The organism is Dyadobacter sp. 22481 (assembly GCF_052044875.1).
GTDB classification, from domain to species: Bacteria; Bacteroidota; Bacteroidia; order Cytophagales; family Spirosomataceae; genus Dyadobacter; species Dyadobacter endophyticus.
In genome coordinates this window covers 1,843,034-1,900,704 of sequence record NZ_JBQENV010000002.1, presented here as the reverse complement: position 1 = coordinate 1,900,704, position 57,671 = coordinate 1,843,034, and the positions used below count along the sequence as shown (strand labels likewise).

Sequence of the window (57,671 nt, the reverse complement as noted above, 5' to 3'; positions counted from 1 at the left end):
TTGCGTGAAGGCATTACGGCGCATTTACCGGAAGGAATATTGAATAAGGAGATGGAAGTGAAGGTTTTGTGACCGCAAACGTTACTATTTTGCAAGTGCGCTACTGAAATAGTTATACTATTTTACTAGCGCACCCTCAAAATAGTATAGCCACTTTAAAAGTACATTTTAAGAACAGTTAACTTTTTTTACTTGCCCGCCCTCTCAAATACTCCTCCATCTGCCCCAAATTCAGCGCATTAAAGGTCATATCCTTCGTCAAACCGCCCTTCCTTGCATTCGCGACACCATAATGCATATCCAGGTAGCCTTCCATTGCGTGCGCGTCAGGGTTAATGCTGAGCAAAACGCCCTTTTCCATGCAGTAGGCAATCCAGCGCCAGTCGAGGTCGAGGCGCCAGGGAGAGGCGTTGATTTCGATAACGACACCGTTGGCGGCGCAGGCGTCGATGATCACCTGGTGGTCGATAGGGTAACCTTCGCGGGAAAGAAGCAAACGACCGGTCGGGTGGCCTAAAATGGTTGTGTAGGGGTTCTCGATCGCTTTCAACAGGCGTGTGGTTGCCTTTTCGAGCGTCATCGTGAGGTTACTGTGCACGGAAGCCACAATATAGTCGAACGAAGCCAGTACATCCGTTGGATAATCGAGCGAACCGTCGCCGAGGATGTCCGATTCTATTCCTTTGAGTATTTTGAATGGCTTTTCCGGGTTTTCTGTAGCGAAGCGTGCATTGAGTCTTGCAATTTCTTCGTGCTGGCGGATCACATCCTCCACTTTCAGTCCCTGCGCGTAAGTGGCGGTTTGGGAATGGTCGGCGATGCCGAGGTACTCGAAACCGAGGTCACGGCAGTGGAGCGCCATTTGTTCAAGGGTATGCTGCCCGTCGGAATAGGTGCTGTGGTTATGCAAAATCCCCCTGAGATCATCCCAGGTAACGAGCTGGTCGGGCGTGCGGGTTTCGGCCCAGACAAGCTCTCCTGCACCCTCGCGCATTTCAGGAACTATATAAGGCAAGCCCGCTTTTTCGTAGATGGCGTGCTCGGTAACCGCATTCTCATAATAGGCATGTCGCCAGATGGTACTGCCCGATGTCCCCGCCAGGCCCAGGTGGTCTTCACCCGCGGTTTCGAGGAAAAGCTCATTTACCAACCGCTCGGGCTTTACGGCCACAATTTCAATGGCAACAGCGACATCCTGCACATGACCGCGCCATACGAACGGCGACGATATTTTCTCATCCTGCACCAGCAGCTCTATTTCCCCAATCGTATTTTGTAAAAGCGCCGGGGAATCCGTGCCGACCACGATACGGATCGTTTCCACAACCTCCGATTTCCTTCGTATCTCACCGGCCGCTTCCACCTGATCGAATGTCTTCTTCAATTCATTTACAATCAATCCCGCTACCGCCTCGGCTTTGTCCATACGCAGTTTTCCGGCCTGGTCTTTCAGGAACGCCAGCGAGTCGAGGATCTTTTGCTGCGTGTTTCCACCAAAGCCTTTGACTTTGGCCACAGTACCGTTCAAACATGCCAGTTCCAGTTCATGCAGGTTATCAATACCCAGTTCCTGCCATAAAACAGCGATCTTTTTAGGCCCGATACCTTTGATATTGAACATTTCCATCACCCCTAGCGGCGTGTTGGCGATCAGTTCTTCCAGCTCCGGGAATGTTCCGGTTTTCGCAATCTGCGCGATTTTTGCGGCGGTACTTTTCCCAACCCCCTGCAATTTGGTCAGCTCCTGCTCGGTCATGAACTGCAGTTCGCCTTCCTTGTATTTATCCAGGTAAAAAGCAGCCACGGAGTATCCCTTGATTTTAAAAGGGTCGGCATTGTGCAGTTCCAGCAGCTTGGCAGTTAGTTCGAGGACTTCTACGATTTCAGAATTACTCATGGGGATCGGGATTGATGAATTCATTGCGAATTACGAAGTATGGATCAGCATTTGCAAATCACACGCCCCTGCTGGGGGTGCCCAGAGAGTAAATATTCCAGAAAAAAATATTTATAGTGATAATGGCCTTGCCGATAGTCGGGACGGCGACCGGCGAAGTAATATCCAACAACCATTTCAAAAACTCTGACCATATTATAATCCAATGAATGTAGATCAATTGAAAAGCTACCGCGAAGAGATCCGCCAGCATTTGACCAACGAATTACTCCCATTCTGGGAAAATCGCGCTGTGGATAAGGAAAACGGCGGTTTTATAACTCATTTCGACAATGCAGGCAACGATTCGGGCGAGGACGAAAAGTCGCTGATTGCGCAGACGCGCACGGTTTATACTTTCTCCTCCGCGCACCGCGCGGGCTATGGCGAAGGCCGCTATGCCGAAATTGCCCGGCACGGAGTAGATTTTCTGATCAACAGGATGTGGGACAATGAGTATGGTGGGTTTTACTGGCTGATGGATCGCAAAGGCGACGTCAAAATCGATGAAAAGATCGTCTACGGACACAGTTTCGCGATTTACAGTCTGGCAGAATACACGTTGGCCACCGGCGATCCCCGCGGTTTGGAATACGCGGAAAAGGTTTTTGATTTGTTGCAAAAACACGGTGCGGACACCTATTATGGTGGTTATTTCGAAATGTTCCACCGCAACTGGGACCTCAAAGGCCCAGGCGCTGCCGGAGGCGACCGCAAGACGCTCGACGCCCATATGCACCTCATGGAAGCGTTCACGACATTATATGAAGCATCGGGCAAGCAGGTTCACCGTCGCAAACTCGTTGAAATAATCAATTTGCTGATTAACAAAATCATGCACCCGCAATACAGAACAGGTATCCCGCAGTTCTGGGAAGACTGGACCGTGGCTCCGCAGATCAAATTCGATATTATCTGGGGTTGGGACCGCTTCACCGAAGATGGACTGAAAAGTGCTGCCGAAGACAATACCAGCTACGGCCACAACGTCGAGTTCGCGTGGTTGCTCATGCATGCGCTCGATATCGCGGGCATCCCCTACGACGAATACCATGACCAATTGAAAGCATCTTATGACCACGCCGTGGCGTACGGCATCGACTGGGAGTTTGGGGGCGTGTACGTGGAAGGCTCACATGCAGGCGAAGTGTACGACCGTGAGAAGGAATTCTGGCAACAGGCCGAGGTCATCATCGGGATGCTCGACGCTTACCGAGTTTATGGCGATGAAAAGTACTTGAAAGCCTACGACGCCACCCATCGTTTCGTATTTGACAAAATGATCCACCATTCGGTGGGTGAATGGCTGCCGCTGCTCACGCGCCAGGGCGAACCGATCTGGAAGCACATGAGCCATTCGTGGAAGGTAAATTACCACTCGGTGCGTTCGATGGTGCAGGGTGTGGTGCGGCTGAACAAACTGATTGCGTGATGTCAGTCTGAGCGCACGTTTTTGGACGTTTCGTGTAAATTTTTGCTCATGGGTTAATACCAAATGCGGCCAGAGAGCCGGTTTTCGCGTTGGAATGGTTGTTTAAATTGATCATGTACCAAGCGCTTGAAAAAAGCGCCATTATCAAACTAAAAACCACACAATCATGAGCTCATTCACACAGCAAGTAAAAGGTAACTGGAACGAACTCAAAGGAAAGTTCAAGCAACAATACGCTGACTTGACCGACGACGACCTGCTTTATGAAGAAGGAAAAGAAGACGAACTTCTTGGAAAAATTCAGAAGAAGATCGGCAAAACCAGAGAAGAGGTGGAAAGTGAAGTTGAAAGCTGGTCCCGCTAGATCTTAAAACAGGTCGATATAAGCCCCGTAACCATTGGTTTCGGGGCTTTTTTTGTAGTAACCGGCCTTCGCGATGCGCTTTTAACATTATATTACCCGCATCAAATCCTAAATCCGTTTTCTGAAATGAATCCAAATGAAATCCCTGTCGGCATTGTTGGCCTTGGCTTAATGGGTTGCAGCATCGTAACCTGCCTGCTCATCGCCGGACATCCGGTGGCGGCCGTAGCGCCCATCCCCGCCGACCTCGACCACGCCGAGCGCCGCATTCGCGAACATTTGCAAAATGCCTGGGAAAACGGCATGATCGATAACGAACCGGAGTTTTACCTTCGGAAACTGATCATTACAGAAGATTATTCAGTGCTCTATCCATGCAAGCTCGTGAACGAATGCACGATCGAAAACATCGATATTAAGAATGCAGTATACCAAAAGATCGAAAAGGAGATTGCTCCTGACGCGCTGCTGACCAGCAATACTTCCGCTATTCCCATCAGCCAGCTTCAAAAACTCACGCAGTACCCATCGCGCTTCCTCGGCCTGCACTGGACCGAGCCCGCGCATACGACCCGCTTTCTTGAAATCATTTGCGGAGACGACACAGATATTCAAAACGGCGAATACCTGTACGAACTTTCGCATTTGTGGGGCAAAGAGCCTATTCTGGTACGAAAAGACATCGCCGGGTTTATCACCAACCGCCTGATGTACGCCATGTACCGCGAGGCGATCAGCCTCGTCGAGAATGGTTATGCGACTATCGAGGATGTCGACCGATCGTGCCGCAACAATGCGGGCTACTTCATGACGCTCGTCGGCATATTCCGCTGGATGGACCTCACCGGCGTCCCGGCCTATCATACCGTGATGAAAAACCTCCTTCCTACCCTCAACAACAGCACCGAAGTACCTGAGCTGATCGACAAAGTGGTGCGGGAAGGCGGCAAAGGCGTGCTCAACTCACATGGTTTTTATGAATATGAGCCCGGCGAAGCAGAGGTTTGGGAGGAGACTTTCAAGGAATTCACCTACGATATTCGTGAACTGGCACTGAAATATCCGGGGAATATCGTGAAACGGCGGCTAGCTGAGAAGCGGGAGGCGGGTTCTTCGGAAAACAGCTGACGAGCTTTGAGGCATTAAGTGTAACCGTTCAAAAAAAATTAGCAAAAAACCGCGAAAGCGTGATCATTTTGCGGGAAATGATGGTTGTTCTGGAAAGCGTTCGTTAGTTTTGAAATATCCTTTGGCAGGCTGTTCCTAACCCGGAAAACGGTATTTTTTCAGTAAATCTATTCCCATGAACGACTTCATAGCCGCCAGATCCCAAATGGCCCTCTCGCTGGGCTTTCACATTATATTTTCCTGTATCGGAATGGTCATGCCGTTCTTTATGGCCGTTGCCCATTACTACTATCTCAAAACCGGCCAAACGGTTTATAAAAACGTTACCCAGGCATGGAGCAAAGGTGTTGCCATTTTTTTCGCGACGGGCGCGGTATCGGGCACGGTGCTTTCGTTTGAGCTCGGGCTTTTATGGCCGGAGTTTATGAAACATGCCGGACCGATTTTCGGAATGCCGTTTTCCCTCGAAGGAACGGCATTTTTTATTGAAGCGATCGCACTTGGCTTCTTCCTCTACGGTTGGGACCGGTTCAATCCGTGGTTTCACTGGTTCACGGGTGTGGTCGTGGGTGTGAGCGGGCTCGCGTCGGGCATACTTGTGGTCGCTGCCAATGCATGGATGAACAGCCCGGCAGGTTTTGAATATATAAATGGTCAATACGTTAATATCGACCCTATTGCGGCGATGTTCAACGAGGCTTGGTTCTCCCAGGCATTGCACATGACGATCGCCGCATTCGCCGCCACCGGCTTTGCGGTTGCTGGCGTACACGCGCTCATGATCCTGCGCGGGAGCAATGTGGCTTTCCATACCAAATCCTTCACCATCGCGGCGGTCTTCGGCTGCGTGGCGGCGCTGGTGCAACCATTGAGCGGGGACATTTCTGCAAAGGACGTCGCCATTCGCCAGCCGGCCAAATTAGCAGCGATGGAAGCCCATTTTCACACCGAAAAATCGGCGTCGCTGATTGTAGGCGGTATCCCGAATGTGAAAGAGAAAAAGGTCGATTTCGCGCTCAAACTACCCGGATTCCTCAGTTTTCTGGCGCATGGCGATTTTAAATCTGAAGTTACCGGCCTCGACCGCATTCCGGAAGAAAATCATCCGCCCGTGGCAATAACCCATTACGCATTTCAGATCATGGTGGGGATGGGCATGGCGATGATGGCGGTTTCAGTACTCTACTTCGCAGCATTGTGGAAAAAACGAAAGTGGCTGCAAGAACCCTGGCTCCTCAAAATCTTTGCATTAGCGACGCCGCTCGGCTTTATCGCCGTAGAAGCCGGCTGGACCGTCACCGAAGTTGGCCGCCAGCCTTGGATCATATACGGCGTCATGCGGACCGCCGACGCCGTCACCCCTATGCCGGGCATTGCCTATTCATTTTACCTTTTTACCGCCATTTACGCCTCCCTGGCCGCATTTGTAGCTTTCATGCTTTACCGGCAGATTAAGATGGTTGGGAAGTTGTACGATGTTCAATCATTCAATCATTAAAAATGCTCTACATCGTCATCACATACCTCTGGGCGTCGATTCTACTTTACCTGCTGCTGGGCGGAGCGGATTTTGGTGCGGGGATTATCGAACTTTTTACCTCGCAAAAGAATAAGCAAGTCACCCGAAAGACGCTTTACTCGGCCATCGGGCCTATTTGGGAGGCTAATCACATGTGGCTCATTATTGCCATTGTGATCCTGTTTGTCGGTTTCCCCGTCATTTATTCGACCATGTCGGTGAATATGCACATCCCGCTCACCGTCATGCTGATCGGCATTATTGCACGCGGTACGGCATTCACGTTCCGGCATTACGATGCGGTTGTGGACGATATGCAGCATCTTTACAATTCCATATTCGCGATTTCCAGCTTCACGACGCCCCTTTTTCTGGGTATTATCGCAGGAAGCGCGGTTTCCGGGCGTATCGATCCGCAGGCCGATACCTTCGCCGACGCCTATATTTTCAGCTGGCTGCATTGGTTCGCCATCACGGTCGGGCTGTTTACGGTTTCAATATGCGGCTTTCTGGCGTCGGTTTACCTCATTGGCGAAACCCAGGTCGAGCACGAGCGGCTTCGCTTTGCGCACAAAGCGCAGTTTTTTAACATCGCCGCCGTGGTATGCGGCTCGCTGGTGTTTGCGGCGGCCTGGTTCGAACATATCCCGCTGTTCGACTGGGTATTCGGTAACTGGGTCGGGCGCATTGCCATTCTTTCGGCTACGCTCTCGCTTATCTGGATGTGGACGTTGCTTTACAAGGGAAAAATCGGCCTGCTAAGACCGCTGGCTGGTTTCCAGGTGACGATGATCCTCCTTACCACAACTTTCAAACACTTTCCCAACATCGTGATCCTGAAAGGCGGCGGCTATTTGTCCCTCACCGAACACGCCGGCCACGAAAAAACCATCGGAGCGCTGGGCTGGGCGCTGCTTTTGGGCAGTATTCTCATATTACCGGCCCTTTTCTACCTCATTTACAGCTTCCAGAAAAAGCCATTGTCTTACGGAGGCGAAACGCATTAGACCAACCTCCCTTACCAGTACGAAACAGGGTTCATTCGGCGCTCCCACTCCTTTCAATAACCGTTTGGTACCACACGGACATTGGAATGAGTTGGGTTGTGCCCATTATCATACTTTGTGAAAAAATCGCAGCCGAGTTAGCTGCCATTCACAAGGGATTTTAACACTATACCCACTATGATAAAAGCGCTGATCATCGACGACGAGCCACGAGCCCGTAATGTTTTGCACCAGTTTATCATCAGTTTCGCGCCCGAAATCTCGGAGGTACGAACTGCCGCATCGGTAGAAGAAGCCAAAGAAGTGCTGGAATTCTTTCAGCCAGACCTTGTTTTCCTCGACGTGGAAATGCCCCATCAGAACGGATTTGACTTCCTGCTGCTCCCCAACAATCCCGATTTCGATGTCATTTTCACCACGGCCCATAACCAGTACGCCATCCAGGCAATACGGTTCAGTGCGTTGGACTACCTGCTGAAACCCATTAATCCGGATGAACTCCGCGACGCGGTGAAACGGCATTTCACGAAAAGTGAGAGTTTCAAGCAACGCAAAATGCTCTTTGACAATCTCGCCGTGAACATCGACAAACGAGACATTAAAGATTTCCGCCTGGCGGTGCCTTCGAGTGAGGGGGTTTTCTTTTTTATGATACACGAAATCCTCCGCCTCGAAGCAGACCGCAACTACACGATCATCCACCTGATCAATAAACGGCCGTTTATCGCAAGCAAGACATTGAAACATTTCGAAGACATGCTGGATAAGTTCCGCTTTGTTCGAACACACAAATCCCACCTGGTCAATCTCGACCATATTATACGAATCAGCAACAACAACGAGTTCATTATCCTCTCGGATGGGTCGCGTATAGAGGTGTCGCGTAGGAAAAAAGATGAAGTCCAGCGTCAATTGAATATCTGAAAGCCGGGCTTCGCAAAACAATGTATTGGAATATTTTAGGAGGCAAGAAGCATTTCCCCCTAAAAAAATATTATTCCTTTGCATTGTTTTGTTTTACTTTACAGCCGTTCCTGAATCTACTAATATTTAACCTTTATGACCGATCGTAAGACGCGGCTGGCTGTCATCCTCATCACGTCACTGTTTTTTCTCTGGGGTTTTGCCCTCAATCTCAACCCAATCCTGATCCCGCATTTAAAAAAAGCCTGTCAGCTCAGCGACTTTCAATCCGCGCTGATCGATTCCGCCTCCTACATCGCCTACTTCCTGATCGCATTACCGGCCGGGCTTTTCATGAAAAAGTATGGATACAAGGCCGGTATCGCCTTTGGCCTATTACTTTTTGCCACCGGCTCATTTCTATTTTACCCAGCGGCCGAAATGCGGCATTTCGGATTCTTTTTATTCGCATTGTTTGTCATCGCAAGCGGGCTGACTATGCTTGAAACAGCTGCCAACCCGTACATTACTGTACTTGGCGACGCCGATTCCGCTACACAGCGGCTCAATTTTGCGCAGTCTTTCAATGGACTAGCGGCATTTCTGGCACCGTTAATGGGAGGAAAATTCATTCTTTCAGGCAAAACGCTTAGCGAAGCCGAGCACCAGGCCATGTCTCCCGACCAGCTGAATGCCTATCTGAATGAAGAAGCATCTTCGGTACAAATTCCGTTTATTCTCATCGGTTTGGTGGTGTTGCTCGTTGCCGTGATGATCTGGCGAACTTCTTTGCCGGAAATCAAGGAGGAAGAAGAAGTTGAACAAAAACCGAGCGGCTCCATCTGGGGCGAAAAAAACCTTATTCTGGGCACTACCGCCCAGTTCTTCTATGTGGGCGCGCAGGTATGCATCAGTAGCTTCTTCATCCGTTTCGCCGACCATGTGGCGGGTATTGATGAAAAAACGGCTGCCTACTTACTGTCGGGGGCATTGCTTGCATTCATGGTCGGCCGGTTCATTGGTACCTATCTGATGCGTTTCGTAGCGCCGCCGCGTTTGCTGGCCATTTATAGCATTGCCAACATTGTATTGCTCATCATTGCCGTGATTACAGATGGAATGTTCTCGGTTTACGCGCTGGTAGGCGTCGAATTTTTCATGTCGATCATGTTCCCGACCATATTCGCATTGAGTATCCGCGGATTGGGTGAAAAAACCAAAATTGGATCATCGCTGGTCATTATGTCGATCGTGGGCGGCGCTTTTTTCCCCGTGATTATGGGTCAGGTGTCGGATATTTCGTCCATTCAAACGGCTTACATAGTCCCTGCGGTGTGTTTCCTTGTAGTATTATACTTCGCGATCCGTAACAGCTCGGTGAAGAGCGTGACATTGGGCACTTCGCATTAATAGGAAAGCAATTCATTTATAAGCATTTATTAAATTAATAATGGATTTAAAACTTCAAAATAAGGTAATCGTCGTGACTGGCGGGGCGAAAGGTATTGGCGAGGGAATCGTGCAAGTGCTGGCATCAGAAGGCGCAATACCGGTGATCGTCGGCAGAAATGCAGCAGACAACCAAAAAGTAGTTGACGCGCTGGCGGCGCAAGGAAAAGAATCATTTCAGGTAGCGGCTGAGCTTACCCGCCCCGAAGAGTCGGAAAAAGCGGTGAATGCGGTGCTCGAAAAATATGGCCGGATCGACGGTCTGATCAATAATGCAGGGGTAAATGATGGTGTAGGGCTTGAAAACGGCACGTATGACGGCTTTATCGCTTCACTGCACAAGAATGTGGTACATTACTACCTGATGGCGCATTATGCATTGCCGGCATTGAAGATTTCCAAAGGTTCCATCGTTAATATCAGTTCAAAAACGGCCGATACCGGCCAGGGCGGAACCTCCGCTTATGCTGCTTCCAATGGCGGACGCAATGCATTGACACGCGAATGGGCCGTGGAATTACTGAAATATGGCATCCGCGTGAATTCGGTGATTGTAGCCGAATGCTGGACGCCGCTTTATGAAAAATGGATTGAAACCCTACCCAATCCGCAGGAAAAACTGGCATCGATCACGGCGAATATTCCATTGGAAAACCGCATGACAACAGCCGAGGAAATCGCTAACATGACTGTTTTCCTACTTTCTGAAAAATCCAGTCACACTACCGGGCAGCTTATTTACGTCGACGGCGGGTATGTCCACCTCGACCGTGCGCTGGCCAATTCCTGATAACGATCAATGGAAATACTCGTTTGTACCACACCCGGCTCATTCTCCTACGAACAGGCCGATGCGCCCGTAGCGACACCAGGCCATAGTATACTGAAAATCAAAAGAATAGGTATTTGCGGAACCGACTTGCACGCCTTCGAGGGAACCCAACCTTTCTTTAATTATCCAAGAATCCTCGGTCACGAGCTGGCCGGGGAGATCGTCGAAACCGACGCGCCGGGTTTTGTGAAGGGCGAGGCGGTAACGTTTGTTCCCTACTTCAATTGCGGCAAATGTGTGGCCTGCCGCAATGGCAAGCCCAACTGCTGTACCACCCTGAAAGTATCGGGCGTGCATATCGACGGCGGGATGGTGGAGTACCTGTCTGTCCCCTCCTACTCGCTCGTGCACGGCGATGGCCTGAGCTTCGACGAGCTTGCGCTGGTGGAACCGCTTGCGATAGGCGCCCATGGCGTGCGCCGTGCGGATGTACGCAAGGACGAGTTCGTGCTCGTGGTAGGTGCCGGCCCCATCGGACTTGGTGCGATGGAATTTGCCCGCATTGCCGGCGGCAAGGTTATCGCGCTGGATATCAACGACCAGCGTCTTGCATTTTGCCGCGATCGCATTGGTGTGGAGCATACCATTAACGGACTGACGGAAAAAGTTACCGAACGCCTGGCCGAAATCACCAACGGCGATATGCCGACAACCGTCATCGACGCAACAGGCAACCTGCGGGCCATTAATACGGCATTCGCTTACCTCGCGCACGGTGGCAAATATGTGCTGGTAGGCCTGCAAAAAGGTGAAATCGCATTCAGCCATCCCGAATTCCACAAACGGGAAGCGACATTGATGAGCAGCCGCAACGCAACCCGCGCCGATTTCGAACATGTGATCCACAGCATGAAAAACGGGTTGGTTGACCCAAAAACATACATCACCCACCGCGTCGCATTCGGGCAGGTGAAGGATGAATTCGAAAGTTGGCTCGACCCGGCGAATGGGGTTATCAAGGCGATGGTGGAGCTGGATTGACCAACGATCCCCTAATTCGTTTTTTTGTAGTTCAAAATGGCCCAGCCGTTCAGTACGACGGCCATTAATGATACTATTCCTACATGGGGCAGGACATCGATGAAACTGCTGCCTTTGAGAATGACCATCCGCATCACCTCGATCATATAACGCACCGGATTGACGCGCGTGATCAGCTTGGCCCACTCGGGCATGCTGTCGATCGAAGTGAACAGACCGCCCAGCAGTATGAAAAGCATCATAAAAAAGAACATGATGAACATGGCCTGCTGCTGGGTGTCGCAAAACGTCGATACGAGTAAACCGAAACCTAAAACGGCCAGTAAATACACCGAAATAAAGGCGTAGAGCGTCAGCAAACTCCCTACCGGCACGATCCCGTACATAAACCGCGCCACGAGCAGCCCTATTGTGAAAACGATATTGGCCAGCACCCAGAAGGGAATCAGTTTACCCAAAATAAATATGTGCTTCTTAATTGGCGTCACGTTGATTTGCTCAATCGTTCCTATCTCCTTTTCCCTGACAATATTTAATGCCGACAAAAAGCCTCCCACCATCGTTACGAGGATGGCAAGAATGCCGGGCACGATAAATACCTTATAATTCAAAACCGGGTTGAACCAGTTTGAAGCTACCACCTCGATCACGGGAAACTGACTCTGCCGCGGCGGGGTGACGAGCTGCATGCGAACGTCCGCATTAAAATCGCCGATAATGCTGCCCAGATACGAACCGCCGAGACTGGCCTTCGTACCATTGATGGCATTCACAGCCACAAAAAGCTGCTCGTGGTCTTCACGGATCAGGTTTCTTTCAAAATGATGCGGGATTTCGAGGATCAAATCCGCTTTGTCGGCTTCAATAAGTCCGAACGCCTCTTTGAACGACGCATTGTAGCCCGTAAGCCGGAAATAGCCCGATGCCACGATCTTCGAGATCAGTTTCTGCGAATAGGGCGATTTATCGTGGTCGACAACCGATAAATTGATGTTCCTCACCTCATAATCGGCGGCGAGCGGCATGAGTATCAGCTGCACCATCGGCATGAAAAAGATCATCGCTACGATGGCTTTGTCCCTAAAAATCTGCCGGAATTCTTTGCGTAACAAAAATCGTAATATCCTCATTGCAAACGGATTTTAAAGCTTTTCAAACTCACAAGCAATAGAAACAGGGTCATTCCCAGCAAAATCAGCGTTTCTTTCCAAAGCGCAGTGATTCCTAACCCTTTGATCATTATCGACTTTACGATAATGTAAAACCATTTGGAGGGAACGATGTTCGAGATGATCTGCAACGGTATGGGCATATTTTCGATCGGGAACAGAAAGCCGCTGAACATCATCGTCGGAAGCAGCATACCCATCAATGAAATGAGCATCGCTATTTGTTGGGAATCTGTTTTAATGGATATAAAAATACCCAGTGCCAAACAAGTGATGATGAACAATGTGCTTTCGGCAAACAGCAGCACAACGCTCCCTTTCACAGGCAAATCGAGCACAAAAACGCTTAGCAGCAATATCGCCGTCACATTCACCAGCGACAATGCGAGGTAGGGGAATGCTTTCGCAAAAATCACCAGCACCGGTTTGAACGGTGATACGAGTAGGATTTCCATGGTGCCGGACTCTTTTTCACGCACGATGGAAATAGCAGTCATCATCACCGAAACAAGCAATAGCACCAGTGCCATCACGCCCGGCACGAAGCCGTGCGCACCTTTGAGCTGAGGATTATAGAGCATGCGGACTTCCGGCGTAATGCGGTAAGGGATTTCCAGATTTTGGTTGATCTGATTCTGATAATCCACGATGATCGACGACAGGTAATTCGTGATCATATTCGCAGTATTCACATCGGTGGCATCGGTAATGATCTGAACCTGGGCCTTGTTCTGATGAAGCAGGTCCTCATTAAAATCTGCCGGAAATACCACCACCGCCTTGATTTTCCCCGTCTGAAAAGCGCCCAATATTTCACTGTGGCTCAGTGCTGCCTGCCGGATGTTGAAATACCGGCTGGAACCGATCTTCGTCAGCAACTCCTGCGAAGCATTATCTCTGGCATAATCAACGACCAAGATTTCGGAGTCTTTCACCTCGTTGGTCAATGCGAAACCGAAGATCAATATCTGCGCGATGGGCATTCCAAAGAGAATCAGCAGCGTGCGCCGGTCGCGCAGCACGTGGTAAAATTCCTTTCTGACAAATGCGAGAAATTGTTTCATGGCTAATCCCCTCTTTTTGCGCCGCGCGCAAGTTGGTAAAATACTTCGTCCATCGACCGCGCGCGAAAGCTGCTTTTCAGGTTGGTAGGCGTGTCGAGGACCTCCATTCTGCCATCCACCATAATGGATATACGGTTGCAATACTCGGCCTCATCCATATAATGCGTGGTCACGAAAACGGTAATGCCGCTGTCGGCCGCCTGGTAAATCATATCCCAAAACTGCCGCCGCGTCACCGGGTCTACCCCGCCGGTAGGCTCGTCGAGAAATACGATTTTCGGCTCGTGCAGTACGGCTACGGAAAAAGACAGCTTCTGTTTCCAGCCCAAAGGCAAGGACCCTACGAGCTTGTTGGCTTCGGTTTTCAAGCCCAGCCTTTGGAGCAGCTCCTCGGTTTTGGATTGAATACGCTCATCGGAAAGGCCGTAAATGCCTCCGAAAAACTCGATATTTTCCCGTACCGTCAGGTTTTCATAAAGCGAAAATTTCTGGCTCATGTAACCGATATTCTTCTTGATCTGCTCGGTTTGCGTGTACACATCGTAACCTGCGATAGTCGCTTTGCCCGAACTGGGCGACGAAAGGCCGCAGAGCATCCGCATGGCGGTGGTTTTCCCGGCGCCATTCGCGCCGAGGAAGCCGAAAATCTCCCCTCTGTGAACGTCGAATGTAATTTCATTGGTGGCTATAAAATCTCCGAACCGCTTGGTGAGCTTTTCGCAGACAATCACTTTGTCGTCCTGCATCATGGCTATGACGGTTTTAATGTAATAATTTAATAAATGAATCCTCGATCGTCACCTCGGCGTCCTTCACTTCCACGCCCGTGAGGCCGTGTTCGCGCAGGTAGGCCTGCAGTGCGTGCGTATCCGTGTGTGCGTCGCGAAACGTGGCGTGTGCGTACTCGCCAAATGCGTAGCTGTTCAGAATGCCCGGGTGGCCTTCCAGGACTTTCAGCAGCTTATACATTTCATTGGCTTTAATGGCCAGCAGCCGGTCGGGATAGGTATTTACAATGTTTTGCGGCGTGTCGATCGACAGTATTTTGCCGCTCTGGATCAATGCAATGCGGTCGCAGAGCGAAGCTTCGTCCATGTATGGCGTCGAAACGAGAATCGTAATATGCTGCTCCTTCAGTCTTCTGAGCATTTCCCAAAACTCCTTCCGCGAAACCGGGTCGACGCCCGTTGTAGGCTCGTCGAGAAACAGCGTGGTCGGTTTATGGATCAATGCGCAGCACAATGCGAGTTTCTGCTTCATACCGCCCGACAGCTTTCCCGCCCGCCGGTTTTTGAACGGCTCGATCTGCACGTAAATGTCTTTGATCAAATGGTAGTTCTCGTCTATCGTCGTACCGAAAACGGTGGCGAAGAAATGCAGGTTTTCTTCAATGGTAAGATCCTGATACAGTGAGAACTTACCGGGCATATACCCTACCGAACTACGTATGGCCCTGAAATCCTGCACAATGTCATGCCCGTCTACGTGCGCGGAACCGCCATCCGGCAGGAGCAGCGTGGTGAGCATCCTAAAAATGCTCGTCTTGCCCGCCCCGTCCGGCCCTATCAACCCAAAAAGCTCGCCCTGGTTTACGGAAAACGATACATTGTCTACCGCCACGGTCTTCTCTTTGCCGTAGGTTTTGGTCAGATTTTTGACAACAACCGCTTCCATTATCTCAGCGCTACTTCACCGTACATGCCTATTTTCAGATATCCGTCATTCTTCACCCTGATCTTCACGGCGTACACCAGGTTGGCGCGCTCGTCTTTTGTCTGGATGGTTTTGGGAGTAAATTCCGCCTTATTGCTGATCCACTCGATAATGCCCGGCAGCTGGCGGTATTGACTGTCGGTACTGTCTACCAGCACTTTAACTTGCTGATTCAGCTTGATGCCCGTCAGTTGATCACCAGTAACATAAGCACGGAGGATGATTGTCGACAAGTCGGCGATTTTATACAATGGCTTGCCCGCGGCTGTCACTTCGTTGGCCTCGGCATATTTGGTAAGCACAGTGCCATTCACTTCGTTAACAATCCTCGACTTCGAGATCTGGTCATTAATCTGCTCGATCTGAACAACTAATGGCTGTACATCTGCCCGTAAGCCGGAAGTTTGCGTCTTCAAAACCGAGGTTTGCGCGGCGTCTTGTTTACGTATTACATCCAGTTGCTTTTGCAGCTCCTCGACCTGCGCATTAATATCGTCGAGTTGTTTCGGCGTCGCGGCATCGGCTTTCAGCAGATTTTGGACCCGTTTCTGCTCGTGGAGCAGGTTGTCGAGGCGTACTTGCGAAACCGCGATCTGCTGTTTGTAAACATTTGTCTGCGCTACAATGTCAGGTACGCGGCTTCCCGTGGCCCTAATCTGTGCTTCAAGTTGCTTTCGGCGCAGCGAAAGTTGTAAACTATCGATGTAACCTACCATCTGCCCGGCTTTTAACTGCTGGCCTTCTTGCAGGTCCAGCGCCATAATGCGACCCGTCGCCTCGGCGGACACGATCGTTTCTACGGCCTCGAAAGTGCCGGAAGCGTCATAAAGGTTCTTTTTTCCATCGCATGCCGCTACCGCCACGGCCAATAGGATCAGATAAGAATATGTTTTCATGTGTTTGTATTTAAATGCTTATTCGATGTCGCTTCCCAGGGTGTTGTCGAGGTTATATTCCGACATCAGCAGCTGTATGCCATGCAGGATCTTGTTCTGCCGCGCCTGATCTTCTGCATTCACCTCGCGCAGGAAATCGTTGGTATTGATCACGCCGTTTTCGAGCTGTGCCGCCGAGCTGGTCTTAATGCTTTCCCGGAGCATAATTATCTCGTCATCGGTCCTCAGCAATTGCCGGAAACGATCGAGTTCTGCATTTTGCTGCCTGGCTACGAGGTTGGTGTTGAAAAGAAATGTCTCTTTTTGGAGCTGAATGGCTTCCCGGTTGTTCCGTATCAGTTCACGGTCTTTCTTCAAAGTATACAACCCTGAAAGTGACCAGTTAAGCCGCACACCGGTAATGTAATACGGGTCAAAGCCGTTGCTGAGAATGTTCAGTGCCGGCCTGCCGTAACCTCCCTGGAAGAAAAAGTGGAGTTTCGGGCGATTGCGAACGTCGATCAGCTGCGATTGAATATCCAGACTGCGGTTCTGGGCATCGTAAAGTTTCAGCTCCGGGCGGTTAATGTCCCTCCCAGTTACCAATTCCACCGGCTTTTCCAGCATAGCCGAATCCCCCATCGGCTGCCCCGTCAGCAAACCCAGCATTTCCAGGTAAGCTTTCCGGCTGGCATTCAGGTCGATGGTACGCTGGTCGGCTTTCAACAGTTCCGCTTTCAGGGTATTAGCATTGCTTTTGAATGCAGTGCCATTGGCTACGAGCGCCTGTACCTTTTGGATCCCCAGGTTAATATCTTTTTTCAGCAACTCGCTCTGTATCAACTGCTCTTCCAGCATTAAAACTCCAAAAAACAGTTGGTTGACCCGCTCATTCAGCTTATAAAGTTCCACTTCCAGCTTCTGTAACTCCACCTGCGCATTCGCTTCGTGCGAGCGTACCTGTGTGCGGATGCTGCCACCGTCGTAGATAGTCTGGTTCACCTCACCATAAACCTTGTACTGATCCTTATTAATGGTCGGAAATTCCACGCCAGGGATCGACACAGGCAGTTTAAACTCCGTCACCGCCGACTGGTACGTAGCCTGTCCCTGCACTGTGAGTTGCGGCAGATATCCCTTTGCCGCATTGGCCACCGAATAATCGCGTGTCTTTTCGATCAGTCCTTGCTGGCGGATCATCGGATAGTTCTTCCGCGCGAGCCGATAAGCCTCCCCGATCGTCAGCGGTTTGGTCTGCGCCAGCAGTTGCGCCGTCGGGAACGCCAAACAGCTGATTATCATTATTATTTTCAATCCATTAATCATTTTATTTATTCGTTTTATTTAATCATTTGATTAATTTATGGGTAAAAAAATAGGGCTGTTAACCATGATCCAGCATGAGCTTCATCCAGACCGGGATGAGTTTCTTGCGCTGCTCCATCAGTTGCCGGTATTGTTCCTCATTCCCCAGAATCGGTTGCAGAACCGGTTTAGCGACAAATGGAAACAGGTTCATTCCCAGCAAATTCATCAAAAAATGAAACGGATTAATATCGCTCCTGCGCTCCGCGATTTGTTTCACAAAAACGGATTCTTTCAAAAGCTTCGGCGCTTGCAGGCGGTTGGAAAGCTGATCAGGGTTGTTGCGGATCTCGCTGAGCACGAAAATCGGCAAGTCCGGATGTTCGAGAAGCATATCGATGTAGTTCTCCGTGATCTTTTCCAGCTTTCCCTCCAATGTAGTCGACGCATCATTCAGGATCGGCGCCAGCACGCCGAACAGCTTGTCGATCCGATCCGCCATGACGATCTGGAAAAGCTTTTCCTTGCTGCGGAAATAATAGTTCAGCAACGCCAGGTTAATGCCCGCTTCCTCCGCAATGTCCCTCGTACGTGCATTGCCGTACCCCTTCTTAGTAAATACAATGCTCGCCGCCTCTTTGATCTTTTCCTCCGTGCTCAGATCCAACTCCGCTTTTTTCACTTTCGCCATTAGCCAATTTACTTTTGATGCGTCAAAGATAAAGGCGATTTTCGGTTTAACCAAAATATTTAATCAAATGATTAAATATTTTGGTTAACACATTCAAAAAACTTACTCTATTTACAATTTCCAATCAACCGTTTTTTTTGCCGGTCCATTTTTTTCTTAACTTTTACAAAAAAACGATTACCCCGTGACAGCGATGTGATTTTGTAAATTTACCAGGCACCAGTGACCTCCCTATTCCTCCGAAAATGGCTTCCAGGGCTGCTTTTTTTGTCGGCTCAGGTTATTAACACGCTGTACGAACTTACGCAAGACACCCGGACACTCTCCTGGGCGCCGCATACCACGCAGGTATTTTACCGGATCGAAGCCTTTGACAATGGGCTGACTTGGGAAAGAAAGGCCGTCGAAGCACGTTACGGGATAGCCCAAGCCCACTGGGAGGCCCATGCGCCGGGCAATTTACTGCGACTGGTTGCATCGGTCGAAGCAAAAACGCCTGGCGGTCCCGATAGCGTCAGAATCTCCTATCGGCGCAATGCGGCGCCGGAACGAACTTATTTGTGGAAAGCCAGCCGTTAACGCCTATGCGTCACCTCAATCCTTTCTATGTTACCGGAAAGGCCATCGTTCCCGAACTCGTGCTGGCGGTGAGACTATTGGCCGTGTACCTGCTATTAACCCGGGAATCCCCTTTCTACGGCATCCAGGGTGGCGGCAGGTTCTATCCTGTCTTTGACCTGGTCGACCAGCTGGGCACCGACGAGCAGTTCAATATGACCGTCAGGTTGTTGTTCCTGACCGGCATCGGCCTGCTCCTATTTTCCCGCTTTGTACGGCTTGGTGCACTGTTTGCAGGCCTGGCGTTTGTTGCCGGGCCGATTTCCTGTCAAATATGCATTTCCGTAGCCCACCTTTTTACCGGTTGTATTTTCCTTTGCACTGCACTCAGCAACCACGTCACCGGGACCGACATTATTCGGTTCCAACTAGTCGTGCTCTACATCGGCGCCGATCTGAACAAGATATCCGACGCCGATTGGTGGACTGGCGCCAGCATCGAAACGCTTCTTGTGACCAAGCACCATATAGCGCACTACATGCGTGCTGCCAGCCTTTTTAGCCCCGGTTTTTTATCCCAAATGACCGGTATAGGGGTAATTGTACTGCAAATGGGCATCCCGGTCCTTCTGCTCAAACGCAGGACAATCGTTTATGCAATGCTGCTGGCTGTGGCCTTGCATTTGCCTATGGTGGTGTTAATGCGCATGACATTCGGGCCCTTTCTTTTCGCGCTTGTTGCAGCCTATGGTTCACTGCTTGGGTGGCCGAAGCATTTGGTTTGCGACAGTCGGTTGCACAGCAGCCTGCTCGTCAAATGGTTGCGACGGCTGGATTTTAATGGACAGGTGAGTCTCTGTGCAGGTAGCGAAAGGGGCTCACCCATGCGCTGGCTAAGAACCGTACTCCACTTTTTGCCTCATCCCGCCATCCTGCTATTACTGACCATCCTAACCGCCGCCATGGTCAATTACGGCAAATTACGGCCTCTGACAATGCTGACGATCGCGACATTCACGCTCCACGTCTGGCCACAGCGAAAGGACACCGGAAGGGTACCCCGCCTGGGAGCTGATGGGCAGGCTTCTCATTTTTAGTTTGAACTTCTGTTTGAAAACATCTTGAAATATTAATTACCCTCGTAATTTTGTGGTTGCTTTGACCTGAACTATATATTCAAAGCATTTGAATAGGAACTACCTTCATGAAGAAAATCCGTAATTTTTGCATTATTGCCCATATTGACCACGGGAAAAGTACCCTGGCGGACCGTCTGCTGGAATTTACAAAAACTGTATCGCAGCGCGAAATGCAAGCGCAATTGCTCGATAATATGGATCTGGAACGTGAACGCGGCATTACCATCAAGAGCCACGCGATCCAGATGAACTACATTTATAAAGGAGAAGAATATATACTGAACCTGATCGACACCCCGGGGCACGTGGACTTTTCCTACGAGGTATCCCGCTCGATCGCCGCCTGCGAGGGCGCGTTGCTGCTCGTGGACGCCTCACAAGGTACCGAAGCACAAACGATCTCCAACCTTTACCTGGCGATCAATCACGATCTGGTAATTATCCCCGTTTTAAACAAAATCGACCTTCCCGGGGCTATGCCCGAGGAGATTAAGGATGAAATGGTGGATCTGCTGGGCTGCGAGCGGGCAGATATTATCCCTGCCAGCGGTAAGGAAGGGATCGGTATCGAAGATATCCTGAATGCAATCGTGGAGCGTATTCCTGCCCCTGTCGGCAACCCGGAAGGACCGCTGCAAGCGCTGATCTTCGACTCGGTTTTCAACTCCTACCGGGGTATCGAAGTTATCTTCCGAGTGAAAAACGGCAGTATCAGGAAGGGCGACAGGGTTAAGTTCATGGCGACCGGCAAGGAATACATCGCCGACGAAATCGGTACGCTCGGTTTGCAGCAAATACCCAAACAAGTGGTGGAATGCGGCGACGTAGGTTACCTGATTTCCGGTATCAAGGTTGCCAAAGAAGTGAAGGTGGGTGATACTTTTACGCATATCGACCGTCCTGCGAGCGAAGCGATCGTGGGTTTCTCCGAGGTTAAACCCATGGTTTTTGCAGGCATTTACCCTGTGGACACGAGCGAGTTCGAAGAGCTTCGCGAGGCTATGGAAAAGCTGCAACTGAACGATGCGGCATTGGTTTGGGAACCCGAAACGTCGGCGGCACTTGGTTTCGGTTTCCGTTGCGGATTCCTTGGAATGCTGCATATGGAGATTGTCCAGGAACGCCTGGAGCGCGAATTCGATATGACCGTGATTACGACGGTGCCATCGGTACAGTTCCGCGTTTTGACTACCAAAGACAAGCTGCTCAATATCAGCGCTCCTTCGGAAATGCCGGAGCCTAACCATATTAAATACATCGAGGAACCTTATATCAACGCGCAGATCATCACCAAATCGGACTACATCGGCCCGATCCTGAACCTGTGTATGGACAAGCGGGGTATTCTTAAAAACCAAATATACCTTACTTCCGAGCGCGTGGAGCTGCAATTCGTGATCCCGCTCGCCGAAGTAGTATTTGACTTTTTTGACAAACTCAAAACTATATCAAGAGGTTACGCTTCGCTCGACTACGAACTGGCAGGTTACCAGGAGTCGGATATGGTGAAACTTGACGTGATGCTGAATGGCGAAGCGGTGGATGCATTGTCGGCCATCGTGCACCGTTCGAAGTCCTATGAATGGGGCAAAAAGCTTTGCGAAAAACTCCGCGAACTGATCCCGCGGCAAATGTTCGAGATCGCTATCCAGGCGGCCATCGGTCAGAAAATCATTGCCCGCGAGACCGTAAAAGCCATGCGAAAAGACGTTTTGGCCAAATGTTACGGGGGTGATATTTCCCGTAAGCGCAAGCTCCTCGAAAAACAGAAGAAAGGTAAGAAACGGATGCGCCAGGTGGGTAATGTAGAAATCCCCCAGGAAGCATTTATGGCTGTTTTGAAGATCAACTAATCATAATTTCATGGGCGCGAAATACCGGCAATATTGCCTTCCAGGGATGTTGTCGGTATTTTTTCTTTATCATGCGCCTGTCATTTTTCTGGGCCAGCGCGCATTTTTCAACGCGTTCGATTCGCTGGACTCCTTTGTCGTTTGGTACCGGGTCGTTACACGTCAGGGTTATGCCTGGGCTCCCCCTTACGCCATAGTAGAACCCTTCCTGGGCGGAGTTCCAAAGTTTACGCTGGTAACTTCCTATAACATTTATTATTGGTTAAACCTCGTTCTGCCGACCTTCGAGGCTTACCAGTTCTACATCATATTTATCAGTGCTTTTGCGCTGATCGGTATGTGGCTGCTTTGCAGGCACCACCTTGCGCTAAATGAGTGGGCATCAGCCTTTCTGGCACTTTCATTTGCATTCACGCCTTTTTTACCCACCTGGGGCCTTAGCATTGCCGGGCAACCGTTATTGCTCTTTGCCCTTCTCAATATCCGTAACGGCAAACCTGCCAAATGGAACTGGCTGATCGTTGGCGCATTTCCGTTTACGTCCAATTTCCAGTCGGCAGGTGTTTTCATTCTTTTCGCGTTGGGCGCTCTGATAGCGCATGACATGGTATTGAAGTTACCATATCGCCGCCTGTTACTTGCTTTCTGCGTTTTGTTAGCGGTTTATATCGTAACGAAAATAGATCTGGTCCATAATCTCCTGGGAGGCGAGGGCTTTGAATCGCACCGAATGGAAATGCGTCGGTTCCCGGCTTCCCGTTTGAAAGTATTTGCAAGATATTTTTTGCTGGGCAACGTCGATGTTGCATTGTCGCTGCACACATTTGTGCTGCTGCCGCTCGTCTGCACAGCCTTCACAATCTTTGTTATACGCGAAAAGCGTCTCCCCAAAGGCCTGACCGGCACCTTGGCCGCCATCACACTAATTTGCCTGTACATAGCCGCATTACAATGCGAATTTATTGTAAACCTGCGCAATCAATCAGACCTGCTGCGGATGTTTAGTATGGACAGGTTTCATATTTTCCTGCAATTGCTGTGGCACATCGCTGCCGCACAAGCAATCCTTCTCATTTCAACCCGCTATCGTAATCGCGTTATTGCCGTCGTCGCCTTTGCGCAGCTTATCGTCTGCTTTGCCTACCAGCCTACTTATTACGAGCGGCTCATAAAGCCATTCGTGAAGATTGTGCCCTACCATTATATCTTTACATACGAAGATTACTATGCAGAACGCATGTTCGGCGAAATTAAATCGTACATTAAAAAACCGGTGCAATCTTACCGCGTGGCGAGTATTGGCATGCCTCCCGCAATTGCTCAATACAACGGGATGTGGACCATCGATGGCTATTCCAGTAATTACCCTCTTTCCTATAAGAGGAAATTCAGGAAGATCATCGCAGCAGAACTTGAAAAAAGCGATGGTAATCGGGGGTTCTTTGACTTTTGGGGTAGTTTGTGCGCGATCTTGTACGACCAGGGACTTTCCTACTATGAACCGTATATTACCCGCGGCACGGCGCCACTTACCCGCAATATCGTCCTTTCGCACCAGGCTTTGAAAGGCATGCATTGCGACTACATTTTATCAACCGAAAACATTCTCAACCCCGAAAAATCGGGTTTGAAAAAGCTGGCGATATTCAGCTCCACGATTTGGCGCGTCAATTTGTACGAAGTTACTAGCAGTCAATGACGTGCGCCTAACCGTTATTTTTGACAGCCGATAGAAAAGTCGATGCCTGCCGGTTGCTCACTAGGGACATTTTTGCGTATATTCACCACCAAAAGGAACCCCATTGTTTATGAGCATCGTCGTCTCCAATATCAAATTCCACAACAACCAGCAACTCGACTACTTCGGGCAGAAAATCAAAAAAACGATGATCCCGGTTTCTTCGCCTTATGTGCGCAGGCATGTAAAAGAGGTGATCGACTTTGCGGGGATCAAAAAATCCGACCGGATCATCGATGTGGCCTGTGGTATGGGGAAATACACCCTGAATTTCCTCGCGCAGGGTTACCGGGTGGAAGGGCTCGATCTCTCACCCTTTCTGTTGCAGCAGTTGTTGGTGTACAACGACAACAAGTTTCCCGTAAAGCTCCATGCCGCCGACATTCTGGATGCACCTGAGGAGCTCAACGACCAGTTCGATGTGGTGATGGGCTTCATGGCTTTGCATCATTTCCACAGCTTACACGCTTGCTTCCAGGCCATGTACCGGATAGCGAAACCAGGCGGAAAACTGGTGTTTCTCGAACCAAACGCATACAACCCGCTCTATTACCTTCAAATTGCGCTGACGCCAGGGATGTCGTGGGAGGGAGATAAAGGAGTGGCGGACATGACCAAAAAGAAGCTGTTCGACGCGATGGATTACGCCGGTTGGAAGAATTTAAAAATTAAAAGATTTGGCTTTTACCCGCCTTTCCTGTCCAATACGGCATTAGGCCAGAAAAGTGAACCTGTCCTCGAAAAAATTCCGGGATTGAACACGTTTCTGCCTTTCCAGATCATCACAGCGGAAAAAAGATGATAGGAGAAAAAAGAGAGAAGTGGCTTGTTTCCTATCCCGACGACGGGAATTCGGTGTGCTTTGAGATGGAAGACATGTCGTTCTGGTATCAGCACCGGAATGAATGCCTTGTAGCCACCATGAAGGCCAACGCTTTTCCCAAAGAATTTCTCGATATCGGCGGTGGAAACGGCATTACCGCGTTGGCCATGCAAAACGCAGGCTACGAAGTAACGTTGGTGGAACCCTACCCCAGCGGAATCGAAAACGCAAAGAAAAGAGGGATACGGTCGACGATTCAAAGCACGCTGGAAGAATATGTGGTGCAAGGAATTGGAACGGCCCCCGCGGCTGGATTCTTCGACGTAATGGAACATATTGAAGACGACAAGTCTTTCCTCAACAATATCAACCGGCTACTTACCCCTGACGGACAAATCATGCTGACCGTACCCGCTTTCCAGAGCTTATGGTCCGAAAACGACGTTCAGCTCGGGCATTTCAGGCGCTATACACTCGCACAGCTTTCCGGCCGGCTTGCAGAAGCGGGTTTCAAGGTTACCTATGCCACCTATTTCTTTTCGCTCGTGTGGGCACCCATGTGGTTTGCGCGGGTATTACCGGAAAAATTCGGGATTAAAAAAGATAACACCCCGAACAAAAAACGGAACGAGCATATGGCCGGTCGCCCAACCACTGCGCGTTTACTGAGACGTTTGCTCGGCTGGGAGATAAATGCCATTCGAAGCAAAACAAAAATCCCTTTTGGTACCAGCTGCCTGATCGTTGCACAGAAAACAAGAGCCTTGTGAATCAAAATTTACCCGTTACCAACCATTTTCAGCTCTTTTTATTCTCGAATGACCCGACGGTCGTCCGAACGGCCATCGCGGCAGGCGTGGACGGGATCATTGTCGACTGGGAAAATCAGGGGAAGAAGCTCAGGCAGGAAAACTTTGATACGCAGGTCAATTACGACACCTACGAAGACCTCTGCCGGATACGCGAAGTGACGCCGGAAGGCAAACTCATATGCAGGATCAACGGTTTCTCAGTTGAATATACACAGGAAGAAGTAGAGCTCGCGCTGCGTGCCGGTGCCGATGAAATTTTTCTCCCGATGGTCCGGACCGTTGCCGAGGCGCGCGACACGCTGCAAATGATCAACGGGCGGGCCGGGTTCAATATACTGATTGAAACGACCTCGGCCCTCGACTGCTTGGCAGAACTCGGCAAACTGCCGCTCCGCCGGGCTTATATCGGGCTGAACGACCTCCATATTCAACAAAACAGCAGGAACATTTTCGTTCCGCTTATGAACGAAACAGTAACCGACATCCGCAGACATTTCGAAATACCGCTCGGCGCCGGCGGTGTGACCTACCCGCCCAACGGCTTCCCTATCGCCAGCAAATACCTGATTAACGAATACGCCCGCCTGGGTATCGATTTCAGCTTTCTCCGGCGAACTTTCATCAAAGACCACGTCAACCACAGTATGGAGCACATGGTGTACCACATCAGGAACGCCTACGACGAAGCCCGCAGGCGATCGCACGAACAAGTGTCCGCAGATTTCCGGGCATTCCGCGAGCAAGTCGAAAGCTGGACCACCAATCCGCATCACGCATGATCCTTTTGATGTATGAACCGGTACCAGCACATTTGCAGCGCCTGCAAAAAGCCGCACCGGATCGCGAAATAGCAATTGCACACTCACTGGAAGAAGCCTACCGACTGATCGAAAAGGCCGAAATAGTTTTGGGTAACCGCTATTTCATTCAGAGTCTGCCGTTTGCAGAAAGGCTTCGCTGGATGCAGTCCAATTCTGTGGGTGTGGATATCATACTGGAAGAAAAGCAGCGGCTTCTCGACAAAGGCATTATCCTTACCTGCGCCCGTGGCGTATATGACGCAGAGCTGGCCGAGCACACCGTCACATTGCTCCTCACGCTGTTCCGCGGTATTCATCTGCTTCGGGACGAACAGCGGGAACGCTCCTGGCAGCGGCACAGGTTGCGCACGTTAAACGGCAGTCGCTGCCTGATCCTGGGATGGGGCAGCCTCGCCCAGGCGATCGCACGGTTGATCACCGCTCTGGGAGGCCGCGTTTCGGCGGTAAGGAATAGTCCCGACGATTCGGTTGACCATGGTATCGCCCTGTTCGGGCAGCAAAACTGGCAGTCGCAATTACCCGAAACAGATGTATTGATCAATTGCCTCCCTAAAACCGTGGAAACGCGGCACTTTGTAAACAGCCATGTCCTGGATCAACTTCCCCACGACGCATTTGTGGTCAACATCGGCAGGGGCGGAACGCTCGATGACCAGGCATTGCTGGAAAGGGTACAAGCGGGTCGTTTGGCAGGGGCCGCCCTGGATGTGTTCGAAGAAGAGCCATTGCCCCTTTCCCACCCGATGTGGTCCGAGCCGAGGATCATGATCACCCCACACGTAGGCCGCAGCCTCGAAGGGCCTGAATACAAGTGGCAATCTCTATTTGAAGAGAACCTCGCACGCTATGTGCGCGGGGAAACGCTGTTGAATATCGTCAATTATGAAAAGGGTTATTGATGCTCAGTATCGTTATTCCCGTATATAAAAGTGCTTCGACACTCGTGGCTTTGCACGAGCGGATCACCCACGTGGCAGCATCGCTCTCTATTCCGTGCGAGGTCGTGTATGTCAACGATGCTTCTCCCGACCATTCACTGGCCATTCTGCGCGAACTTCCGGCCAGCATTTCTTTTCATATTGTTAATTTGAAAAAGAATACCGGCCAAAGCAATGCGCTGATAGCCGGCATGACATTCGCCAGAGGAGAACTCATCGCCACGATGGACGCCGATTTACAGGACGAGCCGGAAAACCTGGCAGCGATGATCGGGGCGATGAAGCCGGGCATTGACGTTGTTTTTGCAAAACGGCAAGGGCAATATGAATCGCCCGGGCGACTGCTTACTTCCTTTCTTTTCAAAGGTATGGTGCATTGGTTTTCGGCCAGGAAAATACCGATGAATGCCGGCTTGTTTATGGTGCTGCGAAGCGACGCTACTGCCGGTTTTATCCCCTATTTACCACATTACCCCTATCTGATCGGCCTGATCGCCAAAACCGGCTTGCGATGTGCGACAGTAACGGTGGAGCGGCAAGGCAATGCCTTTGGTGAGACCTCATATACATTCCGGAAGCGGTTGCGCGTCGCAAGGAGTTTTTTTCGGACGCTTCGCCTCCCATCTCCAAAATCACATCAGGAAGCTGCCGGATGGCTTAATTCACATCTTTTGGCCGATCATTCATATATCGCCGGAAAACATTGAAAGCGTCCTTTTGGTATGGCGTTTCGCCCGCCGAATCCTGATAAACCTACTACAAATACCTATACAACACTGATTATCAAGCATTACAAGAAAGGTTCCTACCCAAAAACGGGAACGCACCGATAGCAGGGGGCAATTTTATAATGTCAAACACCTCTCCTATTCACCTTTTATTGTAATTTTGACCAAAGTCTGAATTTCGACCAAGAACAAAAATACCTTAACAAGCGATATGGCAGAAGTAATTCGTATGCCCAAGATGAGCGACACCATGGAAGAAGGTGTTATCGCGGAATGGCACAAAAAAGTAGGTGATAAAATTAAATCCGGTGAAGTGATTGCTGAGGTGGAAACCGACAAGGCAACCATGGACCTTGAATCTTACTGGGACGGTACCCTTCTTTATATAGGCGTTAAAAAAGGCGACGCAGTACCTATCGATGGCGTTATGGCGATCGTTGGCGCCGAGGGTGAGGATTACCAGTCGCTGCTTGATGGTGCCAGCAACGGAAATGGCGCTCCGTCTGCCGGAGCTCCGAAGGAAGCCCCCGCTGTGGCAGCCAACGCCGCGGCAGCCCCCGCTGTTGAAACAGTCACTCCCGCAACAGCTGCGAAACCTGCTTCGGCAGCCGCTGCTACCGAGAAAATCAATGCTGCGGTAGTCCGCATGCCGAAAATGAGCGATACCATGGAAGAAGGGACGCTGGTTTCATGGCAGAAAAAAGTAGGCGATAAAGTAAAATCAGGCGATATCCTGGCCGAAGTCGAAACCGACAAGGCTACAATGGAACTGGAAGCATACGAAGACGGTACGCTGCTTTATGTAGGCATTAAAGAAGGCGACGCGGTTCCTGTTGACGCGATCATCGCAGTAATAGGTGAAGAAGGCGCTAATGTGGAAGGCTTACTTGCACGTGAAAACGGCGAGGCTCCTGCAGAGGCGGCCGCTCCATCGGCACAAGCGGCACCAACGCCGGCTGTGAATGGTTCCGAGAAAGCCGTTTCAGTGGCAGATTCCGGCGACCGCGTAAAAGCATCCCCATTGGCAAAACGCCTGGCCGACGAAAAAGGCATTAACCTGAGCGAAGTTGCCGGAAGCGGCGACAACGGACGCATCGTAAAACGCGATGTGGACGAGTTCAAACCAGCAGCCCAGGCATCGGCTACCTCTGCTGCTCAGCCTGCACCCGCTGCCAAAGCAGAACCGGCTCCCGCAGTGGGAGCTCCTGCACAAGCGGCACCAGCCTCCGGCGATTTCGTCGACACGCCAATTTCGCAAATGCGTAAAACCATCGCGCGCCGCCTGAGCGAAAGCTTGTTCACTGCGCCTCACTTCTACGTGACGATGGAAATCACTATGGACAAAGCGATGGCATTGCGCCCGCAGCTGAATGAAGTGGCTACTGCCAAGATTTCGTTCAACGACATGGTGATCAAAGCCTGCGCCATAGCATTGAAGCAACATCCTGCCGTGAACTCCGCATGGCTGGGCGACAAAATCAGAAAATACAATTATGTCAATATTGGCGTCGCGGTAGCGGTAGACGAAGGTCTGCTCGTGCCTGTGATCCGTGAGGCTGATAAGAAAACGCTTTCTGCCATTTCGGGTGAGGTAAAAGACCTGGCTGGCAAAGCGAAAGATAAAAAACTGCAACCGAAAGACTGGGAAGGCAACACATTCTCGGTATCCAACCTGGGTATGTTCGGTGTAGACGAGTTTACAGCGATCATCAACCCGCCGGATTCTTGTATCCTCGCGATCGGTACGATCAAAAAAGTAGCTGCTTTCAAGGAAGATGGAACGGTTTACCCGACCAACATCATGAAAGTAACGCTTTCGGCTGACCACCGCGTGGTAGACGGCGCAACCGCAGCACAATTCCTGCTGACAGTGAAAAAGCTGTTGGAAGAGCCAATGAGCATGCTGGTTTAAGCAAAACACAAATACATGAAAAAGTGTCAGGCCCGCAAGGTCTGGCACTTTTGTTTTCAAAGGGTTTTTGTTTCAAACGCGACTAACATTTGCATTAAAATATCAATATGGAGAAAATACACGCTACTACCGTCCTCGGGGTACTACACAACGGAACTGTCGCCCTGGGCGCGGACGGTCAGGCTACAATGGGCAACACGGTTGCCAAGAGCAATGTCAAAAAGATCCGGACGCTGCAAGGCGGCAAAATCCTGGTCGGCTTTGCCGGTTCGACGGCCGATGCATTTACATTGCTGGATCGTTTTGAGGAGAAACTGAATGGCTACGGCGGCAATATGAAACGTGCCGCCATTGAACTGGCCAAGGACTGGCGTACGGACCGCTATCTGCGCAAGCTGGAAGCCATGATGATTACAGCCAATAAGGATGAAATCCTGGTTATCTCAGGAACCGGCGATGTTTTGGAGCCGGAGAACGGCATTGCATCAATTGGTTCGGGCGGGAACTTTGCATTATCGGCAGCACAGGCGTTGAAGAAACATGCTGCGCATTTGAGTGCCGAGGAAATGGTGCGGGAAGGGCTGACAATCGCGGCCGACCTTTGCATTTATACCAACCATAATCTGGTGATCGAGAAAGTGGTTCAGTAGTGAAACGAATGGCGCGAAGCTCTGGCTTCGCGCTATCCTACTCACAACTCCGCCATCAGCGTCATCAGCTTCACTAGCGAATCAGAAATCACCCGGTTACTCCCCGGCACGTATTTATTCGCAATGATCGTAAAGCTCAGCAACGCGCCCGATTTTGCGTTCACATAACCTGCAAACGCCCGTGTGCCTTCAATAGACCCGCTCTTCGCGTGCACATTGCCCGCCGCGCGCGAGCCTTTCCCCAGATTACGGACAGTCCCGTTTTGCCCCAGCGTGGCAATGCTTTGGTAAAAATCCTTAAAACTGACATCCCTATTCGTCAGATTCAAAATATCAGTCAGGCTACCCGCGGTAATGGAGCCGGAGGGCGACAAGCCGCTCCCGTCTTTGATATAAAAACCCCGCAAATCGGCTCCCCTCCCCGACCAGTAGCCTGTAATGGCCGTAGCGGCGGTGTCAAACCCGGAACTGCCTGAAAGCCGCTTGCCAGACTGCTTGAAAAAGGCATCTGCAAAGAGGTTAATGCTCCAAAAATTGGCTTGCTGGCACAGTTCGCGCAATGGCGGCGATTTGTATTCGTCGATGATCTTCTTCGGATTCGTTGTCATAACGATAGAACTTCCGTCAAGCTGATCGGCTTCCGCCACCACCACGCCATTCCCCGATAATGAATTTTTCAATGCGTAGGCCGTGTACCATGCGGGGTCCGGGATGGAGCCTTTGACCGTAAAAACTGCATTACCAGCCGGTACAGTGCCGGTAAGCAGCACATTATTCCCGAGTGGGCTACTGTAAATGATCGTTTTGTCGCCCGAGCCGCGTTCGCCGGTGGTGACCTGGTTGGTAAAGGACAAATACGGAATCGCAGGCTCAGTACCGAGCACCGTTGTAGGATCTCCGGGATCGGCGCCAGGCTTGAATTTAATGCGATAGAGGTTTTCATTGAAGTTGAGTCCCTGCACACCGGCGCCGTAGTAATTGCCCATATCGCCCCAAATCCAAGTGCTGGCGATGGCTTCTTTATCGAAAAACGAAGCGTCGGCGATGACCTTCCCTTTGATGTATTTGATACCCGTCCGCTTCACGGCGGCCACCCACCGGCTGATCATTTCCGGGGCCGTTGGATAACCTTTGAACCGGTCGCTTCCGAGTGACGGATCCCCCGTACCGTGAATATAAAGGTTACCCGCGAGCGTATCCCCGCGAAGGGTGCCGTCGTATTCGAGGAAAGTCTGGAATTTAAAATCACCGCCAAAAAGCGCAAGGACCGTTGCGGTGGAGACGAGTTTTAATGTAGACGCTGAAGGCAACGAACGCTCCGCATTCAATGCAAATACTTTTGTGCCGTCCTTTACGGCCTTGACACTCACTGCCAGCGAGCCGCTGCGCATGAATTCGCTGTTTTGCAGTTCGAGCACGACATCGCTGAAACGCACCAGCCCCGTACTATCGATGGTTTGCGCCGACACCATGCAGCCCGTCAGGAGTATACAAAAGAAAAGAAGGGTGGTTCTCATCATATTAAATATTCGCCGGGCACAAAATTCATGCCGCTTTGCCTAAACTAGTAACTAATGTCCGCATCTCAGGCTGTTTTTTGGTACTTTTGTAAGATATTAGACAATTGATTAGTAGTTTACAAAGAAAAGATACAATAGTGATATTGATTTTTCCGCCAGACGAAAAATACAATATAGCTTTCACCCCATACTATTTATATGAAATTGACATTTTGGGGGGCTTCACAGCAGGTCACAGGTAGTATGTTCCTTTTAGAATCGGACGACTATCGCATCCTGATCGACTGTGGCTCCGATTTTGATCTGGATGAGATCGGCAAGAAAACAAGATACGAACAGCAGAAAAGCGTTTTCCCGTTTGAACCCAGCCTGATCAACACCGTACTGCTCACACACGCGCACATCGACCACTCTGGTAACATTCCCAACCTGTACAAGGAGGGTTTCGAAGGACGGGTGGTTTGTACCGAGCCTACCATGGCGCTGACCTCGCTTTTGCTGAAAGACGCGGCCAATCTGCACCAGAAGCGACTTAATTCGCGGGTAAACTCCAAGAAACGAAGCGGTAAGAAAAAGCGCGAAGTGCCCATGGATTATTATGTTGAAAAACATGTGATCGAGGCATTGGACAACTTTGTGCCCGTGGCATTCGGACAGCGTTACCGTATTGCCGACAATGTGACGGTCATTTATTATGCCGCCGGCCACTTGCTTGGTGCTGCACATATTGTACTGGAAGTGTACGAAGATGGCGAGAAAAAGCGGCTCTGCTTCTCGGGTGACATTGGCCGGAAGAACTATCCGCTGCTGACCGACCCCCAGGAAATCCCTCAGGTGGATTACCTGATTTGTGAATCTACTTATGGAAACCGCCTGCACGAAGACCAGCGCGGGACTGTGGAAACGCTGGCCGACGTCATCAAACGTACCTGCATCGATATTCCGGGCAGGCTCATTATCCCATCGTTCAGCGTTGGACGCACACAGGCATTGCTTTATACGCTCAATAAGCTTTACCTCGATCGCTCATTCCCTTATATTAAAGTATTCTCCGACAGCCCTTTGGCACATAGCAGCACCAAGGTTTACCAGAAACATTCCCGGATGCTCAACAAGGAGGCGCGCGACTTTAAGGAAGAAAATGACATGCTTTTCGACTTCGAAAACCTGATCTACCTCGAAAGCTCCGAAGCCAGCCGCGCCGTTTCGAACTATAACGAGCCTTGCATTATCATTTCCTCGTCGGGCATGGTACAAGGCGGACGCGTGGAGGCGCACGTGGAGGCTAACATCGGCAATCCTTATGCGACGATCCTGATGATCGGCTATGCCTCGGAAGGGACCCTCGGCTGGCGGCTTTTGAACGGCCAGGACACGATCTCTATTCGCGGAAAGCAGTATCCGGTCTTGGCTAATATTGAAAAAATTGACGTATTTAGCGGCCACGGAGACCAAAACGACTTAATTAATTTTGTAAAAATGCAGGATCCGGAAAAACTGAAACGCATTTTCCTCGTCCACGGAGAGCAGCAAAGTATGGCTGAATTCCAAAGTAAAATTCAAGAAATCGGCTATCATTCGGTGGAAACGCCGTTAAGGGGCACTACTTACGAACTCTGACTGCCCCCGATTCCCGCCCACTAATCACCAGAACCTGAATTATGAGAACATACCTGGATTTTGAAAAGCCTATGGCCGAGCTCGAACGCAAGCTCGAAGAAATGAAAGCGCTGGCGCAAGAAAACAATGTAGATTTTTCGGATGCCATTGCGTTGCTGGAAGGCAACATCACCAACCTTCGAAAAGAAATATTTGAAAACCTCACGCGCTGGCAGCGTGTGCAGCTTTCACGTCACCCCGACCGTCCCTACACGCTTGACTACATCGAACTGATCTGCGACGAATTTATCGAACTGCACGGCGACCGCCAGGTGCGCGACGATCCGGCTATTATCGGTGGCTTGGCCAATGTCGGCGGACAGTCGTTCATGCTGATCGGGCAACAAAAAGGCCGCAACACCAAGCAACGCCAGCACCGGAATTTCGGTATGCCTAACCCGGAAGGTTATCGCAAGGCATTACGCCTGATGAAACTGGCTGAAAAGTTCAACAAGCCTATCGTAACGCTGATCGACACACCGGGTGCATTCCCGGGCATGGAAGCAGAAGAGCGCGGACAAGGCGAGGCGATCGCGCGCAACCTGAAAGAAATGTTTATGCTGAAAGTGCCTGTGATCTGTATTGTGATCGGCGAAGGCGCTTCCGGCGGTGCATTGGGGATTGCTATCGGCGACCGCGTACTGATGCTTGAGAACACCTGGTATTCTGTAATTTCCCCCGAAAACTGCTCTGCGATCCTTTGGAGAAGCTGGGATTTCAAAGAGCAGGCTGCCGAAGCGATGAAGATCACGGCCAAGGATATGACCAACTACAAACTGGTAGACGGTATCATCGCCGAGCCGCTGGGTGGTGCCCACCTCGACCACAAGTGGATGGCCGACGAGCTGAAAAGAACAATTCTCGAAAATATTGCCGAACTGGCAGCAATCGGTGAGCAAGACCGGATCGATCAGCGTATCGATAAATTCTGTGCAATGGGTGTGGTAGTTGAAGCGTAACAATATCCATGAAAAACGACAAGATCAAGAATATCATTTTCGACCTCGGTGACGTCATTCTCAATATCGACGTGCCCATTGCCTCCAAGTCATTCGCCGATTTGAGCGGGCGGGAACAGAGCGAGATCATCACCATATTCAAAGAGAATGAACTTTTCCGCCAGTTTGAAACCGGATCGATGGACGAATCCACCTTCCGGAATTATGTGCGCGAAATTTTGAACTTTCCTGATCTATCGGACGAAGCCATCGACACCGCATGGAACAGTCTCCTGCTCGACCTCCCGCCCGAGCGCGTGGAGCTGCTCAGAAAGCTGGCTACCCAATACCGGCTGTTCCTGCTCAGTAACACGAGTTCGATCCACATTACCCAGGTCAACAAGATCCTGGAAGCATCGACAGGCGTCGAAAAGCTTGAAGATTTGTTCGAAACCGTCTTTCTTTCTTACGAAATGGGCTTGATGAAGCCCGATACCCGTATTTACCAGGACGTACTCGATCAAGCCGGGCTGAAAGCGGAGGAAACGCTTTTCCTCGACGACAACGCGGATAATATCCGCGGCGCGGCACAGCTCGGTATCGAAACCATCCACGTCCAAAAGCCGGTCACCATTCTGGAATACCTCAAAGACTATGCAGTCTAACACACGGACCCACATCATTCAGGCAGCATTATTTATCATCACCATCATCACCACGACGATGGCCGGTGCCGAATGGATGTTCGGGAACATTTTTGGTTTTGTTTACGACATTTTCTTTTTCCTCATCGGCAAGCAGGAAGGCAAGGAAGTACCTATTCCCACCAAGCCAATGGGCTGGACGGAGTTTGTGCAGGGCTTTCATTTTTCAATCCCTTTCTTGCTGATCCTGACGATCCACGAATTCGGGCATTATTTTGTGGCTAAGGCGCATAAAGTGAAGGTCACACTGCCATTCTACATTCCGCTCTGGTTTGGTATTTCGCAAAGCATTGGAACACTCGGCGCGTTTATCAGGATTAAAGAGGCTGTTAAATCGCGTGTGAAATTCTTCGACATCGGCATTGCGGGGCCGCTGGCGGGCTTTGTGGCGGCACTCGCTGTGCTTTGGTACGGCTTCACCCATTTGCCTCCGCCGGATTATATTTTCAAAATACATCCCGAGTATGAGCGCTTTGGGCTGAATTACCCGCAATTCGCCTACGAAAATCCAGCCGGTAACCTGATACTTGGCGACAATATCCTGTTCTGGTTTTTCAAAAACTACGTAGCCGATCCCGCCCGCCTGCCGCATGCCTACGAGATTATCCATTATCCATACCTTTTCGCAGGTTACCTCGCATTGTTTTTCACTTCGCTGAACCTGATCCCCATCGGCCAGCTGGATGGAGGGCACATTCTCTACGGTATGATCGGCAAGAAACGCTTTAACTTCGTTGCTCCGGTACTGTTCGGAATTTTCGCGTTTTACGCAGGATTGGGGATGTTCCGCACCGAATCCTTCGCTACCGGCAGTGATGCTGTGTTTTACGAGCGGCTGTTCTACCTTGCGATCTACGTTTATTTCCTCTATATCTGTTTCAAACGCGCATTCGATAACTCCTCGACGGCGCTGATGATCAGCCTGCTGATCGTAGTCGGCCAGTTCGCCGTGACCTACATTCGCCCGGATTGGGACGGCTCGGTCAATTTGCTACCGTTTGTACTCATCCTCGGCCGCTTCCTCGGCATCCGCCATCCTGATACGGAAGACAACACCCCGCTCGACTCCCGCCGGATGATTTTGGGGGTAATCGCGTTTATTATTTTCGTGATTTCGTTTAGTCCTACGCCGTTTGTTATCATTGAGTAAAGGAGATAGGCCGTTGCCAGCCCTTTTAGGTTGACTATGGCCATCCACATCTCACGCCGGCATTTCCTGGCAACACTAGGAGCAGCCCCCATTATAACGGGCGCCACCCTCGCCGAGCCTCCCTACACGTATTCCGTCCAGGGCAAAATCGCCGTTTCCAAACTCGGTCCTGCATTAATCCACGAACATGTGTTAGTCGATTTCATCGGTGCAGACAAAATTTCACCAGATCGATGGAGGCACGATGAGGTAATACGGAAGGTCCTGCCCTATTTGCTGGAAATCAAACAGCGAGGCATTCAAACGCTCGTTGAATGCACGCCCGCATTCATTGGCAGGGATGTAATTTTGCTGAAAAAGCTTTCCGAGCTATCCGGGCTGAATATTCTGACCAATACCGGATATTACGGCGCTTCGGATAATAAGTATTTACCTAAATGGGCATTCACAGAAACAGCAGAACAACTCGCGGCACGCTGGGTCACGGAGTTTGAAAAAGGAATTGAAGGAACTGGCATTCGCCCCGGGTTTATCAAAACCGGCGTCAATAACGGCAAGTTGTCGGAGCTTCATCAAAAGCTGATCAGGGCGGCAGCGCTTACGCATCTGAAAACCGGGCTTACCATATGCTCGCATACGGGTCCCGCATTACCTGCGCGTGAGGAAATTGAGATATTAATGCAATCGGGCGTGCATCCGTCCGCGTTCGTGTGGGTACACGCGAGCGGGAGCGCAGAAGAGCTGGAAAATGTAGGCCAAAGTGGCTGTTGGATCAGCCTCGATGGCGTGAATACGGAGAATATCGGCAAACATGTGGAATGGATTTCTTTCCTAAAAAACAAGCGCAGGCTGGGCCAGGTGCTGATTTCACACGACGCCGGCTGGTACCGACCCGGAGAGCCTGATGGCGGAGCGTTTCGCGGCTTCACGACGATTTCCGACAAGCTGGTTCCCGCATTGAAAGAACACGGATTTACCGACAGCGATATTCACACATTAATGGTCACTAACCCGGCGAAAGCTCTTGCCATTCGCATTCGCAAGCGCTAATTGCCTATTTCTCGATACGGAACTCCGTCCAGCCGCCGGGACCCGTTTCCAATGCAAAATCAAAGCCGTGGTTACCGAGTATTTCACGGGTTAACGTGAGACCGATGCCCTGACCGTCGCGTTTGGTGCTGAAAAAAGGGTTGAATAGCTTGGAACTCACCTCCTGATCGATCGGCTTACCGTTGTTTCGTATCACAACACGGGAAGAGGTTGCGGAGATATGCACTTCCTGCCCGCTTTCGCAAGCCTCCACCGCATTCTTGATCACGTTGATCAGTACCTGCTCCATTTGGCCTTTGTCGACCATCCAAAACACATTTTCCTGCGATTCGCTCATCACTTTTACATTGCGGACGGAAGCCGCATTCTGCATAAACACGGCCACATCGCGCACGAGCGCACCCATATCCGTGCGTTCGGGCATAGGCGACGGCAGGCGCACTACATCCGCGAAGTTGCGCATGAAGCGCGTGAGCTGCTGGTTTCGCTCCGACGCGATATGCAATGCGTCCTTGATGTCGCCGTAATCGGCATCGGGCAGCAGATGCGTCGTAGTCTGCAAAATCGAATCAGTGGCGCCCAGGGTGTTATTCACCTCATGGGCCATCATTCTGATCACCTTACCATAAGCATTCTTCTCCGATTCCAGAATCTCATTGGTTAACTCCTCAATCATCAAAAATGAACGCCGGAACCCACGGTCCATGAAATGCGAGCGCTGTGCCTTGAATGTAGTAATACCGTTGGTCTTGACCATCCTGGACTCTCCATCGAGAATCCCCGCCAGTTCGGTGAGCAGCGAAAGGTCGGTTTCTGTCAGCTTTTTACCGATCAATGCGTTGTTATCCTGCTCTAACTGGCTCTTCCCTTTGCTATTGAGCGACTCGATCCGGTCGTCGTAGTCGAGGATAATGATGGAAATGGGTGATGCTTCAATGAGTTTTTCCAAAAAGAAATGCTGCTCGTTGAGCTTGATACGTTCCTCTCGCAACTGATCGATCATCATATTGTAAACCTCGATCAGCACATCGACTTCCCCTTTGCCTGTCGGGACGAATTTGATCGAAAAGTCTTTGTCCTTAATGGCCTCGATTCCGGACTTCACAAATTGGATAGGTTGCATAAAATTGTTGTAAAGAACGACTGACGCACCCGCCGACAGCAGCAGAAAAACTTCTGACGCAATAAAAAGCGCCTTGTTTTCAAAAAGTAATTTGTAAACCAGCAGGATCAGCACCAGGTGCAGGATCGCGATGTAGGCAATGTATTTCGTCCTGGTAGATAACCTCATACCTCTTCCGAATCAAAGGATATGCCAAATTTCTCCAACCGCCTATACAATGCAAAACGGGTGATGCCCAGCGAGCGGGCAACCTTGCTTACCTTGTTCTGATGGTGTTGCATCGCCCTGACGATCATCTGATACTCCATTTCTTCCAATGTTATGCTGCCTACTTCCGGGACCTGCTTCTGCGCCGAGGCGGCATTACCTGCGTTGAGGTTGCGCTGGAAATCGTCGACGTCGAGTACGCTGTTTCCGGCCAGCAGTACCGTGCGTTCCACCAGGTTTTTGAGCTGACGGATATTACCTTGTAAGGGCAGTGTTCCAAGCCATTTCAAAGCTGCATTGCTGATTTTCAGCTCGGGCCGGTTGTAAATCGTTTTCAGGTTATTTGCAAAAAACGCCGACAATAATGGAATATCGTCCGGCCGCTCTCGCAACGCGGGAAGTTTGACGGTGATAAGGTTAATGCGGTAGTAAAGATCCTCCCTGAATGTACCCTGTCCCACCATTTCTTCCAGATTTCGATTGGTAGCACAGATAACCCGCACATCCACGGTGCGGCTTTTGCTGCTGCCCAACGGCTCGAATGTGCGCTCCTGCAACACGCGCAACAACTTCACCTGGCTAGCAAGATCCAGCTCCCCGATCTCATCCAGGAAAATCGTCCCCCTGTGGGCCATTTCAAAACGGCCCATGCGGTCGGTTTTGGCATCCGTGAATGCACCCCGTACGTGGCCGAACAGCTCGCTCTCAAACAATGTCGAAGAAATCCCGCCGAGGTTCACTTTTACAAATGGCCGCACTTTCCGTCGGCTATTCAAATGGATGGCTTCGGCGACCAGCTCCTTTCCCGTGCCGCTCTCGCCCGTAATGAGTACCGGTGCATCCGTAGGCGCAACCCGGCCTATTGTTTCAAGGATATCAAGCAGCTTCGGATCTTCTCCCACAATGTTTTCAAAATGATATTGCTGGTCTAATTTTCGCCGACTTCCCGCCTGCTGAGCTGGTTTGGCCAGGTTGAGGATCGTACGGATGGACTGGATCAGGTAATCGTTCTGCCAGGGTTTGGTCACGAAATCGGCGGCGCCTTCTTTCATACCCCGTACAGCCAGGTCGATCGTCCCCCATCCGGTAATCAAAATCACTGGAATCGTTGCATTATGCTTCTTAATGCGCTGCAACAGGTGCATTCCCTCCTTTCCTGATGTTTCGATCGAAAAATTAAGGTCGAGCAAAACAAGTTCGGGAGTTGCCGCTTTCAGTATTTCAAAAGTTTCCTCCGGTGAACCGGCCCCGCGCACCTCAAACCCTTCCTTCTTCAAAAGGAGCATCAGGGAAGTGCGGATAGCAAGGTCGTCGTCTACGATAAGGAGCATTGGCGGTGTTAATTTTGAATGACTGAATCATTACTCCTCATGCAATGCCACCGCCGGATGTATCTTCGCGGCTTGCTTGCTGGGGAACCAGGCGCATAGTGTTACAATGATATAAATTACTGCGACGGCGGCCAAGATCGCTATGATGTAAATTTCTTTATCGAGGTCAAAAACGTTCATGAGCGGGAACTGGACGGCAAACATGAGGCCAATAACGAGGCTGAAAGTAGCCAGTACCCATATTTCGCCCAGAAACTGGCCGGTAACTTTGGCTTCCGTGGCTCCCATGGCGCGGCGCAGCCCGATTTCGCCTTTGCGTTTCGAGATATTCAGGTTGAGCACACCGAAGAGGCCCAATGCAACATTTGTCAGCAAAAACCCGCTGACTATCAGAAATATCAGCACCGGCACGAGCGTCAAGTTCTCCCGATTTTTACGCGAATCTTTGAGGTAACCTACTTCCACACCCCAGCCGGGTAACATCATCGCGACGTCCTTCACGAGCCGCGCTTCGAAGTTCGCGTCCGTACCCGCTTTGGTTTTGATAAGGATATTCGAATTCCAGCGGTCGTTTTTTTCCAGGAGCTGAAAAAGCCCGGGTGTATCCGACATAAACTGCCCCTTAGCCTTGAACCTATCGACAACGCCTACCACCTTATAGAAAGTCTTATCGTCACGTTTGACGACCTTATTCAGCCCCGATTCATTTTGAAACAGCTTGTCTTCCATCGCCTGGTTAATCACGATCGGGACATATTTTCCTACCAGGTCGGCGTCGGTATACCACCGGCCTTTTTTTACCGGCAGGTCGAGTACTTTCGCAAGCTCGCTGTCGGTATAGTAAAAATCGGCCCCCACATCGACCTTATTGTAATTTACCGAATTGCCGATCTGGTTGGCCGAGAAGGGTGTATTGCTGCTCATACGGCTGGCCACCGTTACTTCGGAATACGACCGCACGCGTTGTAGGACACGTTGTAACTTTGGAGCCAGTTCGGTAGTATCCTGGTTGGAGGATAGTTCAAGGTTCCATACCTGTTCGTATTGGAAGCCGATGGGTTGCAGGTAGTTGCGCAGGTTGAAAACAATGAGCGTGAGCACGCCGAAAAGCACCATAAAGGCAGCCCATATCTCGATGATAAGCAGGGAATGCGTGCCTTTTTTATTCCATATCAATTTAAAAAGATGTCGTAGCATGGCTATTGCAGGGTTAAAATGAGAGATTCAACGTCACGCTTTCAGCGCTTCCGCTATTTTCAGTCGCGACATTCTAAAAGCCGGTAAAACGCCCGACAGTAACCCGAAAACAAGGCATACTAAAATGCTGATCAGAAACACCGGTAGATTGATCGTGAGATCCGCATATGCGATCCAGCCGCTGGAATTGATGAATTGGATGACCAGGAAAGTGAGTATCAGGGCAAATGCGCCTCCGATGAAGGTAATGAACACGTTTTCGATGATAAACTGCCACAAAAGCGCTTTCGAAGGCGCCCCGAATGCCTTCCTGACTCCGATCTCCGACGCGCGTTCGAGAATGCGGCTTACATTGACATTGACCAGGTTCACAGCCGGCAATCCCATGATCATCAGCAGCACCAGCCCCACGATCGCATAAAGTGTAATGCGGTCTTTGTCGCTGCGTGTGAACATAGTAACGAAATGATCGAAATAGGTGTCAGCCCTGACGATCAGGACGTTGAACTGATTATTATTGGAATAATCGGAGCGCGGAATGCGGGCAATGTAGCTATCGAATTCCGCCTGCACGGTCGGAAGATCGGACGGTTTTTTGGCCAGCACAATAGCCACGAACCGTCCGCGCATTCCCTTTCCTTCGTAATTGCTTTTAGGGGCGGTATAAGGGAAATAAACATCCGAATAGGTGTAAACCCGCGTCGGAGGACTGCCCTTCACGACCCCGATCACCCGGAAGTTAATATTCTCGATGTCAATCGTCTTTCCCACCACCGTTTCCGCATCATTTCCAAAATATTGGTCGCGCAAAGCATCCGTAATAACCGCCACGTGGTCGGCATTGCGGATATTCGTTTCATCATAGGGTTTGCCTTCGAGGAATTCAAAGTCGGTCACGGACCAGAAATCGACGTCGGTGTATTTGGTATTCAATTTGATCCGCTTTCCATTCGCGTAAGCGTTGGAGAAGCTAAAATTGCTCATTATCGCCACGCGTTCAACCGATTTGAGCGACTTTGCATACTTCATCAAAAAATCGAACGAAGCAGGCCCCGACGACATCGTCGTATTGGCCGAATCGGTCTGTATTACGGAGGCAATGTATAACGACCGTGCGCGTTTGTTCTCGGGATAATGCGGGCCGAAAAGGTGGTCGAGGAACGAGGTGACTACCATCAGCACCGTCAGCGTTAGCGTAATGCCGAAAAGCGTGATAAATGTATAGAAAGGATGCCGCAGCAGTACCTTCCAGGCGATTTTGATGTAGTTTGAGAGCATTGTTCAATGATTGAATGACCGAATGATTGAATGAGTGAATGACTGAGTGACCAGGTCGCCGGAGCGATCATTCATAATTTAACTCACCTGCGTCCCGTCAAACAGCCTGATGAGCCTGTCCGTTTTTTTCGCCATCGCTTCGTCGTGGGTCACCATGACGATCGTTGCGCCGTCGGTGTTCAGCTTTTGCAGGATGCCGAGAATTTCATTGCCCATGGCGCTGTCGAGGTTACCCGTAGGTTCGTCGGCGAGTATGATTTCGGGCTTGCCTACAATCGCCCGCGCGATAGCGACGCGCTGCTTCTGCCCGCCCGAGAGTTGTTTCGGAAAATGCTTCATCCGGTTGCTCAACCCCACCTTTTCCAATGCTTCCTGCGCCAACTCGCGGCGTTGCTTAGCCGACGTATTCCTGTAAAGCAGCGGAATTTCGACGTTATCTATCACCGATAGATCGTTTATCAGGTGAAAGCTCTGAAAAATGAAGCCCAGCTTGCGGTTGCGTAATTCGGCCAGATGCTTGTCGGTATATCGCTCCACCGGGGAGCCGTCGATCTCGATCTGTCCCTTCGAAGGCGCGTCGAGCAGGCCAATAATGTTCAGCAATGTACTCTTCCCGCACCCTGACGGTCCCATGATCGAAACAAACTCTCCTTTCCTGACATCGATATTGATGTTGTTCAAAGCCAGCGTCTCGATGGAACTGGTACGGTAAACTTTTTCTACGTTTTGTAATTTGATCATGGCGCGTTGCTTGTATGTTGGACGTTTTGTTTTTTTGACGGCCGATGGCCGACCACCGACTGGTTGTTTACGATGAGACTGAGTCTCTTGTTTTATATTTATATGCAATCAAAATCAATAACATTAATCGGCGGTCCGCGGTCGGCGGTCCGCGGTCAATAGCTAATCTTTCGCCCCCGCTCGAAATCATAAAGCGTCAGCAGCCGCAGGCTGTAATACGCCTGCCAGTAATCCCGCAATGCGAGGATATAATCGCGTCGGGCGATGTCTTTTTCCTGGGTGGCAATGCCGAGGTCGGTTACGCTGAGGTCGCTGAGAATGAAACGCTCCTTGGCGATCTGATAGCGGTCGGCGGCAATGCCGTCGGCCACCCGCGTGAGTTTTACCTGCTTTTGCAGCATTTGTAAAAGGGTTACCTGTGTGAATATTTCCTGTTCAAAAGTAAGCTTATCCTGTTCTACCGACTGCTGGGCAAACTCCCGGGCCGCGCGGGCTACCTCTGTCCGTGCCTTGTTGCGGCCCCATGTCATAATAGGTAATGTGAGTTGCAGCTCCACAAACTCGCGATCCTGCGGGCTCACGTACACATCGCGCGGGAGGTTTCCCTGGTTCGACAGCCCGAACGTGGCATTCAAAGTTGCATTCAAGCCGTTGTTTTTCCTCGCCTCCTGCACATCGCGTTCGGCTTCGAGCAGCCTGCGCCGGAATGCTACCGATGCCGATCGGTTCGCAAATGCTTCGTCGAGTGCCATTTGCGGATCGATCGCAAACTCTCCGGCTTCGGAAGGAATACCCAATTCCAGCTCACGCTCGTCACGCGAGCTCATGTACATTTTCAGTTTCAGCGATGCCACAGCGGCACTTTGCTGGGCCGACGCCAGGTCTTTTTGCGCAGTAAGCAGCCCCATTTGCAGTTGCAAAAGGTCGTTTTGAGAGATCTTACCCAATTCCAGCTTATGCCTTGCGATCTTGAACAAAGTATCGTTGTTACTCCGGTTCTTCTCCGCGATCTGCAAATTCACCTGTGCCACCAGCAGGTCAAAATAGAAGCCTGTCGCATCCAATGCAATCTGTTCGAGCGACTGGATGTATTGCTGGTTGCCTTCCTGGTATTTCAATGGTGATATTTTTCTGTCCCATTTCAGCGGATTGTACTGAAATAACGGCTGCTTGATGCCTATCTCAAAAGGGATGCCATTGTAACGCGTCACATCGCGCTGAAAATCATCAAAGCGCTGCATTTGCTGCTGCACATACACGGTACCGCCTGTCATGGCGATACTCTGGCTGAGCGACAGGTTAAGCGTCGAGTTGTTATTCGAAACCGGCTGGAACGAAACGGTACCGTCGGGCTGTACGACCTGGATGTACGAGCGCGTAAATCCAGGAACTGTGCCTAGCAGGCTCAATTGCGGCTTATAGTCGGCCAGGAACGAGCGGTACTGCCAGTAATTGGTCTTTTTCTGCGTCACGGCCTGTTTGGAGGCAATGGATTGTTCTTTCGATTGCTGCACCACTTCTTCGAGCGTCAGCTTGCGCATTTGCGCTGAAACAGTACCGGAAAGTATGACGAAAATCCAGATGAAAAGCTTTCTCATAGTCATTGAATGGTAAGCTCTTCGAGGTGTTCGTAATCATTCATGTTGATCAGGATAACCTTTTCACCCGGTTTCAACCCGCTTTTTATCTCGACATAATCAAAATTGGAAAGGCCGGTCTCTATCGCCCGCCTGCGCGCCGATCCGTTTTCGAGGACGTATACATACTGTTTCCGCTTACCCGTAAACGCAGGACCATTGGCGACTCGCAGTGTTTTGGCGCTTTTGCTCGTCACCACGTACACTTCCACCTTCATATTGGGCCTGAGCGATTCATTACGCGCATTATCGAGTTGGATCGTGAAGCCGATCACACCATCCTTCACAGCCGGCTTCACCTGCGTGATCACGCCGCGCAACTGGGCATCATTGATTTTGATAATAGCTTCAAGCCCGGCCTTTACCTGTTCGGCATACACGTCCGAGCAACTCCCTTCTACCCGAAAACTACCGAGATCGGCCACTTTCGCCAGCATTTCCCCCTCGTTCACCGATGAACCGATATTCTCATTGACCCACGTGAGCACACCCGGGCGATCGGCGATGATGTCGGCCATTTTGAGTTTATGCTGCAATTCCTGCAAATTCTTGCCCTCGATCTGTGCGCCCAGCTCGGTTTCGCGCAAGCTTGCGCTCATCGATTCGCGGTTGTATTTCAGGTCGTTTTCGAGTTGTCGCTTTTCAAGTTCCGCGATTTTCAATGCATTCTCCGCACGGGTAATGTCCTCGACTGTGCCCCCTCCGACCTTTTGCAGCCTTTTGGCGTCCTCAAAATCGGCTTTCAGCTTATTGATATTCAGCGATTTAATTTTGTCGCTAATTTCGGCATCATACAAGTCCTTATTGAGCTTCATCCGCAACTGATCGATGCTGTTCTTTTTCAGTTCGAGCTGGTCTTCATAACGTTCGGATTCGATCTCAGTCAGGGATTTATCGAGCTCTATAATGGCCTGCCCGGGCCGAACGCGGGTGCCGGGCGTGAGCAGAATGCGTTTGATACTCGCGCGGATAGGACTGGTAAAAATCTGCTCATAGGCCGGGATGATCTCCCCCGAAGCCGTGAGCGTGTTTTCAACATCGCCGGTTTCGACGGTCCCCGTTCTGACGCGTGCGCTTTCAAGCGTGCTGGAAAGCGATTTTTTGAAAAAATAAAACAGGGATGCCAGCACCAATACCACGGCGCCGATGATCAGCCATCGGCGGTTTCTGGTTTGCTTGACATATTCCGGTGCAATTTCCCGATCCATGTGGGTTTGATTGGAGGTTTTCAATGGAAGAAATTCATGGCTAATACACCACTATTTATCCGAAATCCGTGCCAATACTTAAAAGGCTATATATCAATCATTTACATTAAAATACAAAAACAAAAAACCGTGCGATAACGCACGGTCGGTGTGATTTCAAACGTATTTCTTCCGCTGTTAACTTTCCGGTCAGGTCTTCAATTTTTTCTTTTTCGCGGCTGGAAAAAGGATGTTGTTCAGGATCAAACGGTACCCTGCTGAATTCGGGTGGAGGTTCAAATCGGTGGGCTCCTCGCCTACCCGGTGCTGGTAATCCTCCGGATCATGCCCGCCGTAGAATGTAAAGAAGCCTTTGCCATGCGTACTGTGAATGTAGCGCGCCTCTTTGGCATTTTTGTTCTCTGCGAGGATGATTACCTCCGGTTTGATGAGGCGGTTTTTAAATGCAGTAGTTTGTCCCAGAAAACCTTTGATAATGGTCTGATGGTTCTGTGTCAGCATGCTGGGTACCGGGTCCCATTTGGCCGAAAACTGGAACAGCGAGAAAAAATCATTTGCTTCGATCATCCCCCGCTCGTCGGGCTGGTTATCGATATCCGAGAACTCGATTTCATAGGGATATGGAATCGTCTTGAAGTCCTGGAATGCAAATGAATTATTGTAGTTCAGCTTTCCGTTCGCAGAGGGATCGGCGGGTGTACCGTCGTACATTGCGTCCACAATATCGACGCCGTCGGCCGCGAGTGCGATATCGAATGTATCCGTAGCATTGCACATCGCGAACATGTACCCGCCCCCGGATACAAACTCGGAGATTCTTTTGGCAACCGCCAGCTTCATTTGCGGCACATTATTAAACTGGAATTTAGCAGCGGTTTCTTCCGCCTCCTTTTTCTGCTCGCGGTACCAGGGGTAATCTTTATACTGGAAGAATTTACCAAACTGACCGGTAAAGTCCTCGTGATGCAGGTGCAGCCAATCGTATTCCGGGAGCTTGTTATTCAATACCTCATCATCATAAACAACGTCATATGGAATCTCAGCATAGGTAAGCACGAGCGTCACGGCATCGTCCCACGGAAGTTTGGATTTGGGAGAATACACCGCAATCCGGGGTGCTTTTTGGAGCTTCACAGCGTCCATGTTCACGTCCGGCGCACTGATCTGGTTCAGAATCTGTCCGGCCTGGCCCTCCGAGATGACCTCGAAACTCACGCCGCGCACCGTCATTTCCGATGCAAACTGCTGATTGTACGCAACCATAAAACTGCCGCCCCGGTAATTGAGGAGCCAGTCCATTTCCATTTCATAATTTTTCAGTATCCAGTAAGATATGCCGTAAGCCTTCAAATGGTTTTTTTGCGACTCGTCCATCGGGATCAGCAGGCGGTTTGCCATAGCATTCAATGAGCCGATCAAAAAAATGACGAGCGGGATGTAGAGGCGTATCACTGGTTTGATTCTTTCGACTTTCATGCGCAGTTTTACATTCAGGTAAAGATTAAAGATAATAAAGAAACCGTCACGTTCCGAAATCTACCACAAAACCCGTACCGGTTTCCGACGTACGGTGCTCTTCGGACTCCATAACTAACGACCAAAACTTGTTTCTGGTGCACCAGCTCTAAATGCCATGATAATACGCGAAAATATCGAAGAAGGCCTGCGTTCGATCCAGAGTAACCTGCTCCGGACGGTGCTTACTGCTATGATCATCGCCATCGGCATTACTTCCCTGGTGGGAATACTCACGGCCATCGACGGCATTCAGGGGTCTGTCAACAGCAGCTTTGCCGACCTGGGCGCCAATACATTCACGGTCCGCAACCGCGACGACGACAACTTTCGCCGGGGAGGCCGCCGGAGTAAACAATACCCGGCCGTTACCTACCGCCAGGCGCAAACCTTCGCCGAGAAATTTAAAGCCTCTTATGCGGCCACCGCTTCACTTTCGGCGGACATTGCCGGCGCGGTACAAGTCAATTACCGAAGCGTTAAAACCAACCCGAACAGCAACGTCGTCGGCTCCGATGATCAGTACCTGGGCATTAACGGCTACAAGATCGACCTCGGCCGTAATCTTGACAAGAATGACCTCGAAAAATCGCTCAATGTTGCAGTATTGGGCCAAGAAATTGCGCGCAAACTTTTCCAGCAAAACGACCCGCTTAACAAGGAGATCACGTTCATGGGCAGCCGGTATAAGGTAATAGGTGTTTTGGGCAAAAAGGGCTCGCTTGGCGGCGACAGTAACTCCGACAGGCTCATCCTCATCCCGCTTGAAAGCGGGCGCGGCCTGGCGGCCAACCGCACGCTTACCTACAATATCACCGCCTCGGCACCCAACGCCACCGACGGCGATCTGATCGTCGAAGAAGCCCGCGGCATGATGCGCCGCATCCGCAACGACGAGCTTGGCAAGGAGGATTCGTTTACCATCGACCGTGCCGATGCGATGGTGAAGGATTTTGCGGAAGTCAGCGGTTATCTCCGCGTCGGCGGCTTTGTGATCGGCACCGTTACACTGCTCGGCGCTGCCATTGCATTGATGAACATCATGCTGGTATCAGTTACCGAACGGACGCGCGAAATAGGCATACGGAAATCACTTGGCGCCACCCCGCGCGTGATCCGCATGCAATTCCTGATCGAAGCCATCGTGGTATGCATCCTGGGCGGCATTGGCGGTTTGATCCTGGGAATCATTGTCGGCAATTCCATTACCGGCGTCATCAGCGAAAACAGCACTTTCGTGGTCCCATGGCTATGGATGGCAGTGGGTATTGCAATATGCGTGATGGTAGGCGTACTCTCGGGGATCTACCCGGCCATCAAAGCCTCGCGTCTCGACCCGATCGAAGCATTGCGTTATGAATAAGCCGGTTAGCACTTGCTCACTCATTTTCCATTAAAAATCTATCGAAATTTTGCATGCAACGCTTGCTTAATACCTTTTTCTGCCTACTTTTGCACTCCCAACAAGTAAGAGAATGCCCAGATGGCGGAATCGGTAGACGCGTTGGTCTCAAACACCAATGAGGTTACACTCGTGCCGGTTCGACTCCGGCTCTGGGTACGGAAGCCCTTCAACTTGCGTTGAAGGGCTTTTTTTGTTTTTAGATCTTTCGAAAAAGCCCTTTCCGGTGTTTTTTCAGCACATTACTGGTACGACTTCGGCTTAGCCAACAGAGCCGGACTTTTGAATGATACCGCCAAAAATCCAACACACAAAATACTCAGAAACAGCTGAATGACAATTACTTAATTAACAGAAATCCTTCACATTTGCCTACTGGAGATTCACTGTGATTAAATTTCACGTACCACCGAACTCTACTGCTAACGGGCCGATTTCAGTATGGGAGTGACAGTCAGGGCAGTTGTAATCAGTCGGCCGCTGCGAACGTCGACGAGTGCTTTGGCCTTGATAACGGTTAATTTGTCTTGGGCACTGAGATCCACAAGGACGGTCAAGCAAATCAAAATTGTGTAGATGCGAATTGTCATGAAAAAAGTTTAGTGTGATCCCTCCGAAAGGAAGTCACCTATCATACCCAGGGTAGAAACCGGCTCTGCTGCTTATAATGGCCCCTTTTTTTGGACTTTGTCGTGCTATTCACTACGTAAACTTTTGACAGGATTCATCATAGCAGCTTTAATGCTCTGAAAACTCACAGTCAGCAAGGCAATCCCAATCGCCAGCAACCCAGCCAGGGCGAAAATCCACCAGTCGATTGTGATCTTGTACGCAAAATCATTCAGCCATTGGGTCAAACTCCACCAGGCGATTGGGGAAGCCAGCACCAGGGCTATCAGAATGAGTTTGATAAAGTCCTTTGAGAGCAATGCCACCACACTGCTAACGGATGCGCCCAGCACCTTCCGGACACCAATCTCTTTTGTACGTTGTTCGGCGGTGTAGGTAGCCAATCCAAATAATCCTAAACAAGCGATGAAGATAGTCAGGCTTGAAAAAAGGGTTAATACCTTTTCTATTTTTTGCTCGCTGACATAGACCTGCTCAAACCGGTCATCTAAAAACGAATAGCTGAAAGGGGCTGCGGGAGAAAACGACTCCCACTTCTGCTTCAGCGAAGCGAGAAACTGCGGAAGCTTATTAGTACGGGTTTTGATCAGGATATTGCCTGAATTCCGCCCCAAAAACATGACTAGAGGCCCGATCTTCTGCTTCAGGGATTCAAAATGAAAGTCTTCCACAACACCAATTACCCGGTAATAGGTCTTTACACCATTGTCATCCGTGTGGCCGATCAGCTCTCTTCCAATCGGATTCTTTTGCCAGCCTAACGTCCGTACTGCCGTCTCATTGAGAATAACGGCGGAGGCATCGGTAGAAAAGCTCTTTGAAAAATTACGCCCCTGCACCACACGCATCCCTAGAGTAGGGATATACGCATCATCCACATAATAAAAACGGCTCATGACGCTTTGATCAGGATTTTCTTTGGACATGATAGGGGAAGTATCCATGGCTGAATTTCCAACGGGTACCTGGCCCGAAATACTACCCATGACGATCAGCGGAGACTGAATGATATTGTCGCGAAATACGGCTTCGTTGTTGCGAAGCATATGCGTATCGTGGATAACCAGCACCTGTTCGCGGTCATAGCCCAGTTTCTGGCTTCGCATATAACGCAATTGCCGATCCGCGGTAATGGTAGCAATGATCATTGCAATAGTGACAAAAAATTGGAACACCACTAAACCACTTCGGAGGTTAAGGCTTCCACGTCCGGCTGTAACACGCCCTTTTAATACCAAAACAGGCTTGAAGGAAGACAGGTAAAAAGCCGGGTAACTGCCTGCCAGCACCCCTACCAACACAGTACCCGCTACTAAACCGGCCGCTATAAGTGAATTGGCCAATAAGTTTAAGGTAAGAAACTTGCCTGTCAACTGATTAAAGAATGGCAGGGCCACGCCCACCAATAGCAATCCAACCATCAATGCCACAACCGCCAGCAAGACCGACTCAATTAGAAACTGCTGCTGCAATTGACCTTTTACCGAACCCAGCACTTTTCGTACCCCAACCTCTCGCGACCGCCCAACCGCAGTGGCCGTCGAAAGGTTCATGAAGTTCACACAGGCTATCAGCAACATAAATGCAGCAATAGCCGCAAGCACATATACATATCGAATATCTCCCCCCGGCATTAATTCGCCCCTGCTGGACAGGGGATACAAATGAATATCGGTGAGCGGCTGGAGAAAAACCCCGAAATCATCGCCCTTCTCACGAAACTGTTTCGGGGTGAGTTTCAGCCAACTCTGCAATTCACCTCCAATCTGGTTCTCAGCGAGTCGGGTAATTTTAGCCTCCAATTTTTTGTAATCGTATTTCTCGGGCAGAAGCAGGTAGGTATAGAAGTTTATGCTATATATCCATCCGGTATGCTGCTCGTCATAACCGGCTAACGAAGTCAGCATATTGAACCGAAAATGAGAGTTCACTGGTACATTTCTGACCACTCCGGTAATCCGATAGGGAGTTTTTTCACTACCAAATACCAATACTTTCCCGATCGGCTCTTGATCACCGAAGTATTTCCGGGCGGTTTCCTCGGTCAATACCAAGGTGTTTGGCTCGGTCAGCGCCCGCTTCGGGTCCCCTTTCAGAAACGGAATGGTGAATATTTCAAAAAAAGAGGAGTCGGTACTCAGCAGATACTCTTCTTTAAATGAGGTAGTTCCGTAGCTGACAAACTCACCTCCCTGATTCCGGATACGCGTTGCTTTTAATACTTCCGGAAATTCCTGCTGTAAGTCCCGGGCAGCACTAATGCCTAACATAGGTCCGCCAACGTCCTCACCGTTTAGCCGCACCTTGAGTCCGACCCGGAAAATCCGGTCCGCTTTCTCATTATAGCGATCAAACGACAATTCATCCTGCACATACAGCATGATCAGTATGCAGGTAGCCAATCCGATGGCTAAACCAATTACATTAATGCTGGTGAAGACTTTTTGTCTCCTCAGGTTGCGAAGGGCGATTTTGAAATAGTTTCGTATCATATCATGGCTATAAATAGAAGCGGATCGCCGCCTGGTTGAAGGATATTCCGTTTTTTTTCTCTTGATAAACGCCCGGCGCATGTAGGCCAGCGATTCCAGCCAGTACCTTCTCCTGGCTTTTGAGGCTCCCTGCAGCTGCACCCGCCGCGCATAGCGCTCCTGCAAATCACCCAGTATTTCTTCACGCTGGTGTGGAGCAACAAGCATTTTTATAACGCTTGTAAGATACCGGGGTGGCTGATCTGTCGTAGACTGTTCTGATTTCATGGCTATAGAGGATGATCAGTTCCATTCCAGGCGGATCGCAGGCAGGATCCGGTCCCATAACCGGTTGCGGACCGCCCTTGCCTCTTCCAGAATTCGGCCGCCCAGGCCTGTTACTGCATACAGCCGCTTCCGCCGACCTCCCCTTTCCGCAGTTGCTTCGCCCCAGACAGATTTTAGATAGCCTTTTTGTTCAAGGCGCTGCATGGCTGCGTGCACGGCACCGGATGTCACCATATTACCCGTTTCGCGTTCCAGTTCCTCCGCAATGGCGACCGTGTAAGCGTTTGGCGACAATGCTGCAACCGCTAGCAGAACGACCTCTTCAAATTCACCCAGATCACTCCTTCTCATTTATAAAACAGGGCTTAATCAGTTCCAATATATAATCTGTTTCGGTATAACAAATGGAGTGCCAAAAATGTGAATAAGCCCAAAACCAGTAGGATCAGTCATTTAACAAATAAGACCGAACCGTAATCGTCCGAATTTGGACAATCAGTGTTCAGCCCTGGACAACGGACAGCGGATGAAAATAGAAGACATGATCACCTTTGAAAGCTCATTGAAGTTTGTTGCATTCAAGAAATTGCCCCTGCTAGGCATCATCTCGTAATAATTGTTATATGTTGATAGTAAAAACAATCCTTTTCACGGCAGAGCAATGTCGAAATCAAGTCTGAGAAATTCCGCGTTCTGGGATACCTCTTATAAGTCCAAACAACAGAACTTGAATCACTGATAGACAGAAATCAATCAACAAAATTGCATCCCACCGCTGTTGACATATTAGGACAATCCGTAAAATATCATAGGCTTGCCAATTCCGACAATCTTTGCAAATCAACAAGCAATTGGTTCGACATTAGTTCCGTTGCGGGTACGGAAGCTCCTTAGCGCAAGCTGAGGAGCTTTTTTGTGTTTGGAGTAGAAAAAATACAATTTCAACTCGATTTCGTATTATTTTATCGACATTTGGGTTCGACTCCGGTTGTGGGGACTAAATTGAACTTTTTTATGCAACCCTTAAAAACAGGAGAGTATTTTTCTACATACTAGTTTGACTATCAGCTAGATAAAACTCACAAATCGAATTAAATATCCGGTTCGGCAGACCAGGTACACAAGATAGAATTTAGGTGGTACTTGATGGGTGCTTTGTCTCAATAAGTCAGCTGATCGAAAGACTTCAAAAAACAATAGGTAGGAGTTGAAACCAGGGGCAATCAGTGCGTTCATACTTTAGCAACTCAAAAATTCTTAAAAATGCCCCTAAGTCGTTCGTCAGTGCAGCAGTTCCTTCCGTGCAGCCCGTGAAGCAAGTGCAGGACACACGAAATTGACAATCAGATATGGCCATTTGGAATAAGTCGTGCTCGTCGATGTAGTTGTCGATAAGTATACAAGTAGTGATTTTTTCCATGAAGTACTTTTTAAAAAAGCATTTCAGAAGCATGAATGGAACAGATCAATATGTCCCAGGTTATTCACTGTGTTATTCTCACAAAACCCTCCCATCTAAGACAAAGGCAGAAGTACCGCACCGGATATTTTTGCTTCCGAACGAATACCAGCAGTATAATCCCAAAGATTAACGCTTGACTTTAATACCATCCCATCACAAGGATGTATTAACTTCATTTCATTTAAACTAATCAAACAGTTATGGTAAAATTGGCAATTCTGGCAAGGCTTGAAGCTAAGCCAGGTAAAGAACAAGACGTCGCGGACTTTCTCAAAGGTGCCTTGCCTTTGGCGATGGAGGAAGCAGGTACCATCAACTGGTTTGCCCTGCAAATAGGTCCTTCCACATTCGGAATTTTCGATACATTCGAAACTCAGGAAGGCAGGGCGGCACATTGGGAGGCGAGATCGCCAACGCATTGATGGCAAATGCGCCGGACCTGCTTGCAGTTGATCCGGTCCTTGAAATGGTCGACTTACTGGCAGTCAAGTAAACATTGAGTACTACTACCCTTCATAATAATTGTGTTTAGGCTCTTCATAGAAAATCTAGATGCGGCAGTGATCCTATTTTTAAAATAATTAATTTATAAGCATGTCCACGTTCAAGAATCTGTTAATCCTTGCTACACTCCTCTTTGGCGGTCTCGTTCACGCACAATCCAATTTTACAAGTAAATCCATCGGAGTCGGCGTAGTGGTAGCAGACATGCAACGCTCGTTGGATTTCTATATAAAAGGGATCGGCATGGTCAAAACCGGTAATTTCACAATCAATGCAGAATTCGGTAAACGAGGCGGTTTAACAGGTGGTGAAGCGGTCGACGTAAACATTCTTAAACTCGAAAATAGCCCCGAAAGCACCGATTGGAAACTGATGAGTTTTGGCAAAAAGGCAGGTCATCCAAAGCCAAAATTCATTCAGGACGATACTGGTCTGCAGTATATCACCATTCAGGTCAAATCCTTACAGCCCATCATTGACAGGCTAAAGGAACAAAACGTGACTTTCCTGGGCAACACACCTACGCCTCTAACAAAAGATTCACACTTCGTACTGGTCCAGGATCCGGACGGAACATTTGTGGAGCTGATCGGGCCCATGTAATCGTGAAGTTTTTCACGAAACGAACCCAAGCCCTTCAACGCAAGTTGAGTAGCTTTTTTCGTCTAAAACCTCGAAAAATTGCAATTTGACTTCATTTTTGGATAGTCTTCAACGGGTTTTTGGTTCGACTTCGGCTATGGTAACTAAACAGGATTTATTTTGACGTGCCATAGGAATTGGTGAAGGCAATTTCCAGGGTAACTTTTGATACTTCACGAATATCGATATAGTTGTATGCCTCGTTTGCAGGCCAATCGGGATTCCCAAATGCCTGGCAGCCCGCACCATTCTTCATATCCAGCATGACCATATTTGAATCGTCCTAAGAGGTAATCTTTGATCTTTTAAATGGCGTTTTCTTATTAAAATGACCTGCCAGATATTTTCCCGTTTGACTTGCTGGTTCACCGGCAACAGTTGCTGTCGGACCGCTTACAACGATTTGCCCACCTTCATCTCCGGCACCTGGTCCAACGTCGATCACCCAATCGCTGTTTGCGACAACGTGCATATCGTGTTCGATTACAATGACCGTATTTCCCTGATCAACCAACTTATTGAGCTGGACAAGTAAATTGTCCACATCAGAAGGATGCAGTCCTGTTGTGGGCTCATCAAGAATATATAACGTATTGCCATTCTGAGCCCGTTGCAACTCGGTGGCCAGCTTTATTCGCTGCGCCTCACCTCCTGAAAGTTCAGTAGCCGGTTGACCAAGACGCAAATATCCCAGACCAACCTGACGGACGACATCCAGCGCCCGGTTGATTTGAGGTTCAGATTCAAAAAAGTCAAATGCTTCATCCACCGTCAGGGCAAGTACCTGGGCAATATTTTTGTCGTGATATGTAATTTCCAGCGTCTTTTCATTGTAACGACTCCCATGACAGGTCGGGCAGGGTGTATAAACGCTTGGAAGAAACAAAAGCTCAACCATTACAAAGCCTTCGCCTTCGCAGTTCGGACAGCGTCCCTTTGCGACATTGAAAGAAAAACGACCTGCGTCGTACTTCCTTCCCTTTGCCATTTTGGTATTTGCAAACAATTTACGGACATAGTCAAACAGGCCTGTGTAGGTTGCCAGGTTTGACCGGGGCGTTCGTCCGATTGGTTTCTGATCGACTGGTATTAATCTGCGGATATGACTCATCCCTTCCAGGATATAGCCCGTCGTTGTTTTTGGGCTTTCTGTCTGAAGAAGATTATCATCCTGATCCTCTGTGCCAGGTATTTGTTGTCCTAATTTCTCCAAAACAAGCGCTACAAGCGCCTGACTGATCAAACTACTTTTCCCCGAACCCGATATGCCGGTGACACTGGTCAATACGCCCAATGGAAAGTCGGCATCAACGTGCTTTAAATTATTTCGGCTTACGTCCCTTAGCCGCAGCCATCCTTTCGCCTGTCTTTCAGACCTTTGGCTCTGATCCACATTAAACAGATATCGCCTTGTAACGGATCTGTCTATTTTTTCCAATCCCTGCAAAGGGCCACTGTAAAGTATTTCACCCCCCTTTTCACCCGCGCCCGGTCCTACATCGACAATCCAGTCCGCATGGCGTATGATTTCGACCTCATGTTCGACAACAAAAAGCGAATTTCCAGCTGCTTTTAACCGGCCCAGTGCCCGGAGCAATGATTGCGTATCTGCCGGATGAAGACCTGCCGATGGTTCGTCGAGCACATAGATGACGCCAAAAAGATTGGAATGTATCTGAGTCCCCAGCCGCAGGCGTTGCAATTCTCCCGGCGAAAGCGTGGGGGTGCTTCTTTCAAGGGTCAGATACCCAAGCCCCAGATCGATAAGTACATCCAGGCGGGATAAAAGATCATGACCTATGCGTTGAAGCACCAATGCCTTTTCCGGATGTTTCTGGTCTAAGCTATCATTTTTGGTGTTTAGGCATGAAGATATAATATCACGTAAACTCTTGATATTTAGTTGATAAAATTCCGCAATATCCATCCCGGCAAATTTTACAGATAAAGGCTCAGGACGCAGGCGCTTTCCATGGCAGACGGGACATTGCGCGCTCAGCATAAATTTTGACACGCGCTTTTTCATCGCCTGGCTCTGCGAATTCGCAAATGTTTGCATCACATACCTTTTAACGCCGGTGAAGGTGCCCATATAGCTAGGTTCCATTTTTCGCGACAGGGCTTGTTGGACTTGTGCCATAGTAAGTCCGGAATAAACCGGAACAACCGGCTGCTCCTCCGTAAACAAGATCCAATCCCTGTCTTTCTGCGGCAGATCACGCCAGGGTATGTCCACGTTGTAACCAAGTGTCATCAATATTTCCCGCAGGTTCTGCCCCTGCCAGGCGGTGGGCCAAGCTGCGATGGCTTTCTCCCTGATCGAGCGTGAATCATCGGGCACCATCGAATGCTCTGTCACTTCATAGACAACCCCCAGGCCGTGGCATTCCGGACAGGCGCCTTCCGGGGTATTTGGTGAAAACGATTCTGCATATACGATCGACTGACCCGCAGGATAGTCTCCCGCCCTCGAATACAGCATCCTGATCAGATTTGAGATCGTTGTGACGCTGCCCACCGAAGAGCGCGTGCTTGTGGCTCCCCGCTGCTGCTGCAGAGCGATAGCCGGAGGAAGACCATCTATACTGTCGACCTGAGGAATAGACATTTGATTAAAAAGCCGTCTTGCGTACGGAGAGACTGACTCCAGGTAACGACGTTGCGCTTCGGCATA

50 protein-coding genes and 1 tRNA gene (2 of these 51 running past the window's edge) are annotated in these 57,671 nt (G+C 50.0%); 30 read left to right on the top strand and 21 right to left on the bottom strand.

Annotated elements, in window-relative coordinates:
• Positions 1–72: the 3' end of a LysR substrate-binding domain-containing protein gene (locus ACTJJJ_RS18080; RefSeq protein WP_440702584.1), read on the top strand. It extends 861 nt beyond the left edge of the window; only the last 72 of its 933 coding nucleotides appear in the window; the start codon falls outside the window, past its left edge; the stop codon is at positions 70–72.
• A gap of 106 nt (positions 73–178) precedes the next feature.
• Here the strand turns inward: ACTJJJ_RS18080 and ACTJJJ_RS18075 are convergent, their stop codons facing one another.
• Entirely contained in the window at positions 179–1,897 is a 1,719-nt protein-coding gene (locus ACTJJJ_RS18075; protein WP_188932682.1) for a DNA polymerase/3'-5' exonuclease PolX, read from the bottom strand.
• 205 nt (positions 1,898–2,102) lie between these two features.
• Between ACTJJJ_RS18075 and ACTJJJ_RS18070 the strand changes: the two genes are divergently transcribed.
• The 9 genes from ACTJJJ_RS18070 to ACTJJJ_RS18030 all read left to right on the top strand — a co-directional run bounded on the left by ACTJJJ_RS18070 (position 2,103) and on the right by ACTJJJ_RS18030 (position 11,551).
• The gene (locus tag ACTJJJ_RS18070; protein ID WP_188932684.1) at positions 2,103–3,368 is read left to right on the top strand and encodes an AGE family epimerase/isomerase; all 1,266 of its coding nucleotides are present in this window, start codon (positions 2,103–2,105) and stop codon (positions 3,366–3,368) included.
• Positions 3,369–3,534: 166 nt separating this feature from the next.
• On the top strand, positions 3,535–3,732 hold the full coding sequence (locus ACTJJJ_RS18065; RefSeq protein WP_188932686.1) for a CsbD family protein: 198 nt from the start codon (positions 3,535–3,537) through the stop codon (positions 3,730–3,732).
• A gap of 126 nt (positions 3,733–3,858) precedes the next feature.
• A complete protein-coding gene (locus tag ACTJJJ_RS18060) occupies positions 3,859–4,860 on the top strand; it encodes a 3-hydroxyacyl-CoA dehydrogenase family protein (protein ID WP_426293576.1) in 1,002 nt (333 codons plus the stop codon).
• Positions 4,861–5,035: 175 nt separating this feature from the next.
• Complete coding sequence (locus ACTJJJ_RS18055) at positions 5,036–6,358, top strand: cytochrome ubiquinol oxidase subunit I (RefSeq protein ID WP_440702583.1); 1,323 nt, start codon at positions 5,036–5,038, stop codon at positions 6,356–6,358.
• Positions 6,359–6,360: 2 nt separating this feature from the next.
• Positions 6,361–7,386 (top strand): cytochrome d ubiquinol oxidase subunit II, encoded by a 1,026-nt coding sequence (locus tag ACTJJJ_RS18050; protein WP_440702582.1) that lies wholly within the window; start codon positions 6,361–6,363, stop codon positions 7,384–7,386.
• Positions 7,387–7,563: 177 nt separating this feature from the next.
• Positions 7,564–8,310, top strand: a complete 747-nt coding sequence (locus ACTJJJ_RS18045) for a LytR/AlgR family response regulator transcription factor (protein WP_188932694.1) — start codon at positions 7,564–7,566, stop codon at positions 8,308–8,310.
• A gap of 135 nt (positions 8,311–8,445) precedes the next feature.
• A complete protein-coding gene (gene fucP / locus ACTJJJ_RS18040) occupies positions 8,446–9,699 on the top strand; it encodes an L-fucose:H+ symporter permease (protein WP_426293573.1) in 1,254 nt (417 codons plus the stop codon).
• 40 nt (positions 9,700–9,739) lie between these two features.
• Positions 9,740–10,528: an SDR family oxidoreductase gene (locus tag ACTJJJ_RS18035; RefSeq protein ID WP_440702581.1), complete on the top strand. Its 789-nt coding sequence runs from the start codon at positions 9,740–9,742 to the stop codon at positions 10,526–10,528.
• A 9-nt stretch (positions 10,529–10,537) separates the two neighbouring features.
• On the top strand, positions 10,538–11,551 hold the full coding sequence (locus ACTJJJ_RS18030) for a zinc-binding alcohol dehydrogenase family protein (protein WP_440702580.1): 1,014 nt from the start codon (positions 10,538–10,540) through the stop codon (positions 11,549–11,551).
• A gap of 11 nt (positions 11,552–11,562) precedes the next feature.
• On the opposite strand, the gene ACTJJJ_RS18025 is transcribed toward ACTJJJ_RS18030, so the two are convergent.
• The 7 genes from ACTJJJ_RS18025 to ACTJJJ_RS17995 all read right to left on the bottom strand — a co-directional run bounded on the left by ACTJJJ_RS18025 (position 11,563) and on the right by ACTJJJ_RS17995 (position 18,368).
• Complete coding sequence (locus ACTJJJ_RS18025; protein ID WP_440702579.1) at positions 11,563–12,681, bottom strand: ABC transporter permease; 1,119 nt, start codon at positions 12,679–12,681, stop codon at positions 11,563–11,565.
• On the bottom strand, positions 12,678–13,784 hold the full coding sequence (locus ACTJJJ_RS18020) for an ABC transporter permease (RefSeq protein WP_440702578.1): 1,107 nt from the start codon (positions 13,782–13,784) through the stop codon (positions 12,678–12,680). Before ACTJJJ_RS18020 ends, ACTJJJ_RS18025 begins: the two co-directional genes overlap by 4 nt.
• A gap of 2 nt (positions 13,785–13,786) precedes the next feature.
• Positions 13,787–14,533 carry an ABC transporter ATP-binding protein gene (locus ACTJJJ_RS18015; RefSeq protein ID WP_188932706.1) on the bottom strand — a complete coding sequence of 249 codons (747 nt, stop codon included), beginning with the start codon at positions 14,531–14,533 and terminating at the stop codon, positions 13,787–13,789.
• Between the two features lie 13 nt (positions 14,534–14,546).
• The gene (locus ACTJJJ_RS18010) at positions 14,547–15,458 is read right to left on the bottom strand and encodes an ABC transporter ATP-binding protein (RefSeq protein ID WP_440702577.1); all 912 of its coding nucleotides are present in this window, start codon (positions 15,456–15,458) and stop codon (positions 14,547–14,549) included.
• A complete protein-coding gene (locus ACTJJJ_RS18005) occupies positions 15,458–16,393 on the bottom strand; it encodes an HlyD family secretion protein (protein WP_440702576.1) in 936 nt (311 codons plus the stop codon). Before ACTJJJ_RS18005 ends, ACTJJJ_RS18010 begins: the two co-directional genes overlap by 1 nt.
• A gap of 18 nt (positions 16,394–16,411) precedes the next feature.
• The gene (locus ACTJJJ_RS18000; RefSeq protein ID WP_440702575.1) at positions 16,412–17,674 is read right to left on the bottom strand and encodes a TolC family protein; all 1,263 of its coding nucleotides are present in this window, start codon (positions 17,672–17,674) and stop codon (positions 16,412–16,414) included.
• Between the two features lie 82 nt (positions 17,675–17,756).
• The gene (locus ACTJJJ_RS17995) at positions 17,757–18,368 is read right to left on the bottom strand and encodes a TetR/AcrR family transcriptional regulator (RefSeq protein ID WP_188932713.1); all 612 of its coding nucleotides are present in this window, start codon (positions 18,366–18,368) and stop codon (positions 17,757–17,759) included.
• Positions 18,369–18,590: 222 nt separating this feature from the next.
• Between ACTJJJ_RS17995 and ACTJJJ_RS17990 the strand changes: the two genes are divergently transcribed.
• The 11 genes from ACTJJJ_RS17990 (at position 18,591) to hslV (ending at position 30,340) form a co-directional block, all read left to right on the top strand.
• Positions 18,591–18,947: a hypothetical protein gene (locus ACTJJJ_RS17990; protein ID WP_188932714.1), complete on the top strand. Its 357-nt coding sequence runs from the start codon at positions 18,591–18,593 to the stop codon at positions 18,945–18,947.
• Between the two features lie 5 nt (positions 18,948–18,952).
• The gene (locus ACTJJJ_RS17985; protein ID WP_440702574.1) at positions 18,953–20,023 is read left to right on the top strand and encodes an HTTM domain-containing protein; all 1,071 of its coding nucleotides are present in this window, start codon (positions 18,953–18,955) and stop codon (positions 20,021–20,023) included.
• A gap of 107 nt (positions 20,024–20,130) precedes the next feature.
• Positions 20,131–21,918 carry a translation elongation factor 4 gene (lepA, locus tag ACTJJJ_RS17980; protein ID WP_188932722.1) on the top strand — a complete coding sequence of 596 codons (1,788 nt, stop codon included), beginning with the start codon at positions 20,131–20,133 and terminating at the stop codon, positions 21,916–21,918.
• A gap of 10 nt (positions 21,919–21,928) precedes the next feature.
• The gene (locus ACTJJJ_RS17975) at positions 21,929–23,617 is read left to right on the top strand and encodes a DUF6044 family protein (RefSeq protein WP_440702573.1); all 1,689 of its coding nucleotides are present in this window, start codon (positions 21,929–21,931) and stop codon (positions 23,615–23,617) included.
• Between the two features lie 109 nt (positions 23,618–23,726).
• Positions 23,727–24,458: a class I SAM-dependent methyltransferase gene (locus tag ACTJJJ_RS17970; RefSeq protein ID WP_188932726.1), complete on the top strand. Its 732-nt coding sequence runs from the start codon at positions 23,727–23,729 to the stop codon at positions 24,456–24,458.
• On the top strand, positions 24,455–25,249 hold the full coding sequence (locus ACTJJJ_RS17965) for a class I SAM-dependent methyltransferase (protein WP_188932728.1): 795 nt from the start codon (positions 24,455–24,457) through the stop codon (positions 25,247–25,249). The genes ACTJJJ_RS17970 and ACTJJJ_RS17965 overlap by 4 nt, the downstream gene beginning before the upstream one ends.
• Positions 25,246–26,070, top strand: coding sequence for an aldolase/citrate lyase family protein (locus ACTJJJ_RS17960; RefSeq protein WP_440702572.1), 825 nt, complete (start codon positions 25,246–25,248; stop codon positions 26,068–26,070). Before ACTJJJ_RS17965 ends, ACTJJJ_RS17960 begins: the two co-directional genes overlap by 4 nt.
• The gene (locus ACTJJJ_RS17955) at positions 26,067–27,011 is read left to right on the top strand and encodes a D-2-hydroxyacid dehydrogenase (protein ID WP_440702571.1); all 945 of its coding nucleotides are present in this window, start codon (positions 26,067–26,069) and stop codon (positions 27,009–27,011) included. Before ACTJJJ_RS17960 ends, ACTJJJ_RS17955 begins: the two co-directional genes overlap by 4 nt.
• Positions 27,011–27,757: a glycosyltransferase family 2 protein gene (locus tag ACTJJJ_RS17950; protein ID WP_440702570.1), complete on the top strand. Its 747-nt coding sequence runs from the start codon at positions 27,011–27,013 to the stop codon at positions 27,755–27,757. The genes ACTJJJ_RS17955 and ACTJJJ_RS17950 overlap by 1 nt, the downstream gene beginning before the upstream one ends.
• 232 nt (positions 27,758–27,989) lie before the next feature.
• Positions 27,990–29,690 carry a pyruvate dehydrogenase complex dihydrolipoamide acetyltransferase gene (locus ACTJJJ_RS17945; RefSeq protein ID WP_188932737.1) on the top strand — a complete coding sequence of 567 codons (1,701 nt, stop codon included), beginning with the start codon at positions 27,990–27,992 and terminating at the stop codon, positions 29,688–29,690.
• A 107-nt stretch (positions 29,691–29,797) separates the two neighbouring features.
• Entirely contained in the window at positions 29,798–30,340 is a 543-nt protein-coding gene (hslV, locus tag ACTJJJ_RS17940) for an ATP-dependent protease subunit HslV (RefSeq protein ID WP_188932739.1), read from the top strand.
• Positions 30,341–30,381: 41 nt separating this feature from the next.
• Here the strand turns inward: hslV and dacB are convergent, their stop codons facing one another.
• Positions 30,382–31,860 (bottom strand): D-alanyl-D-alanine carboxypeptidase/D-alanyl-D-alanine endopeptidase, encoded by a 1,479-nt coding sequence (gene dacB, locus ACTJJJ_RS17935; protein ID WP_440702569.1) that lies wholly within the window; start codon positions 31,858–31,860, stop codon positions 30,382–30,384.
• A gap of 198 nt (positions 31,861–32,058) precedes the next feature.
• Here dacB and ACTJJJ_RS17930 point away from each other — a divergent pair, with 198 nt between their 5' ends.
• From ACTJJJ_RS17930 to ACTJJJ_RS17910, 5 genes are read left to right on the top strand one after another with little or no spacing between them, the layout of a single operon-like run.
• On the top strand, positions 32,059–33,480 hold the full coding sequence (locus tag ACTJJJ_RS17930) for an MBL fold metallo-hydrolase RNA specificity domain-containing protein (RefSeq protein WP_188932743.1): 1,422 nt from the start codon (positions 32,059–32,061) through the stop codon (positions 33,478–33,480).
• A gap of 41 nt (positions 33,481–33,521) precedes the next feature.
• Positions 33,522–34,478 (top strand): acetyl-CoA carboxylase carboxyltransferase subunit alpha, encoded by a 957-nt coding sequence (locus ACTJJJ_RS17925; RefSeq protein ID WP_188932744.1) that lies wholly within the window; start codon positions 33,522–33,524, stop codon positions 34,476–34,478.
• 8 nt (positions 34,479–34,486) lie between these two features.
• Positions 34,487–35,122 carry an HAD family hydrolase gene (locus ACTJJJ_RS17920; RefSeq protein WP_426293561.1) on the top strand — a complete coding sequence of 212 codons (636 nt, stop codon included), beginning with the start codon at positions 34,487–34,489 and terminating at the stop codon, positions 35,120–35,122.
• Positions 35,112–36,311, top strand: a complete 1,200-nt coding sequence (locus ACTJJJ_RS17915) for a site-2 protease family protein (protein ID WP_188932746.1) — start codon at positions 35,112–35,114, stop codon at positions 36,309–36,311. The genes ACTJJJ_RS17920 and ACTJJJ_RS17915 overlap by 11 nt, the downstream gene beginning before the upstream one ends.
• A 36-nt stretch (positions 36,312–36,347) precedes the next feature.
• The gene (locus ACTJJJ_RS17910) at positions 36,348–37,361 is read left to right on the top strand and encodes a phosphotriesterase family protein (protein WP_440702568.1); all 1,014 of its coding nucleotides are present in this window, start codon (positions 36,348–36,350) and stop codon (positions 37,359–37,361) included.
• Positions 37,362–37,365: 4 nt separating this feature from the next.
• Here the strand turns inward: ACTJJJ_RS17910 and ACTJJJ_RS17905 are convergent, their stop codons facing one another.
• From ACTJJJ_RS17905 to ACTJJJ_RS17870, 8 genes are all read right to left on the bottom strand, one after another.
• A complete protein-coding gene (locus tag ACTJJJ_RS17905; protein ID WP_440702567.1) occupies positions 37,366–38,652 on the bottom strand; it encodes a sensor histidine kinase in 1,287 nt (428 codons plus the stop codon).
• Positions 38,649–40,022 (bottom strand): sigma-54-dependent transcriptional regulator, encoded by a 1,374-nt coding sequence (locus ACTJJJ_RS17900; RefSeq protein WP_440702566.1) that lies wholly within the window; start codon positions 40,020–40,022, stop codon positions 38,649–38,651. Before ACTJJJ_RS17900 ends, ACTJJJ_RS17905 begins: the two co-directional genes overlap by 4 nt.
• Positions 40,023–40,052: 30 nt before the next feature.
• A complete protein-coding gene (locus ACTJJJ_RS17895; RefSeq protein WP_440702565.1) occupies positions 40,053–41,219 on the bottom strand; it encodes an ABC transporter permease in 1,167 nt (388 codons plus the stop codon).
• 33 nt (positions 41,220–41,252) lie between these two features.
• Entirely contained in the window at positions 41,253–42,497 is a 1,245-nt protein-coding gene (locus ACTJJJ_RS17890) for an ABC transporter permease (RefSeq protein WP_440702564.1), read from the bottom strand.
• A 78-nt stretch (positions 42,498–42,575) separates the two neighbouring features.
• Entirely contained in the window at positions 42,576–43,238 is a 663-nt protein-coding gene (locus ACTJJJ_RS17885; protein WP_188932753.1) for an ABC transporter ATP-binding protein, read from the bottom strand.
• A 155-nt stretch (positions 43,239–43,393) separates the two neighbouring features.
• A complete protein-coding gene (locus ACTJJJ_RS17880; protein ID WP_440702563.1) occupies positions 43,394–44,842 on the bottom strand; it encodes a TolC family protein in 1,449 nt (482 codons plus the stop codon).
• A complete protein-coding gene (locus ACTJJJ_RS17875) occupies positions 44,839–46,083 on the bottom strand; it encodes an efflux RND transporter periplasmic adaptor subunit (protein WP_440702562.1) in 1,245 nt (414 codons plus the stop codon). Before ACTJJJ_RS17875 ends, ACTJJJ_RS17880 begins: the two co-directional genes overlap by 4 nt.
• 189 nt (positions 46,084–46,272) lie before the next feature.
• Positions 46,273–47,559, bottom strand: a complete 1,287-nt coding sequence (locus ACTJJJ_RS17870; protein WP_440702561.1) for an asparagine synthetase B — start codon at positions 47,557–47,559, stop codon at positions 46,273–46,275.
• 157 nt (positions 47,560–47,716) lie between these two features.
• Between ACTJJJ_RS17870 and ACTJJJ_RS17865 the strand changes: the two genes are divergently transcribed.
• Both ACTJJJ_RS17865 and ACTJJJ_RS17860 read left to right on the top strand, forming a co-directional pair.
• Positions 47,717–48,961, top strand: a complete 1,245-nt coding sequence (locus ACTJJJ_RS17865) for an ABC transporter permease (protein ID WP_188932759.1) — start codon at positions 47,717–47,719, stop codon at positions 48,959–48,961.
• 114 nt (positions 48,962–49,075) lie between these two features.
• Positions 49,076–49,159 (top strand) — tRNA-Leu (locus tag ACTJJJ_RS17860).
• A gap of 536 nt (positions 49,160–49,695) precedes the next feature.
• Here ACTJJJ_RS17860 and ACTJJJ_RS17855 read toward each other — a convergent pair.
• Complete coding sequence (locus ACTJJJ_RS17855) at positions 49,696–52,389, bottom strand: ABC transporter permease (protein ID WP_440702560.1); 2,694 nt, start codon at positions 52,387–52,389, stop codon at positions 49,696–49,698.
• A gap of 15 nt (positions 52,390–52,404) precedes the next feature.
• The gene (locus tag ACTJJJ_RS17850; protein WP_440702559.1) at positions 52,405–52,740 is read right to left on the bottom strand and encodes a PadR family transcriptional regulator; all 336 of its coding nucleotides are present in this window, start codon (positions 52,738–52,740) and stop codon (positions 52,405–52,407) included.
• Between the two features lie 1,311 nt (positions 52,741–54,051).
• Between ACTJJJ_RS17850 and ACTJJJ_RS17845 the strand changes: the two genes are divergently transcribed.
• Both ACTJJJ_RS17845 and ACTJJJ_RS17840 read left to right on the top strand, forming a co-directional pair.
• A complete protein-coding gene (locus ACTJJJ_RS17845; RefSeq protein ID WP_440702558.1) occupies positions 54,052–54,273 on the top strand; it encodes a putative quinol monooxygenase in 222 nt (73 codons plus the stop codon).
• Between the two features lie 172 nt (positions 54,274–54,445).
• Complete coding sequence (locus ACTJJJ_RS17840) at positions 54,446–54,958, top strand: VOC family protein (protein WP_440702557.1); 513 nt, start codon at positions 54,446–54,448, stop codon at positions 54,956–54,958.
• 154 nt (positions 54,959–55,112) lie between these two features.
• On the opposite strand, the gene ACTJJJ_RS17835 is transcribed toward ACTJJJ_RS17840, so the two are convergent.
• Both ACTJJJ_RS17835 and uvrA read right to left on the bottom strand, forming a co-directional pair.
• On the bottom strand, positions 55,113–55,268 hold the full coding sequence (locus ACTJJJ_RS17835; RefSeq protein WP_440702556.1) for a hypothetical protein: 156 nt from the start codon (positions 55,266–55,268) through the stop codon (positions 55,113–55,115).
• Positions 55,269–55,280: 12 nt separating this feature from the next.
• Positions 55,281–57,671, bottom strand: the 3' portion of a protein-coding gene (gene uvrA / locus ACTJJJ_RS17830) for an excinuclease ABC subunit UvrA (RefSeq protein WP_440702555.1). Its footprint extends 165 nt past the window's final position; the window shows 2,391 of its 2,556 coding nt (coding positions 166–2,556); its start codon lies off the right edge, out of view; it ends in the stop codon at positions 55,281–55,283.

Coding starts and splice junctions, on each gene's coding strand:
- ACTJJJ_RS18030 (WP_440702580.1), top strand. CDS start 10,538: ATGGAAATACTCGTTTGTACCACACCCGGCTCATTCTCCTACGAACAG.
- ACTJJJ_RS17950 (WP_440702570.1), top strand. CDS start 27,011: ATGCTCAGTATCGTTATTCCCGTATATAAAAGTGCTTCGACACTCGTG.
- ACTJJJ_RS17925 (WP_188932744.1), top strand. CDS start 33,522: ATGAGAACATACCTGGATTTTGAAAAGCCTATGGCCGAGCTCGAACGC.
- ACTJJJ_RS17965 (WP_188932728.1), top strand. CDS start 24,455: ATGATAGGAGAAAAAAGAGAGAAGTGGCTTGTTTCCTATCCCGACGAC.
- ACTJJJ_RS17975 (WP_440702573.1), top strand. CDS start 21,929: ATGGGCGCGAAATACCGGCAATATTGCCTTCCAGGGATGTTGTCGGTA.
- ACTJJJ_RS17845 (WP_440702558.1), top strand. CDS start 54,052: ATGGTAAAATTGGCAATTCTGGCAAGGCTTGAAGCTAAGCCAGGTAAA.
- hslV (WP_188932739.1), top strand. CDS start 29,798: ATGGAGAAAATACACGCTACTACCGTCCTCGGGGTACTACACAACGGA.
- ACTJJJ_RS17865 (WP_188932759.1), top strand. CDS start 47,717: ATGATAATACGCGAAAATATCGAAGAAGGCCTGCGTTCGATCCAGAGT.
- ACTJJJ_RS17885 (WP_188932753.1), bottom strand. CDS start 43,238: ATGATCAAATTACAAAACGTAGAAAAAGTTTACCGTACCAGTTCCATC.
- ACTJJJ_RS18070 (WP_188932684.1), top strand. CDS start 2,103: ATGAATGTAGATCAATTGAAAAGCTACCGCGAAGAGATCCGCCAGCAT.
- dacB (WP_440702569.1), bottom strand. CDS start 31,860: ATGATGAGAACCACCCTTCTTTTCTTTTGTATACTCCTGACGGGCTGC.
- ACTJJJ_RS18025 (WP_440702579.1), bottom strand. CDS start 12,681: ATGAGGATATTACGATTTTTGTTACGCAAAGAATTCCGGCAGATTTTT.
- ACTJJJ_RS18050 (WP_440702582.1), top strand. CDS start 6,361: ATGCTCTACATCGTCATCACATACCTCTGGGCGTCGATTCTACTTTAC.
- ACTJJJ_RS17890 (WP_440702564.1), bottom strand. CDS start 42,497: ATGCTCTCAAACTACATCAAAATCGCCTGGAAGGTACTGCTGCGGCAT.
- ACTJJJ_RS17840 (WP_440702557.1), top strand. CDS start 54,446: ATGTCCACGTTCAAGAATCTGTTAATCCTTGCTACACTCCTCTTTGGC.
- ACTJJJ_RS17905 (WP_440702567.1), bottom strand. CDS start 38,652: ATGAGGTTATCTACCAGGACGAAATACATTGCCTACATCGCGATCCTG.
- ACTJJJ_RS17955 (WP_440702571.1), top strand. CDS start 26,067: ATGATCCTTTTGATGTATGAACCGGTACCAGCACATTTGCAGCGCCTG.
- ACTJJJ_RS18000 (WP_440702575.1), bottom strand. CDS start 17,674: ATGATAATCAGCTGTTTGGCGTTCCCGACGGCGCAACTGCTGGCGCAG.
- ACTJJJ_RS17850 (WP_440702559.1), bottom strand. CDS start 52,740: ATGAGAAGGAGTGATCTGGGTGAATTTGAAGAGGTCGTTCTGCTAGCG.
- ACTJJJ_RS18075 (WP_188932682.1), bottom strand. CDS start 1,897: ATGAGTAATTCTGAAATCGTAGAAGTCCTCGAACTAACTGCCAAGCTG.
- ACTJJJ_RS17900 (WP_440702566.1), bottom strand. CDS start 40,022: ATGCTCCTTATCGTAGACGACGACCTTGCTATCCGCACTTCCCTGATG.
- ACTJJJ_RS17945 (WP_188932737.1), top strand. CDS start 27,990: ATGGCAGAAGTAATTCGTATGCCCAAGATGAGCGACACCATGGAAGAA.
- ACTJJJ_RS18005 (WP_440702576.1), bottom strand. CDS start 16,393: ATGAAAACATATTCTTATCTGATCCTATTGGCCGTGGCGGTAGCGGCA.
- ACTJJJ_RS17915 (WP_188932746.1), top strand. CDS start 35,112: ATGCAGTCTAACACACGGACCCACATCATTCAGGCAGCATTATTTATC.
- ACTJJJ_RS18065 (WP_188932686.1), top strand. CDS start 3,535: ATGAGCTCATTCACACAGCAAGTAAAAGGTAACTGGAACGAACTCAAA.
- ACTJJJ_RS18035 (WP_440702581.1), top strand. CDS start 9,740: ATGGATTTAAAACTTCAAAATAAGGTAATCGTCGTGACTGGCGGGGCG.
- ACTJJJ_RS17870 (WP_440702561.1), bottom strand. CDS start 47,559: ATGAAAGTCGAAAGAATCAAACCAGTGATACGCCTCTACATCCCGCTC.
- ACTJJJ_RS17970 (WP_188932726.1), top strand. CDS start 23,727: ATGAGCATCGTCGTCTCCAATATCAAATTCCACAACAACCAGCAACTC.
- ACTJJJ_RS17930 (WP_188932743.1), top strand. CDS start 32,059: ATGAAATTGACATTTTGGGGGGCTTCACAGCAGGTCACAGGTAGTATG.
- ACTJJJ_RS17985 (WP_440702574.1), top strand. CDS start 18,953: ATGCGTCACCTCAATCCTTTCTATGTTACCGGAAAGGCCATCGTTCCC.
- ACTJJJ_RS17995 (WP_188932713.1), bottom strand. CDS start 18,368: ATGGCGAAAGTGAAAAAAGCGGAGTTGGATCTGAGCACGGAGGAAAAG.
- ACTJJJ_RS17875 (WP_440702562.1), bottom strand. CDS start 46,083: ATGGATCGGGAAATTGCACCGGAATATGTCAAGCAAACCAGAAACCGC.
- ACTJJJ_RS17855 (WP_440702560.1), bottom strand. CDS start 52,389: ATGAAATCAGAACAGTCTACGACAGATCAGCCACCCCGGTATCTTACA.
- ACTJJJ_RS18010 (WP_440702577.1), bottom strand. CDS start 15,458: ATGGAAGCGGTTGTTGTCAAAAATCTGACCAAAACCTACGGCAAAGAG.
- ACTJJJ_RS17895 (WP_440702565.1), bottom strand. CDS start 41,219: ATGCTACGACATCTTTTTAAATTGATATGGAATAAAAAAGGCACGCAT.
- ACTJJJ_RS17835 (WP_440702556.1), bottom strand. CDS start 55,268: ATGGTCATGCTGGATATGAAGAATGGTGCGGGCTGCCAGGCATTTGGG.
- ACTJJJ_RS17880 (WP_440702563.1), bottom strand. CDS start 44,842: ATGACTATGAGAAAGCTTTTCATCTGGATTTTCGTCATACTTTCCGGT.
- ACTJJJ_RS17920 (WP_426293561.1), top strand. CDS start 34,487: ATGAAAAACGACAAGATCAAGAATATCATTTTCGACCTCGGTGACGTC.
- ACTJJJ_RS18045 (WP_188932694.1), top strand. CDS start 7,564: ATGATAAAAGCGCTGATCATCGACGACGAGCCACGAGCCCGTAATGTT.
- ACTJJJ_RS17910 (WP_440702568.1), top strand. CDS start 36,348: ATGGCCATCCACATCTCACGCCGGCATTTCCTGGCAACACTAGGAGCA.
- fucP (WP_426293573.1), top strand. CDS start 8,446: ATGACCGATCGTAAGACGCGGCTGGCTGTCATCCTCATCACGTCACTG.
- ACTJJJ_RS18055 (WP_440702583.1), top strand. CDS start 5,036: ATGAACGACTTCATAGCCGCCAGATCCCAAATGGCCCTCTCGCTGGGC.
- ACTJJJ_RS18015 (WP_188932706.1), bottom strand. CDS start 14,533: ATGATGCAGGACGACAAAGTGATTGTCTGCGAAAAGCTCACCAAGCGG.
- lepA (WP_188932722.1), top strand. CDS start 20,131: ATGAAGAAAATCCGTAATTTTTGCATTATTGCCCATATTGACCACGGG.
- ACTJJJ_RS18020 (WP_440702578.1), bottom strand. CDS start 13,784: ATGAAACAATTTCTCGCATTTGTCAGAAAGGAATTTTACCACGTGCTG.
- ACTJJJ_RS18060 (WP_426293576.1), top strand. CDS start 3,859: ATGAATCCAAATGAAATCCCTGTCGGCATTGTTGGCCTTGGCTTAATG.